Source organism: Shewanella sp. (genome assembly GCF_041630135.1).
Classification (GTDB): Bacteria; Pseudomonadota; Gammaproteobacteria; order Enterobacterales; family Shewanellaceae; genus Shewanella.
On the sequence record NZ_JBFKLW010000010.1, the window covers coordinates 1 to 57,671 of the forward strand.

45 protein-coding genes (1 of these 45 running past the window's edge) are annotated in these 57,671 nt (G+C 52.0%); 20 read left to right on the forward strand and 25 right to left on the reverse strand.

All coding sequences use genetic code 11. The features are described 5' to 3' along the window. Positions 1–341, forward strand: a 341-nt coding sequence (locus tag ABYK60_RS04265) for a YaeQ family protein (RefSeq protein ID WP_372870690.1), incomplete at its 5' end; no start/stop codon positions are given. A gap of 65 nt (positions 342–406) precedes the next feature. On the opposite strand, the gene ABYK60_RS04270 is transcribed toward ABYK60_RS04265, so the two are convergent. From ABYK60_RS04270 to ABYK60_RS04350, 17 genes are all read right to left on the reverse strand, one after another. Further along, a complete protein-coding gene (locus tag ABYK60_RS04270) occupies positions 407–2,818 on the reverse strand; it encodes a S8 family serine peptidase (RefSeq protein WP_372870691.1) in 2,412 nt (803 codons plus the stop codon). Between the two features lie 524 nt (positions 2,819–3,342). Beyond that, positions 3,343–3,732, reverse strand: a complete 390-nt coding sequence (locus ABYK60_RS04275; RefSeq protein WP_372870692.1) for a rhodanese-like domain-containing protein — start codon at positions 3,730–3,732, stop codon at positions 3,343–3,345. 35 nt (positions 3,733–3,767) lie between these two features. Further along, positions 3,768–3,983: a DUF2892 domain-containing protein gene (locus tag ABYK60_RS04280; protein ID WP_372870693.1), complete on the reverse strand. Its 216-nt coding sequence runs from the start codon at positions 3,981–3,983 to the stop codon at positions 3,768–3,770. A gap of 24 nt (positions 3,984–4,007) precedes the next feature. Continuing rightward, positions 4,008–7,229, reverse strand: coding sequence for an efflux RND transporter permease subunit (locus tag ABYK60_RS04285; protein ID WP_372870694.1), 3,222 nt, complete (start codon positions 7,227–7,229; stop codon positions 4,008–4,010). A 15-nt stretch (positions 7,230–7,244) separates the two neighbouring features. Further along, the gene (locus ABYK60_RS04290; RefSeq protein WP_372870695.1) at positions 7,245–8,240 is read right to left on the reverse strand and encodes an efflux RND transporter periplasmic adaptor subunit; all 996 of its coding nucleotides are present in this window, start codon (positions 8,238–8,240) and stop codon (positions 7,245–7,247) included. 139 nt (positions 8,241–8,379) lie between these two features. Then, entirely contained in the window at positions 8,380–9,096 is a 717-nt protein-coding gene (locus ABYK60_RS04295; protein ID WP_372870696.1) for an SIMPL domain-containing protein, read from the reverse strand. A gap of 81 nt (positions 9,097–9,177) precedes the next feature. Continuing rightward, positions 9,178–9,555: a VOC family protein gene (locus tag ABYK60_RS04300; protein ID WP_372870697.1), complete on the reverse strand. Its 378-nt coding sequence runs from the start codon at positions 9,553–9,555 to the stop codon at positions 9,178–9,180. 104 nt (positions 9,556–9,659) lie between these two features. Further along, the gene (locus ABYK60_RS04305; RefSeq protein ID WP_372870698.1) at positions 9,660–10,976 is read right to left on the reverse strand and encodes an OmpP1/FadL family transporter; all 1,317 of its coding nucleotides are present in this window, start codon (positions 10,974–10,976) and stop codon (positions 9,660–9,662) included. A gap of 371 nt (positions 10,977–11,347) precedes the next feature. After that, positions 11,348–12,796, reverse strand: a complete 1,449-nt coding sequence (gene putP, locus ABYK60_RS04310) for a sodium/proline symporter PutP (protein WP_372870699.1) — start codon at positions 12,794–12,796, stop codon at positions 11,348–11,350. A gap of 218 nt (positions 12,797–13,014) precedes the next feature. Further along, positions 13,015–13,719: a DUF3379 domain-containing protein gene (locus ABYK60_RS04315; RefSeq protein ID WP_372870700.1), complete on the reverse strand. Its 705-nt coding sequence runs from the start codon at positions 13,717–13,719 to the stop codon at positions 13,015–13,017. Further along, positions 13,712–14,275 (reverse strand): sigma-70 family RNA polymerase sigma factor, encoded by a 564-nt coding sequence (locus tag ABYK60_RS04320; protein ID WP_372870701.1) that lies wholly within the window; start codon positions 14,273–14,275, stop codon positions 13,712–13,714. The genes ABYK60_RS04315 and ABYK60_RS04320 overlap by 8 nt, the downstream gene beginning before the upstream one ends. Positions 14,276–14,431: 156 nt before the next feature. After that, positions 14,432–16,006, reverse strand: a complete 1,575-nt coding sequence (locus tag ABYK60_RS04325) for a BatD family protein (RefSeq protein WP_372870702.1) — start codon at positions 16,004–16,006, stop codon at positions 14,432–14,434. 29 nt (positions 16,007–16,035) lie between these two features. Beyond that, on the reverse strand, positions 16,036–18,048 hold the full coding sequence (locus ABYK60_RS04330; protein ID WP_372870703.1) for a VWA domain-containing protein: 2,013 nt from the start codon (positions 18,046–18,048) through the stop codon (positions 16,036–16,038). Further along, positions 18,045–19,034 carry a VWA domain-containing protein gene (locus tag ABYK60_RS04335; RefSeq protein WP_372870704.1) on the reverse strand — a complete coding sequence of 330 codons (990 nt, stop codon included), beginning with the start codon at positions 19,032–19,034 and terminating at the stop codon, positions 18,045–18,047. The genes ABYK60_RS04330 and ABYK60_RS04335 overlap by 4 nt, the downstream gene beginning before the upstream one ends. Position 19,035: 1 nt before the next feature. Continuing rightward, complete coding sequence (locus ABYK60_RS04340; protein ID WP_372870705.1) at positions 19,036–19,569, reverse strand: DUF4381 domain-containing protein; 534 nt, start codon at positions 19,567–19,569, stop codon at positions 19,036–19,038. Between the two features lie 38 nt (positions 19,570–19,607). Further along, positions 19,608–20,573, reverse strand: coding sequence for a DUF58 domain-containing protein (locus tag ABYK60_RS04345; protein WP_372870706.1), 966 nt, complete (start codon positions 20,571–20,573; stop codon positions 19,608–19,610). Beyond that, positions 20,573–21,529, reverse strand: a complete 957-nt coding sequence (locus ABYK60_RS04350; protein ID WP_372870707.1) for an AAA family ATPase — start codon at positions 21,527–21,529, stop codon at positions 20,573–20,575. Before ABYK60_RS04350 ends, ABYK60_RS04345 begins: the two co-directional genes overlap by 1 nt. 229 nt (positions 21,530–21,758) lie before the next feature. On the opposite strand from ABYK60_RS04350, the gene fadI reads away from it, so the two are divergent. Then, positions 21,759–23,069, forward strand: coding sequence for an acetyl-CoA C-acyltransferase FadI (fadI, locus tag ABYK60_RS04355; protein WP_372870708.1), 1,311 nt, complete (start codon positions 21,759–21,761; stop codon positions 23,067–23,069). A 6-nt stretch (positions 23,070–23,075) separates the two neighbouring features. Continuing rightward, positions 23,076–25,196, forward strand: coding sequence for a fatty acid oxidation complex subunit alpha FadJ (gene fadJ / locus ABYK60_RS04360; protein WP_372870709.1), 2,121 nt, complete (start codon positions 23,076–23,078; stop codon positions 25,194–25,196). 9 nt (positions 25,197–25,205) lie between these two features. Here fadJ and ABYK60_RS04365 read toward each other — a convergent pair whose 3' ends face one another. The 4 genes from ABYK60_RS04365 to ABYK60_RS04380 all read right to left on the reverse strand — a co-directional run bounded on the left by ABYK60_RS04365 (position 25,206) and on the right by ABYK60_RS04380 (position 33,641). Then, entirely contained in the window at positions 25,206–25,508 is a 303-nt protein-coding gene (locus ABYK60_RS04365; RefSeq protein WP_372870710.1) for a hypothetical protein, read from the reverse strand. 266 nt (positions 25,509–25,774) lie between these two features. Further along, positions 25,775–26,224: a hypothetical protein gene (locus ABYK60_RS04370; RefSeq protein ID WP_372870711.1), complete on the reverse strand. Its 450-nt coding sequence runs from the start codon at positions 26,222–26,224 to the stop codon at positions 25,775–25,777. A gap of 88 nt (positions 26,225–26,312) precedes the next feature. Then, a complete protein-coding gene (locus tag ABYK60_RS04375) occupies positions 26,313–30,611 on the reverse strand; it encodes an EAL domain-containing protein (RefSeq protein WP_372870712.1) in 4,299 nt (1,432 codons plus the stop codon). Positions 30,612–30,851: 240 nt separating this feature from the next. Then, entirely contained in the window at positions 30,852–33,641 is a 2,790-nt protein-coding gene (locus tag ABYK60_RS04380) for an insulinase family protein (protein WP_372870713.1), read from the reverse strand. Between the two features lie 165 nt (positions 33,642–33,806). Between ABYK60_RS04380 and sixA the strand changes: the two genes are divergently transcribed. Further along, entirely contained in the window at positions 33,807–34,277 is a 471-nt protein-coding gene (sixA, locus tag ABYK60_RS04385) for a phosphohistidine phosphatase SixA (protein WP_240590438.1), read from the forward strand. A 56-nt stretch (positions 34,278–34,333) separates the two neighbouring features. Here the strand turns inward: sixA and smrB are convergent, their stop codons facing one another. Continuing rightward, complete coding sequence (gene smrB, locus ABYK60_RS04390) at positions 34,334–34,864, reverse strand: endonuclease SmrB (RefSeq protein ID WP_372870714.1); 531 nt, start codon at positions 34,862–34,864, stop codon at positions 34,334–34,336. Between the two features lie 79 nt (positions 34,865–34,943). Between smrB and prmB the strand changes: the two genes are divergently transcribed. The 5 genes from prmB to ABYK60_RS04415 all read left to right on the forward strand — a co-directional run bounded on the left by prmB (position 34,944) and on the right by ABYK60_RS04415 (position 39,676). Then, positions 34,944–35,888: a 50S ribosomal protein L3 N(5)-glutamine methyltransferase gene (prmB, locus tag ABYK60_RS04395; RefSeq protein ID WP_372870715.1), complete on the forward strand. Its 945-nt coding sequence runs from the start codon at positions 34,944–34,946 to the stop codon at positions 35,886–35,888. A gap of 73 nt (positions 35,889–35,961) precedes the next feature. Then, a complete protein-coding gene (gene aroC, locus ABYK60_RS04400; protein WP_372870716.1) occupies positions 35,962–37,059 on the forward strand; it encodes a chorismate synthase in 1,098 nt (365 codons plus the stop codon). A gap of 26 nt (positions 37,060–37,085) precedes the next feature. Continuing rightward, complete coding sequence (locus ABYK60_RS04405) at positions 37,086–38,237, forward strand: MFS transporter (RefSeq protein WP_372870717.1); 1,152 nt, start codon at positions 37,086–37,088, stop codon at positions 38,235–38,237. A gap of 47 nt (positions 38,238–38,284) precedes the next feature. Then, a complete protein-coding gene (locus tag ABYK60_RS04410; protein WP_372870718.1) occupies positions 38,285–39,409 on the forward strand; it encodes an ATP-NAD kinase family protein in 1,125 nt (374 codons plus the stop codon). A 3-nt stretch (positions 39,410–39,412) separates the two neighbouring features. Further along, positions 39,413–39,676, forward strand: a complete 264-nt coding sequence (locus ABYK60_RS04415) for a YfcL family protein (protein WP_372870719.1) — start codon at positions 39,413–39,415, stop codon at positions 39,674–39,676. A 76-nt stretch (positions 39,677–39,752) separates the two neighbouring features. Here ABYK60_RS04415 and mnmC read toward each other — a convergent pair whose 3' ends face one another. Continuing rightward, positions 39,753–41,492, reverse strand: coding sequence for an FAD-dependent 5-carboxymethylaminomethyl-2-thiouridine(34) oxidoreductase MnmC (mnmC, locus tag ABYK60_RS04420; protein WP_372870720.1), 1,740 nt, complete (start codon positions 41,490–41,492; stop codon positions 39,753–39,755). A gap of 142 nt (positions 41,493–41,634) precedes the next feature. Between mnmC and fabB the strand changes: the two genes are divergently transcribed. From fabB to ABYK60_RS04470, 10 genes are all read left to right on the forward strand, one after another. Continuing rightward, positions 41,635–42,846: a beta-ketoacyl-ACP synthase I gene (gene fabB, locus ABYK60_RS04425; protein ID WP_372870721.1), complete on the forward strand. Its 1,212-nt coding sequence runs from the start codon at positions 41,635–41,637 to the stop codon at positions 42,844–42,846. A gap of 116 nt (positions 42,847–42,962) precedes the next feature. After that, entirely contained in the window at positions 42,963–44,090 is a 1,128-nt protein-coding gene (locus ABYK60_RS04430; protein ID WP_372870722.1) for a 4-phosphoerythronate dehydrogenase, read from the forward strand. Positions 44,091–44,095: 5 nt separating this feature from the next. Further along, positions 44,096–45,112: an aspartate-semialdehyde dehydrogenase gene (locus ABYK60_RS04435; RefSeq protein ID WP_372870723.1), complete on the forward strand. Its 1,017-nt coding sequence runs from the start codon at positions 44,096–44,098 to the stop codon at positions 45,110–45,112. Between the two features lie 176 nt (positions 45,113–45,288). Beyond that, positions 45,289–48,078, forward strand: coding sequence for a FimV/HubP family polar landmark protein (locus ABYK60_RS04440; RefSeq protein ID WP_372870724.1), 2,790 nt, complete (start codon positions 45,289–45,291; stop codon positions 48,076–48,078). 119 nt (positions 48,079–48,197) lie between these two features. After that, positions 48,198–48,983, forward strand: coding sequence for a tRNA pseudouridine(38-40) synthase TruA (truA, locus tag ABYK60_RS04445; RefSeq protein ID WP_372870725.1), 786 nt, complete (start codon positions 48,198–48,200; stop codon positions 48,981–48,983). A gap of 46 nt (positions 48,984–49,029) precedes the next feature. Beyond that, entirely contained in the window at positions 49,030–50,295 is a 1,266-nt protein-coding gene (gene folC, locus ABYK60_RS04450) for a bifunctional tetrahydrofolate synthase/dihydrofolate synthase (RefSeq protein WP_372870726.1), read from the forward strand. An 11-nt stretch (positions 50,296–50,306) separates the two neighbouring features. Further along, positions 50,307–50,957, forward strand: coding sequence for a cell division protein DedD (gene dedD, locus ABYK60_RS04455; RefSeq protein WP_372870727.1), 651 nt, complete (start codon positions 50,307–50,309; stop codon positions 50,955–50,957). Between the two features lie 103 nt (positions 50,958–51,060). Next, positions 51,061–51,549 carry a CvpA family protein gene (locus tag ABYK60_RS04460; RefSeq protein ID WP_372870728.1) on the forward strand — a complete coding sequence of 163 codons (489 nt, stop codon included), beginning with the start codon at positions 51,061–51,063 and terminating at the stop codon, positions 51,547–51,549. 42 nt (positions 51,550–51,591) lie between these two features. Further along, positions 51,592–53,106, forward strand: a complete 1,515-nt coding sequence (gene purF, locus ABYK60_RS04465; protein WP_372870729.1) for an amidophosphoribosyltransferase — start codon at positions 51,592–51,594, stop codon at positions 53,104–53,106. Positions 53,107–53,575: 469 nt separating this feature from the next. Then, positions 53,576–55,636, forward strand: coding sequence for a DNA topoisomerase III (locus ABYK60_RS04470; protein WP_372870730.1), 2,061 nt, complete (start codon positions 53,576–53,578; stop codon positions 55,634–55,636). Between the two features lie 201 nt (positions 55,637–55,837). On the opposite strand, the gene ABYK60_RS04475 is transcribed toward ABYK60_RS04470, so the two are convergent. Together ABYK60_RS04475 and ABYK60_RS04480 are read right to left on the reverse strand one after the other, a co-directional pair. Then, positions 55,838–56,026, reverse strand: coding sequence for a DUF4250 domain-containing protein (locus tag ABYK60_RS04475; RefSeq protein WP_372870731.1), 189 nt, complete (start codon positions 56,024–56,026; stop codon positions 55,838–55,840). Between the two features lie 181 nt (positions 56,027–56,207). Beyond that, positions 56,208–57,497: an alpha/beta fold hydrolase gene (locus ABYK60_RS04480; RefSeq protein ID WP_372870732.1), complete on the reverse strand. Its 1,290-nt coding sequence runs from the start codon at positions 57,495–57,497 to the stop codon at positions 56,208–56,210. Positions 57,498–57,668: 171 nt separating this feature from the next. On the opposite strand from ABYK60_RS04480, the gene ABYK60_RS04485 reads away from it, so the two are divergent. Further along, positions 57,669–57,671, forward strand: partial view of an MBL fold metallo-hydrolase gene (locus ABYK60_RS04485; RefSeq protein WP_372870733.1) — the 5' end (the start) only. The gene runs 642 nt beyond the window's last position; 3 of the gene's 645 nt are visible here — the first part of the coding sequence; its start codon is at positions 57,669–57,671; its stop codon lies beyond the right edge, outside the window.

Sequence of the window (57,671 nt, forward strand, 5' to 3'; positions counted from 1 at the left end):
CGGGACTCGATGGCCAGTACCGCCTGTGGGTTGAATTTGGGCTTGCGGATGAGAAGCGCATTAAGCGCGCCAGTCACCGTGCTGATAAGGTGTTGGTGTGTGCCTATGGCGGTCAGGATTTGACTGGTTGGTGGAAGCAGCATCAGGGTAAGTATGAGCGTATCGGCCATCTTCAGGTGCTGGCCTTTAGCAATCAACAACTTGATGCAACTTTGCCTTTTGTTGAGCGGGGTATGCACCTTGCCGTGACCATTGATGAGGAAGGGGGACTGCTTATCTCCAATGGTCGGTTGGATTTGAGTTTGCAGCCACAACTGTTGAAGCAGTGGCAGCTGCGTTAGCTTTGTTATCCAGCTAAAAAAATAAAAAGGAGCCATATGGCTCCTTTTTGTTGTGGCTTACTGGATTACTGGAAAGACAGTTTCCATGAATCAATGTAGCCAGTGTCACGGCGGGCGCTGTCAACTGCTTTCAGTTTCCAGGTACCTTTAGACTCGATACCTGAGGTGTTCACTGTGTAGGTCTTGTTGATGTTGTCGGTGCCTGAACCTGTGTTGCTATGCAGCACGGCAACCTGGCCATTAGGGGCAATCAGTTCCACCTTCAAATCACCGATGTAGGTGTGAACAATGTTCACTTCAACAGTGACAGTACCTGAATCACCGGTGCGGCTCACATTGATAGAGCTGGTGATGCCGGCGGTGTTGTTGTCTGGAATGCTGTAGTTATCAGTGTTGGTGTAGCTCACAGGACCTGTGGTACCACCACCGGTGCCAGTGCCGTTATCAGTGTAGCTGGCAACCAGGTTAACACCACTGAAATCACTGTAACCCTGCACCATGGCATAGTAGGTACCTGCCTGTGCATTGGCAATCGGGCAAGACTCGGTGTTGCCACCTTTCCAAGGACGGCAGTCGTAGCTGCCGGTGGTTGGGGCTGCACCGTACTGAACGTACAGGTCAGCATCACCGCTGCCACCGCTCATAGCGAAGTTAAGGTTGGTAGCACCTGCTGGCACGTCGATGTAGAAGTGCAGTTCATCACCCTTGGTGCCGGCCAGATTGGACTTGGCAACGCCATTGGTCATCTGGGCATCAGAACCACCGTTACCGCCACCACCATTGGTTGGGCCGTCACAGGAGGCATCCAGATATTCTTTGGCAGCTACGGAGTTAACCAAGCCGTAACCGGTTCTGTCATCACGACCGGCAACGTCCAGATCTTCAGCTGTTGCGCGCAGGGCCGCACGTACCTGAGCCGCGCTACATTCTGGGTGATAGCTCCACACCAGAGTGGCAACGCCGGACACGTGTGGGGTCGCCATGGAGGTACCATTGTAGTACTCGTAGTCCTGACCGCCATTGTTGGATACGGTTACAGAAGAGCCAATGCGGCTGCGCAGGGCAAGGCCTGTTGCACGGTCAACTGATACAGACACCTTGGTCAGTTCACTGTTGGTATCCACTACGAATGGGTTCTGCAGACCTGGCAGTGCGGTGTTTGAGTATACGATGGTGGCTGAGGCACCGGCGTTTTGACAGGCCTTGGCCGCGTTGATTTCAGGGTAGCTTGAACCCTGGTTGCCAACACGCTCTACCAGACACACCTTACCGGCCATGTTGCCGCAGTTAAAGGTGGTGCCAGACACGCTACACTCTGCCAGAGTGGCGGTTACAGTGCCATTAATTGGGGCAGGAGCATAGCTGGTACCTGACTTCACCAGACGGTTATGAGGTACAACGCCATTATTGAAGTAAGACTGGCCACCGACTACGATGTCAGCCAGACGGCCTTCGCCGCGAGTAACGGTAGACAGAATGGCTTCGCCCGGACCGGACACTTCCACCTGATTGGTGTACTGAGAAAATGCAGCGTGCTGCTTGGTGCTGTCCACTGCAGCTACCGACACTACGCTGTCGTAAGAGGCTGGGTAGCTGTGGGTGTTGTCACCGTCGTTACCGGCAGCAGCAATCAGCAGTACGCCGTTGTTATAGTGAGCTGCAAGGGCGTTGCGCTCAGTGGTGCTTGAGCCCGCGCCACCCAGAGACATGGAGACCACGTTGGCACCGTTGGATACGCAGGTGTCAACGGCGCTGACCAAACTGGATGAATAACCCCAGCCTGATTCGTTGAATACCTTGATTACGTGGATGTTGGCATTGCGGTTAGGCAATACACCCACTACGCCTTCACCGTTGGCAATAGCGGCAATGGTGCCAGCTACGTGAGTACCGTGGGCGTTGTTATTGCCTGGCTCAAACCAGTTGCCAGTGCCAGAGTTGTTGGTTCCGGTCACATTGTTGCCGGACAAATCAGGGTGGCTGCGATCATAGCCTGAGTCGATAATACAGACGGTACGGTTACCGCTCAGATTATCGGCCAGCTGGGTAGCACCAACAAAGGTTTGGCCCCATGGAGTGGTTTCAGACAGCAGGCGACGTGGCATGTCTTCTTCTACAAATTCAACGTCAGCGCGCGCACGCAGGGCCTTGATGCCCTGATTGTCCAGTTTGACAGAGTAGGCGTTGCTGCGACCAATACGCTTCATTTCTTTTGCGCTGGCGGCATTCAGAGCACGGTGATGACCAAATACTTCATGGGTACGTGGCTGGTACTGCATGCTGTTGATGCTGTCCTGTGCACTGAACAGTTCGGCTGCGGCGTTGTTTTTAAATTTAACAACATAACGCTTAGGCAGAGGTGAGTGTTCACCATCGGCAAAGATACCGTTGGCAGGTGCTGCGTGGACACCGGCAGAAATAGCCAGTGCCAGGGTTGATAAACCCAGGGCGAAAGTTTTTGTGTTTTTGCTTGTCATACTCGTCTTCCGTGTTGCAAGAGGCAGAACATATAGTTGTTATTGGGCTTCCATTCGGTATAACTGCGAAAATTTTCCATTTCCGGCAGTGAATGTATCTACCTGTGATGCAGTTGTAAATTAAATGTAAACGGAATGCCGTGTTGTAGTAACTGACTGTTCAGGCGATATTATTCGACTAAATATGCGTGATAATGGCTCAAGTCATTGATTTAAAAGGTGGGTTGTGAATTTGCATTCATTTGCATGGATTGCTGAACAGGTTACCGCGTTGTTCCCTTAAAAGTCCGATTTATTTTAAGTGGTTGATTTTGATATTGATTGTGGCTATTTATTCCAATTGGGAATAACATATTTGTTATTGTATTATAAGCATCGTTTTACTGGATCGCATGCCAATAAAGTATCGGAAATTGATCTTTTGAGACTCTGCAGATTTATGTACTGTTTCCCAAACTGCGTTCAAACGCGGATATATAACAAAAAGGCACCAATAAGGTGCCTTAAATATCATCATTTATCAGTCAGTTGGTTTTGACGGCCTGTTTTCCTGTTGAGATAAGGGCCTGATAACCACCACCGTTATACGTATGGTTATACCCCGCAGCAATCAATGCATCGTTGGCAATACCACTTCTACGGCCACTGCGGCAATAGAGAACAACCTTAGTGTCTTTGCTGATACCGAGTGCAGCAAATTCTGAGTTGATCTGCTCGAAGGGAATATTGATGGCTCCTTCGATATGACCTTCAGCAAATTCTTCTGGCGTTCGTACATCCACCACCATGGCCCCCTGCTTGATAAGCTCCCAAGCTGCTTTGGGATCTTTATCGTCGGCAAACACAGGGTTGGCAGCAAAAAGCAGGGTGACAGTCAGCAGAGCTATATGCCAGACTTTGGCCAGTTTGTTCACGGTATCTCCTTGATTATTATATTGGTTTTATAAACCTACTGTTTCAGTTTACAAAGCTCTGCTTCCGATTTTATGCCCATTTTGCGCATCAGCATGGCAGCGGGACAAAATCCGGTGAAGGCGCTTTGGAACAGATTAGCCCCGACAAACACGGTTAGCCAGACAAAATTATGATGTACCAAGGCGGTCAGTGCCAGTGACAGCAGTACCATAAAGCCAGCAAAGGCCATTATTGAGCGTTCGAGTGACATACCTTTTCTCCCTATTACGGTGGGTTAATGAGTCTCATGCCCGTGTCTCATAAAGGCATAATAGAGCACGGGGATGACGACCAGAGTCAAAATGGTTGAAATAAAGATCCCAAAAATCAAACTGATGGCTAAGCCGTTGAAGATAGGATCGTCCAGAATAAACAGCGCACCAATCATGGCGGCAAGCGCTGTCAGCATGATGGGTTTGGCCCGCACCGCACCCGAATGGATAACCGCCTGAGCAAAGGGCACACCGCGGTCAACTTCCTGATTAATAAAGTCGACCAACAAAATCGAGTTGCGGACAATAATCCCCGCCAGGGCAATCATGCCAATCATGGAGGTGGCGGTGAACTGTGCCCCCAGCAGAGCATGGCCGGGCATTACCCCTATCACGGTCAGCGGAATGGGCGCCATGATGATGAGCGGCACCAGATAGGAGCGAAACTGCGCTACTACCAGCAGGTAAATGGCTATCATCCCCACCGCGTACGCAATGCCCATATCGCGGAAGGTCTCGTAGGTGATTTTCCATTCACCATCCCACAGCACCGCCACGTCAGTCAGCCCAGATGGTTGATTCACATAGTGCTGGGTATAGCCCATGTCGTCGCTGTCGCTGATGGTTCCTGCCATCTCGAACATGCCATACAGCGGGCTGTCCAGCGGGCCAGCCATGTCCGCCACCACCATCACCATGGGGATGAGATTTTTATGGATAATGGGCGCATCTATCAGCCCTTTACGGATGCTCACAAGTTCAGATATCGCCACCTGTGCGCGGTAGCCGGGCAGAGTCATGCCCAGAATGGCATCCAGATCCAGCTTACTGGCCTCTTCAAGCTGTAACCGGATAGGCACAGGGCGGGAGCGGTTGTCCATGTGGAGCACGCTCACATCCTTTCCACCCACTGAGGTAGCCACAAGATCCACAATCGAGCCATAGGGCACACCGAGGAGTGCGGCCTTGCTGCGATCGATGACAACCTGCCATTTTTGTTGTGTTGCAGGCAGGAATATGTCCATATCGACAACATCTTCGGTGGTTTCAAATACTCCCAGTACCTTACGCGCAGCCTCCTGCCGCAGAGCATCGTTGGGGCCATATACTTCGGCAACAATCGGAGACCAGACTGGTGGTCCGGGTGGCACTTCTACTACTTTGATATTGGCGTTGAAGTGGCGACCAATTTCCTGCAGCGGCCAGCGCACTGCCAGGGCAATACTGTGACTGTCGCGGCTACGGTGCTGCTTATCCACCAGATTTACCTGAATATCGCCAAGCTCGGGGCTTGAGCGCAGGAAGTAGTGACGCACCAGACCATTAAAGTTCATTGGTGCCGCCGTGCCGGCATAGAGCTGCATGTGTTGTACTTCTTCCACGGTGGCTAATTCATCGGCCAGCGCATGCAGTAGTTTGAGGTTTTCTTCGAAAGTAGTGCCTTCCGGCATATCTACTATCACCTGGAACTCGGATTTGTTGTCAAAGGGCAACATCTTAAGTACGACAGCCTGCAGTACAGGAAGCGCAACAGCCACCATAATAAGGCCAACGATACCGAGCCCAAGACTTAGGCGTGCTTTTCGGCCTTTATCACCGCCAAGGAAGGGGCCTATCAGGCGGGTGAACAGGCGCACCATGCGCGGATCTTCTCCGCCATGAGGGCCGGCATTACTGGCTGACTCCGTATGTGGCTCATGGGGTTTAAGCAGCTTGCGACTCAGCCAGGGGGTGAGTACAAAGGCTACTGCCAGCGAAATCAACATGCCCATGCTGGCGTTGATTGGAATCGGGCTCATGTAAGGCCCCATCAGGCCGGATACAAAGGCCATCGGCAGCAGGGCGGCGATAACAGTAAAGGTGGCAAGAATGGTCGGGCCGCCTACTTCATCCACGGCCACGGGAATAAGCTCTTTCATGGACGTTTTGCCCATGGCCATATGGCGGTGAATGTTTTCCACCACCACAATGGCATCATCAACCAGAATGCCGATGGAGAAGATAAGTGCGAACAGCGACACCCGGTTTAAGGTAAAGCCCCAGGCCCAGCTGGCAAACAGGGTCAGTGCCAGGGTGATGATAATGGCAATGCCAACCACCATGGCTTCACGCATGCCCATGGTAAAGAGTACCAGTACCACCACTGCGGCGGTTGCAAACATCAGTTTAAAAATCAGTGTATTTGACTTGTCTGCGGCGGTTTCACCGTAGTTGCGCGACACTGTGGCATGCACATCTGCAGGCAGCAGGGTGTTTTCCAGCACCGCCAGGCGTGCAATTACATCATCGGCAATATCCACCGCGTTCATACCACTTTGTTTACCAATGGCAATGGTCACTGCGGGATAGCTGCCGTTTTTGTTGACGTGTTGTACCTGAGCGCGGGGCAGGTCACTCTTCAGACTTACTTCGGCCAAGTCCGCCAGATAAACCGGCTCACTGTGGCCGTTGGCGCCGGTGCGTACCGCTACCACCAGATCGCGCACATCATCGACACTGCGCAGGAACTGGCCGGTCTGCACCTTGATTTCCTGATTGTCCTGCACCAGAGGCATGGGCATGGAAATCTGATTGTTGCCCATCAGCGCCTGATTGATATCGGCATAACTCAGGCTATAGGCCGACAGGGCGGCCGGATCAATGCGTACATTGAGAACCAACTCATGTTGTCCGAGGGTGTAGATCTCGCGGGTGCCGGGAATGCGCTTAAGCTCGGTTTCCAGCCCACGGGCAACATGAGTCAGTTGTTCCGGTGTTGTCTGGGGAGACTCTGACCAAAGGGTCAAGCTGACAATGGGCACGTCATCAATACCGCGGGGCTTGATTAATGGCTCACCAACGCCAGCGTTGCTGGGTAGCTTGTCGAGGTTGGAATAAATCTGATTGTAGAGCGCCACAATGGCGTCATTGCGTTTTACCCCAACCTCAAAGATGGCAATGATAAGGGCACCATCTGGCTGCGAAAACGAGTAAAGGGTATCTATGCCTTTGATTTCAGAAATAACCTGCTCGGCAGGCAGGGTCACCAAATGCTCCACCTCCGCCGGAGTGGCACCGGGGAAGGGGATAAAGACGTCGGCGAAGGTCACATCAATTTGTGGCTCTTCTTCCTTTGGGGTGATCATTATCGCAAACAGGCCAAGCAGCAGTGCCAGCAGCGCCAGCAGAGGGGTGATGGCACTGGCCTGAAAGGCGCTGGCAATACGGCCCGAGATCCCGAGTGCAGCTTTGTTTGAGTCAGTCATGGCTCATCCTCAACATCAGTGGGCGTTAACGGCATAGCCATCAATGGCAATGATGTCGCCATCGCTGAGGCCAGAGAGAATAGAGACTCTGTCACCCTGAACCTTGCCGGTACGCACCTGGGTCAGCACTGGTTTGTCGCCGTGCATCAGGTAAACGGCACTCAGTTCGCCGCGCTTAACCAACGCCGAAGCGGGGATCAGCAACATGGGGCGTTTACCCTGTACAAAGCTGGCCTTGGCCCAGCTGCCTGGCTGTACTTGGGTGCCTTGGGGTAAGTCGATGCGTACCTGATAACTGTGACTCTGCGGTGAAGCGAAACTGAAGATGGTCAGTGCATCTGAATCCAGGGTGCGACCATCGGCCAGGGTGACACTCACTTTGGGGTTGGCTCTGAGGCCATCAAGATAACGGCCGGGCACCTGCATCACGGCACGCATATGCTCGGTATCAAATCCTGACAGCAGTGGCTGACCGGGGTTAACGGTTTCCCCCAGCTCGATGTGACGCCCGGTGAGAACGCCGGCAAAGGGGGCGTACACTGTGGTGTAGCTCAATGACTCGCGGGCACGCACAATGGCCGCATTGGCGGCAGTAACGGCCTGTTCGCTGCTTTTGGCGCGGGCGATGGCTTCATCCAGGTTGCCTTTGGATATGGCACCCTTGGGGAACAGATCCTGGAAACGCTTTAATGTAGCCTGCGCCTCGGTGTTTACGGCAATGGCGCGGGCATAATCGGCTTCCGCGGCGGCAAGTGAAGCCCCCTGTTCTTTGCTGGTGATCTCCAGCAGTGCCGCACCTGCAGGCACTGCATCATTGACATCAAAATGAATCTGCACGATGCGGCCGGAGGTCTGGGCAGAGACGGTGGCGGCCTTGACCGGTTCTATCAGGGCATCCAGTGTCAGCAGCTGCTCTTCATCTGTGTGCTGTACCTTGAAGGTTTGGCCTGCCGTGGCGCCCAGACTCAGGGCAAAAAGAGAAGCGCCCATGAGCAGTTTGAATGAGGTCATAACAAAGCTCCCAAAAGTTTCATGAGAAAATTCTAATGAAAAGTTCAGGGCTCGGCAATCATTTCATTAGAAAAATTTCATAGAGCGTGATCATGGTAATAAAAACAAAGGGAAGCTCTCAGCTTCCCTCGTCGGAAAATCAGTCAGTTAAATAATAGGTCACAGTGCTGACCACCCGCACTTTTTTAATTTGCGGTGAATTGCTGTCGCGGTCCGAAATAATAAACTGCCCCTGGCTGGCAGTTTTGATTTTGCCGAGGCTGGAGCTTGAATCTTTGGCAAACTTTTCGGCCACTTCACGGGCATTTTGGGTGGCTTCCTGCACCATGGCGGGCTTGACGGCATTAAGTTCAGTGTAAAGAAATTCGGGCCGGCTTTCGTACTCGTTGCCACCAATGGCTATGCCGTCCCGGGCGAGTGAAGCGATTTGCTTACGGGCTTCCAGCAGGGCTGAAACCTTGGTTGTGTACAGTGAGACTGTTACCTTGGCGGCGTAGCGGAATTTCAGGTTCGGATCGCTGTAGCCCTGGGCGGTTCTGTCTTCAATGGCAGGTAGGGAAAGGGTGATTTCATCATCGCCAAAGCCCTGATTTTTAAGAAAGGCGACCACCTTATTGGTTTTGGTCTCTACAGTGTCGTACAGCCGTGGCAGTTCGTTGTCCACTTCTGTGAAACGAATGGGCCAAATGGCAATGTTGGCCATTACTTCCTGCTCGGCCAGGCCTTTGACGCTGACTGTGCGTTCCATTGCTTTCAGGTTTTGGGCGGTATCCTTGATGCTGATGCCAAGAAACCCGAGGCCAGCCGCCACAGAGACGCCCAGCAGCAGGGCTGGCAGAGATAGATTTCTCTCCATAGGTAACTTCCTGCGGTCATTACAGAATTTACCCAAGAATACGTGAAATATTGTGAAGTTGCATCCGCAGAGAACATGTATTCAGCTGGCTGCTTTCATTTGCCAGAGCTCCACCTTGTTGCCGTCGGGGTCGATAAACCAACCAAAGCGGCCGAATTCGGTGTCTTCCCGTTGCGGCAGCACTGTAGCGCCACCGGCAGCAGCCTGAGTCAGCACACCTTCGAGATCATCTACCACCAGATTAAACATAAAGTCGTGCTTGGATGGGGCAAAGTAATCGCTGGATTCGTCGAAGGGACTCCAGACACTGTAACTGCTCTTTGGCAATTCGGTGGCGCGAAAGGCGCAGCCCCCCCAATGCTCCACTGGCAGCCCGAGATGAATTTTGTACCATTCTGCCAGCGCCTGCGGGTTTGGGCTTTTAAAGAATACGCCCCCCAATCCAATCACCTTTGCCATGTGTTATCCCCTTTTTTGGCACTGTTTGCCTGAATTAAGGGTAGGCGACACTGGCGATGGATACAAAAAAGCCGCGACAAGCGCGGCTGTTTTTTGTGCAGCTATCAGAACTTATAAGAGTACTGCATAGAGTAATAAGTGGCATTGGAGCGGGTATGTGCCACGACCAGGCCGTTAGTGAGCTCTTTTGGGTAGATGGCACTTTGCTCCAGTACTTCAACATCTTCACCGCGAATGAAGGCAACGCCGAAGTCGATGGTGGAGTTGTGGCTCAGGGTGTAGCTGGCACCCAGGGTGTACCAGTTACGGTCTGAATCAGGGATGGAAATTGAGCTGATTTCGCCCACGACCCCTTTATCGTGCATAACACCGCCACGCAGAGTCCAGGTATCAGACAGCTGATAAGTACCGCCTACACTGAACAGCCAGGAATCATCCCAGGCATAATGCTTGAGCTGACTGGAGGGGATTGCAGTATCGCCTAAATGGCCATCTTCGAGGGTGATTTCCTTGAAGTCGCCCCAGCTGGTGAACTGGGCAGTGTAGTGCACGGCAAACTTCTCGGTCAGCTGATGGAAACCGGCGATCTGGAAGATATCCGGCAGCGGGATAACTATCTCATCGAAGTTGGCAGCAGCGCCAGCCTGACGCACGAACTGGCTGATGTCGCCGCTGGCTTTAAATTCAGGGCTGAAACGATAGCTCATACCGATACGGTTGTCGGCATTGAACTCGTACACTGCGCCTACAATGCCGCCCAGGGCCCAGCCGTCGGCATCCACGTTTACCAGGTTGATGTTGGTCATGCCAACGCCCGGTACAGGCAAAGCGCCTTCACGGGTGAGTTTACCTTTACCGTAAATCAGGTCGATACCGGCACCCAGGCTCAGCTGGTCGTTCACACGGTAGGACAGACTGGCGTTCAGGTTCATGGTCACCACTTCGGTATTGCCCAGCAAATCAACCGGTGCAGGGATGGTGCCTATGCCGGGAATGGTCACCGCATTGTTGGCCAGAGCCCCTGCATCGGTGCCGGTGCCAAAGTTGGAGAATGCCGCCACACCAAAGGCCCATTTATCGTTGACAGGATTGATGTAGTAGAAATTGGGGATGATTTTGGCTTCGGCAGCAGCATCTTCAGAGCCGAAACATACAGGAGCGTCGCTCAGGCAAACATCTTTTACCGTGACATCGATATCGGCATAGGTGACGCCGAATGAAAGCGCGGTACTGTCAAACAGCGCCATGGCAGCTGGGTTGCGTGACAATACGGAGGCGTTGTCGGCAATAACGGCATCACCGGCGAAGGCACGGCCAACACCTGTAGCTGAATGGCTGTTAAGCTGGAAACCGGCAGCCATGGTCTGGGTGCTGGCCAAGGCAACGGCGGCGGCAAGCAGTGTCTTGTTGAAGTACTTCATCGTCTCTTCTCTTTTTGTGGTCATGCCGAAGGCAAAGTGGCCTGTCGGTAGAAATTAGCATGGCATCTTAGGAGTATGACTGTACCACAACAAGTCCGACCAGAGCTTTTGCTTTAGTTAAAAACTGTTAAAAATCAGTTAATTTAGTTTGTGAGGCAATGCAGTTTTGAACTGCTTCCGCGTTTACCCCTGTGACTGTACTGGCCAGTTGGCGTGGGCTTGCGGCAAATTTTTCAATGGCGGCCGTTTGGATTGATGCGGGTCTTTACCGGTTTTGCAGGATACAAAAGGTTGCAGTTTTCAGACATTAAAAAAGCGTACATGTGTACGCTTTTTGCAGTTTTGATGACTCAGGAACAGGGCGCTGGCATTTACAGCTGCTTTGTATAGCCGTCAAAGGCAGCGGCGACTTGTTCATCCACCTTTGTCATTTTACTCAGGAGTACACCGGCAATGGTGGCAAACAGAAAGCCAGGCAGTATTTCATAAAGGTCAAAAAGACCCCCACTTAATTGCTTCCATACTACCACTGTCAAAGCGCCGGTAATGATTGTCGCGATGGCGCCGGTCTTGCTGTAATTACGCCAGAACAGCGACAGCAGTACTACTGGCCCAAAGGCGGCACCAAAGCCCGCCCAGGCATAGCTTACCAGACCAAGCACGCTGCTTTCGCGATCGAGCGCCACCACTCCTGCAATAACGGCAATTGCCAATACGCCAAAACGGCCAACCAGCATCAGTTCCTTGTCATTGGCCTTGGGGCGCAGTTTACGGTAAAAGTCCTCAGTGACCACGCTTGAACACACCAGCAACTGGGAATCGATGGTGCTCATGATGGCTGAAAGAATGGCGGCTATCAGCAGACCGGCAATCCAGGGATTAAAGGCCACTTGTGCCAGATGAATAAATACGGTTTCGGCGTTTTGCAGCGGTTCGTTGGCAAAATACAGGCTGCCTGCAAGGCCTGTGGCCAGTGCGCCAAGCAGTGACACTATCATCCAGCTCATGGCAATACGACGGGAAACCGGCAGATGCTCCGGGCGTTCAATTGCCATAAAGCGAGACAGAATGTGTGGCTGACCGAAGTAGCCAAGACCCCAGGCCATCAGTGAAATCACGCCGAGCAGGGTGGTATTTTCACTGATTAGCGACAGCATTTCAGGGGGCAGGGAGTCTATGCTGGCATGGCTGCCTGTGTTGGTAAAAATTGCCATGGGTACAATCAGCAGGGCGATCAGCATCAGGCAACCCTGGAAAAAATCGGTCCAGCTTACCGCAAAAAAACCGCCTATAAAGGTATAACCGACGATAATGGCTGAACCAATCACCAGCGCTGCGGTGTAATCGAGACCGAATACCTTTTCAAACAAAATAGCGCCGCCTACCATGCCGGAGGAGGCATAAAAGGTAAAGAACACCAGAATGGTCAGGGCGGAGACAAAACGCAGTACACCGGCTTTATCGTGAAAACGTTTTTCGAAAAAATCTGGCAGCGTCAGGGCGTTATCGGCGAATTGGGTGTAGATACGCAGTCGCTTGGCGACAAACAACCAGTTCAGCCAGGCGCCGAATACCAGACCAATACCTATCCAGGCTTCACCCAGTCCGCCCAGATAAACGGCGCCAGGCAGGCCCAGCAGTAACCAGCCGGACATATCGGATGCGCCAACGCTCAACGCTGTAACCCCGGGGCCCATTTTACGGCCGCCCAGAATATAATCATCAAGGGAGTCGGTGGCCCTGTAGGCCCAGAAACCTATCCCCATCATCAGAACCAGATAGCCCACAAAAGTGACCAGAATCGGAGTGTCTATGCTCATGCTGTGTTAACCGTCAGTTTTTATTTGAATTATGTTGTCCCAACCCGAAGACAATAAGGCTGGCAGGCTTTACGTCAGCTTGATTCATGAAGAAGCCGGCTTGGTGAAAGCATGCTATCAGAAGTTTGCGCGGGATCCCAATTGGGGCTAAAACAGAGATGCTAATCTGACCAGTGCCCAACAATGAGGGCCGGTCAGGTTAGCTGACGTAGGGGAAGTTATATAAAGCTTTGCCGAATTGCTTTTTCAGCCGCTTGCACTGCAGAGGCCTGTTCACCGACCAGCAACATAAAGGCTTCTTCGGTTTTAAAGCCAAGCCCATGATAGTGATTGTCGGCAAACTGTTCATCGAGTTGCATCCGCTGTTCAAGCGGCACTATAAACAGGGTAACCTTGCCTTCAGCGCCTTCCAGCACCAGATGCAGACTGGGTACGCCCTGGAAGTCACAATAAGCCTTGTATACAACCCGGCCTGGAGTGCTGTTGAAGTGGGCCTGCTCAAGGCCGCGGATGCTCACCAGACTGGCATTGAGATCCCCTAGTGCAACATTGGCTTCACTCTTTAATGCCTTGGCTTCATGGTAAACATGGGCGAGGGCATGCTCGCCTAAATCCACCGGCCCCAGGCGAAGAAAACTGAAGCTCAGGCCAAAGGCAAAGGCAATGGAGGCGGCCAAGGCAATTAAAAAGGTCGTGCGCCTGCGGCTTTGGTGGTGTTGCACCAGTTGTTGACGCAGCAGCAACTTATCGGCCAGTTCCTCGGGTACATCTACTTTCATGACTTTCTCAAGGCGCCGGTCGAGACTTTTCAGTTCATTGACAAAGGTGTCACGGCCTTCGGCTTCTCCAATGGCCTTCAAAAAATCAGGATCCTGACTCTGGGGCTCGCCATAGGCTCGGCGGCGAAACTCAAGTTCATCCATTTGATTGACCTCGGAATTCTGGTTGTTCGAGCGCTTCTTTAAGCTGGTTTCTGGCTCTAAAGAGGCGCGTCATCACGGTATTACGGTTCAGTTCGAGCAGCTCGGCAATCTCATCACCACTGAATCCACCAATCACCTGCAGCACCAAAGGTTCGCGGTATTCCGGCTCCAGTTTGGCGATTTGCCGTCTCAGCCAATAATGCTCCGTCTCATCTTCACTGCTCTGGCTGATGGCATCTTCCAGTGCATCCTGCTCTATATCACTGTAATCAAACTGCTTTCTCTCGAATCGACGGGCGTTTTCGCGGCGCAGAATGGTGATAAGCCACGCCTTGGCAGCCTTATCATCCTTCAGGGAATCCAATGCCTTCCAGGCACGCAAAAAGGTTTCCTGCGTGATATCTTCGGCCACATGTTTGTCGCCGCACAGCCAGTAGGCGTAGCGGTACACATCGGCATGCAGAGCCCTGACCAGGCTGTCGTATCGTCGTTGTTTATTCAGCATGTCAGAATTGACCGACTCGGGTGCGAATTTCTTTCGCATTGTGGAAAACATTTTTATCCCCAGTCCAATAGCGAGCCTCCCGGGCGGGAGGCCTGACGCCGGGGCCGTGTGCTGAACCTCTTTAAGGTTTGCTTGAACGGCCTGGCATTTTTCAGTGTAGCATTGCGGATTTCAGGCAATCACGCAATGGCGCGTTGGTAAAACCTACTAAGGATTTAAGGGTTTGAGTGCAGTGATGCTATCCGCTTTGGCTGGTAGCGGCAGCGTGTTCAGCGCCGTTAGCAAGGGTGCACCGTCGATGCTGCCGCTGTGTTTGCTGTACAGAGCCTGTTGAATGTCATCAAGTGCCGCAGCCAGTTGCGGTGACAAGGCTTTGGCTCTTTCCAGCGTAATGTTGTCGCCGGTTTGAGCTGAAAGATATGCCTGGGTCATATTCAACATGGCCTTACCATCACCCGCGGAGCAGGCTTGAACCAGTGCCAGTTTGGCTGCTGAATGGGCGGGGGCGGATACTGTTTCATTGTCTTGCATCTGACACCTGCGACTGGAAAACCAGGCAACGGCGGTAAGCAGCCAGCCCAGTGCAAAAAAGGCGGCAATCCAGGGCCAGTAACCGGAACTGGTTTGCATCCCATTTTGGATGGCGGGCATGGGCGGCAAGGTCTGTGGCATTACCCCTGTTACTCTAATGGTACGTGCCGGGATTATTGCCAGTTCCCGTTTGGCCAAGTGTGGATTCCACCATGGCACTTCAATTGCCGGCAGCTCAAAGGTACCTATTTCACTGGGGACTATGGCCTCGGTGAGTCTCAGTTGCACCACAAGCTGTTCATCCCGCAGGAAGGTTTTCACTTCCGGCTTTTCCGGGTAGCTTTTCAGTTCAGCCGGCAGCTGACTGGTCAGAGATGGCAAGCCAGTATCATCGGCGTTGGATGCCAATAGGGTAATGGTACGGGTTATGGGGGTGCCAAGGGCAAATTCTTCTATATCTTCCGGAAACTCTTCTTTGAGCGCCACTAAATCGGCAACAAACCAGTTGCCCTGCCAGCTTTCAGGTTTGTCTTTTACGACCAGGAATTGCTCTTTACCTGTCGCTTGTACCGGACGACTTTCATTGAAGCTGAACATGCCACCATTGCCACGGGCCGGTACCAGAGCGTCTCCTTCAAATACCGGGGGGGTAATCGCCAGCCGGCCGGGCTTATCCGCCGTGATACCGTAGACACGTTCTATCACTCTATATCTGCGGCCTTCGACTATTTCCAACAACTCCTTGTCTTCACCCAGTTGTTTTACCCGACCGCCTTCGATATTGGGTACAGATAACTCGCCACGCTGAAGATCCACAGCAAGGTATAATTTGACTTTGTAGAGCGCCATTTGCCCCAAATATACCTGTGAGTGGAGCAGTTCTGAGGATACAAAAAGGGTGCTGGAGGTACGGTCAACATTTTCCTGATCGCTTACCGTTAACGTGATGGGGGCCGACGACACTCCATCAATGGTAAAGGCCGGAATTTGGAGGGCGCCGGTATTTCTTGGGGTAAGTAAAATTTGCCAGCGGGTTTCTTTATGGCTGTCGAAATTGATGATGCGAGTCGAGCGATTCAAGCTGGTGCGCCCCACAAGAAAATTTCTCATCAGTGCAGAGGTGTTCAGACGGCTGGATTCGACTTCATCGTCTGCTACCACCGTTAACACAAAACTTTCTTCACGCCCCACAGGGTTTTTGTCGACAGAGGCATCCAGGCGACTCAGCGCCCAGCTGCAGTTGCTCAACATCAACAGAAAAAGGCCTGTTATTAGCTGTTTTACCACTTTTCTTTTTCCTTTCTGTGATCGCCACGGGCACGGCGGATCTGATATTCCAGTTGCATCTTATTACGAAGCAGTACCGAAGGGTCGTCGTTCACCGCTTTTAAGGCACGCTTCATCTCCGGTGGTAAGTCAGACTCCGCAATATTGGGGTCGACAACGGCCACCTCGGCCTGCTCTTCCTTGACATCGTGCTGTTTGTCACCCTGCGAAGCGCTTTGGGCATCTTGCTGGTTGTCGTTCGCCTTGGCCGAGTGTCTGGCTTCCTGTCCCTGATCGGGTGCCTGCCGGGGCTGATGTTGTATGTCCTGTTGCTCTGCAGCTTGAGCTGCATCAGCATTCATTGGCGCATCCTGCTCGGCTGGGGTGTCAGTGGCCTCATCTGCGCCGGAATTAGCCGATTCGGTTGATGGGTCTTCAGCGTCTGATTGCTGTTTGGCATCGTCACTGGCTTGTTGACCGTTCTGCTGCGCCTTGGAGGATTGGCTATCGCCGGGCTGATTATCCGCCTGAGATGAGTCTTGCTGGTCGGCACTGCTTTGCTGGCTCTGTTCACCCTGATTTTGCTCGCCAGACTGATTTTGTTCCTGATTTTGGTTCTGGGACTGTTGTTCGTTTTTTTCTTTGCCGCGCTGATTGTCACTGTTGCCATTCTGCTGCTGTTGCTTTTGCTGCTCGGCAAGGGCTTCAGCCAGTGCTTGATTATGTTTGGCAGCAGCAAGATCCGGGTCTTTTTTCTGGGCCTCGGCGTAGCGTTTTGCAGCGTCTTCAAATTTGCCAAGTTGCATCAGTGCATTAGCCTGGTTGTAGAGTCCGGTGGCAGATTGGTCTTTGTTAAAGCCCTCAAGGGCAGCCTCATAGTTACCGGCGCGGTAATCGGCTGCGGCCTTCCAGTCAGGTCGCTCAAAGCCATTTGCCGCATCTTTGAAGTTGCCTTCTTTGAAGGCTTCCATGGCGCTTTGGTCATGGGTTTGCCAAATGCTGGCCTCGGCTGTTGGTGGCAGTGCGGGCAGTAGTGTACACAGCAGCAGTGCGCCGATGATACCGTTACGGAAGCTAAGTAAAGCCGGTACCAGCAGTAACAGTGCGATATAGGGTCCCAAATCCTGCCAGCTGTCACCACTGAGTTCTGTTTCTGTGGCGTTGCCCTCCCGGTCGAGCCAATTCACCAAATGGTTGATATCACTGCCATCCAGGGTAGAAGGAACCCAAACGCCACGCTCGTCGGTGGCAAGTCTGGTCAGGATGGCGGCATCCAACCTTGGTATCACCAACTCATCATCATTACCTCTGACCAGCTTGCCATCGGGCAGTTTCATGGGGGCGCCCTGAGCGGTACCAAATCCATAAACGGTGAGACGCAGTTTACTGTCTTTAAGCGCTCGGCGGACATCAGCCGCATCGACCTCATCCAGGCCGTCGGTCATCAGTATTATGTCGCCAGCGGGATGGCCGCCGTTGATCAGTAAGTCTCTGGCAAGGCTTACGCCTTCTGCCGGAGATGAGCCCAGCAGCGGCATAATTTCGGGGCTTAATGACGGCAGCAGATTCAATAATGTAGCCTTGTCCCTTGTCAGGGGGCTGATGACAAAGGCGTCGCCCGCATAGGCAACCAAACCTGTATCCCCGTCGGGCAGCGCGTTGATAAGGTCAGTCGCCCGAAATTTGGCTTGGGTTAACCTGTTGGGAACCATATCTGTGGCGTACATGGATACTGACATATCCATGACTAACACACGGCCGCTGCCCGCACTGAACACCGGAATGGGCTCTTTGTTGATGGCAGGTCCCGCCAGCGCAACGGTGGCAATCAGCCAGCTGCCTCCTAAAAGGAACAGTCCTTTGCGCCCATTATGGTTGCTGCTCGATGTCATCAACAGGCTAACCAAATGGGGTGCTATATAGCCGTCCCAAGCTGAGGAGGCAGCTTGCTGGCGCCACAGGAAATAGAAAAACAACGCCAGGGGCAACAGGGCCAGCAGCCACTCGGGACGAATAAAGTGGATCATTTTTCCTCCCGATGGATTTGCCGTGTTGGTAACAGACCTGCTGCAGACGAAGACGCTAACAGACTCAACAATAACGCCAATGCCAGCGGATAGTAAAAAAGCTCTTTTTGGGGTCGGTAAGTTTGTACATCGCGGGCGATGGGTTGTAACTTGTCAATTTCCTGATAGATGCTTTCGAGCTCATTGCTGTTTCTGGCACGGAAATATTGGCCATGAGTTAATTGGGCAATGCGCTTGAGTTGAGCCTCATCCAAGTCAACGGAAGCGTTACTTCTGTCGCGGCTAAGCGCTCTGCGTGAAGCAACATCTGCTCCTACCCCAATGGTATAGATGGTCACTTTTCGCTCGGCCGCGATGGCGGCCGCTGCGTCAGGTTCTATGTTGCCAGCATTGTTTGTTCCATCGGTAAGCAGGATCAGAACCCTGTTACTTTCCTCAAGATTTTCAAAACGTTTTACAGCAAGCGCAATGGCTTCGCCGATGGCGGTTTGGCGGCCTACCAGGCCAACCCGCGCCTCCCTTAAGAAGGTTGCGACTGAACGTCTGTCCTGGGTCAGCGGTGACTGAAGATAGGCATGATCGGCAAACAGGATTAAGCCGAGTCGGTCGCCGGCACGTCGTTCGATAAAGTCACCCACGACTTTTTGTACCAGCGAAAATCGGTCAATATTACGTCCGGCCAGCTCCATATCGGGAAATTCCATCGAGCCGGAAAGGTCCACTGCCACCATTAAGTCCCTGCCTTCGCTGGGTAATTCAATAGGGTCGCCCAGCCATTGAGGCCGTGCGACTGCCATCAGTAGCGCAGCCCACATCAGATAAAGGGGCCAAGGTTTTGAACTCTTGATGCCTTGGCTGGTGGCCGGCGAGAGTTCACTGCTGCCCGGCAGGTGTAAATGGCCTGACAGATTGCGCTTTTTGGCCGTGCGAATAAGGAGCGGTAACGGCAACAACACTAAAATCCACGGCAGCATCAGGGAGAGCATGTCAGAGCGCCCCCGAATTCAAATTGCCGACAGATTTGCCGCTGTCATCCGGTGTACCTGTCGGCAGTTTGTGCTTCACGGCTCGGGGCAGGTGGGTGAGCCACTCGATTGCAAGCGCCTTCAATTCGATGGCGTCGTTAGGTGCCAAGGGTTTGGATGTATAGGCAAATGTGGACAAAATAGTGAAATTTCCTTGAGCTTTCTCAGGCAGCCGTTGATTTAAAAACTGAATCCAGGCCTCGCCTGTCAGTGACGCCACCTCTGAACGGGGAAAGTAGCTCAGAGAGGCGCGCTTGAGCAGGGCACTCAGTTCGATTGCAAACTTCCCGGAAGCAGGAGATAGGTTACACAGCAGCGTCATTGCTTCATCTCTTGGTGCCAGCCAGCTTTTTATCTTTGCTCTTCGCTTTCGCCATAGCCAAATAACAATGGCTAAAAAAACCAACGTTATTATTAGTGCTGCCCACACCCACGGGGCAGGTGGCCAGGCCGGCACTTCCGGTGGCAACATTATGTCTTTCATTTGAGCCAACATGGGATTGGCCTGATGTGCGGGGGACTTATCCATGGCATTTAACGCAGTTTTTCCAATTGTTGTGTCAGTGGCATGCCAGCACTTACAGTGTTGAGATTGATATCCAGTCGGGACATCAAGCGACTAAATTGGGCCGTTTGAGCCTGCTGCTTCGCAAGCCAGATATCATAGCTGCGCCTGTCCAGTACCCTTTCGATACCGGATTCCCGCACCGGAAGGTTAACATTGGCTGGCAGCGGGATCTCGCCCTGACGCAGCGGGTCGCTGATAAGAAAAGCCCCCAGTTCACAGTGGCGTTTCAGGTCGAGCAGTGGACCGAGACAGGCATCGTTAAAGCCCGCGCCGTCAGATAAAATCCAGATAAGGGAGCCGGGTTTGGCAATACGGGCAAGACGTTGACAGGCCCGCAGCAGGTGTTCCGGTTCTCTGGGGGCCTGACCAAAGTGGGTCAACTGGTGAGCATGTGCCTTGGTCAGGGCGCTGATAAGCGTCAGCATGCCGGCCTTACGGCTTTTGGGCTTAAGCTCAAGATGCTCATACTCACTGGCGATCAGTGCACCAATTCTGTCACCGTGATTTGCCGCTCGCCATCCAAGCGTTGCTGCAAGGTGACAAAGCTGAACCGCCTGCAGCATTAAGGTGGAGCCAAAATACAGGCTGTGACTCAAATCCAGCAGCAAAATGACCGGGCGTTCCCGCTCTTCGACAAACAGCTTTGTATGGGTCTTGCCGGTGCGGGCGGTTACCCGCCAATCAATAGTGCGGACATCATCACCTTTTTGATATTGGCGAACTTCGGCAAACTCCATGCCACGCCCCTTGATCTTGCTGCTACGCAGACCTGACATGTTGGCCTGAGCCTGACTGCGGACATCGGGCAGTGCCCGGGCCAGTTCCTGACAGGCCAGCAGTTCAGGCGTATCCAGGTGCACACCATCGGCAAACAGCGGCATATCGATCGTTTGGGCGCCAGCGTGGGACCAGGGTGAGGTTTGACGCTTCATCAAGGCACGGCAACCTGGGTGAGTATATGCTCAATCACATCATCGGCGCAGATCCCTTCCGCCTGTGCACGGAAGCTTAGCAGCAAGCGATGACGCAGCACATTGGGGGCAACAGCCTGAATGTCTTCCGGCGAAACAAAGTCGCGACCATCCAGCCAGGCACGGGCTCTGGCGCAGCGCTCCAGCGCCTGACTGGCTCGTGGACTGACGCCATAGTCGAGCCAATTGCCAAGTTCCTCACTGTATTTGTGACCCTGACGGGTTGCCATCACCAAATCCACTATATAGTGCTCCAGTGGCTCGGCCAGATACAGCTCCAGCGCCTCGGTGCGGGCTTCGAAAATATCCGCCTGGGCAATGGGGGTGATCTGTGGCAGTTCACCGCTGAGCGCTTCATTGCGCGACAGTTTGAGAATTTGCCGCTCGGTATCGGCATCCGGGTAATCCAGATTCAGGTGCATCAAAAAGCGGTCGAGCTGCGCTTCAGGCAGAGGGTAGGTCCCTTCGTTCTCGAGCGGGTTTTGAGTTGCCATCACCAAAAAGAATTTGGGCAGCTTGTAGCTTTTTTTGCCTACGGTGACCTGGCCTTCGGCCATGGCTTCAAGCAGCGCCGACTGCACCTTGGCAGGCGCACGGTTTATTTCGTCTGCCAGAATCAGGTTATGAAAAACCGGGCCAGACTCAAATTCAAAAGTGCCGGTTTGTGCTCTGTAGATATCAGTCCCGGTTAAGTCAGCCGGTAACAGGTCTGGAGTGAACTGAATGCGGTGGAAGTCGCCTTCAACCCCGTCGCAAAGTGCCTTAACCGCACGTGTTTTAGCAAGACCCGGGGGGCCTTCCACTAATAGGTGACCATTGGCCACAAGGGCTATCAGCAGATTTTCCGTGAGCACCGGCTGACCGATGATCAGGGTGTTGAGGTATTTCCTTAAGGCTTGGAATCGGCTCAAAGGCATAGTGCTACCCGATTTATTATATTGATTAGCTTGAGACATTCCCTATGGTAAAAAATTCCCGACTATTTTGGCTAGAGGTAAAAATGCAAACATGTGTTTAAAACCCGGTGACAAGAAGTTAGAATCAGGTCACACTTTAATGGTCAGACCTGTTATTTGCGGTTCAGGTCAGCAAGGAAATGAGTAGCACGGGATTCAGGCCCGTCGCGGATAATAAAGAGGGTGACAAATGAGTGACAGACAGCAGGTAACCAATGCCCGTGGCGAACGCATCGCCATTGTAGCGGGCCTTCGTACCCCTTTTGCCAAGCAGGCGACTGCTTTCCATGGTGTGTCAGCGCTGGATATGGGCAAGATGGTGGTTAACGAGCTATTAAGCCGTAGTGAGCTTGATCCCAAGCTGGTGGAACAACTGGTCTACGGTCAGGTAGTGCAAATGCCAGCCGCCCCCAACATCGCCCGTGAAATTGTATTGGGTACCGGTATGGACATCGCCACCGATGCCTATAGTGTGACCCGCGCCTGTGCCACCAGTTTTCAATCCACTGTGAATGTTGCCGAGAGCATTATGACCGGCAATATAGAAGTGGGTATCGCCGGTGGTTCTGATTCCTCTTCTGTGCTGCCAATTGGTGTTTCCAAAAAGCTGGCTCATGCGCTTGTTGATTTGACAAAGGCTAGAACCTTTGGTCAGAAACTGGCGATTTTCCGTCGATTGGGGCTTAAAGATCTGCTGCCAGTCCCCCCTGCAGTTGCTGAATACTCTACCGGGCTTTCCATGGGCCAAACCGCCGAGCAAATGGCCAAGACCCATGGCATCAGTCGTGCCGATCAGGATGCTCTTGCGCACCGCTCACACTCCCTTGCCGCACAAACCTGGGCTTCCGGTGTACTGCGAGACGAAGTCATGGTTGCCCATGTACCGCCATTCAATAGTTTTATTGAGCAGGACAATAATATCCGCGCCAATTCTGAGCTTGATTCTTATGCCAAGTTGCGTCCGGTATTTGACCGCAAGCACGGTACCGTAACCGCCGCCAACAGTACGCCACTGACGGATGGGGCCTCTGCGATTTTGCTGATGAGTGAAGGCAAGGCCAAAGCCCTGGGTTATAACCCTATTGGTTACATCAAGAGCTACGCCTTCTCAGCAATCGATGTGTGGGAAGACATGCTGATGGGGCCATCCTATGCTACGCCAATGGCGCTTAAGCGTGCCGGTATGCAGCTTGAAGACTTGACCTTGATTGAAATGCACGAAGCCTTTGCTGCCCAGGCGCTGGCCAATGTGAAAATGTTTGCTTCCAAAAAGTTTGCTGCAGAGAAACTCGGTCAAAGCCGCGCTATCGGTGACATTGATATGACCCGCTTTAACGTGCTGGGTGGCTCACTGGCTTACGGACACCCCTTTGCTGCCACCGGTGCGCGCCTGATCACTCAGATGTGTAACGAGCTCAAGCGTCGCGGTGGCGGGGTAGGACTCACCACGGCCTGTGCGGCCGGTGGTCTGGGCGCGGCAATGATTTTGGAAGTGGAGTAACGGACAATGGAAAAGACCTTTAACCTGACTCGCCGTGACGACGGCATTGCCCTGCTGACCATGGACGTGCCGGGCGAAACCATGAATACCTTAAAAGCGCAATTTGCCCCTGAAATCACCGCTATTTTGCAGGAGATCAAAGCAGATGGCAGCATAAAGGGGTTGGTCGTTATTTCGGGTAAAGCCGACTCTTTTGTGGCTGGTGCCGATATTTCCATGTTGGATGCCTGCGAAACAGCCGAAGATGCCAGGCTCCTGTCCCGTCAGGGCCACCATGTGTTTGCCGAGCTTGAAGGCCTGTCTATTCCCGTCGTTGCTGCTATCCACGGCGCCTGCCTTGGCGGCGGCCTTGAGCTGGCACTGGCCTGTCATCAGCGGGTGTGCAGCGACAGCAGTAAAACCATGCTGGGTGTGCCTGAGGTACAACTGGGTTTGCTGCCGGGTGGCGGTGGTACTCAGCGCTTGCCTCGTCTTGTGGGTATCGCCAAAGCGCTCGATTTGATGCTGACCGGTAAGCAGGTACGCCCCAAACAGGCGATCAAAATGGGCTTGGTAGATGATGTAGTGCCTGAGTCTATTTTGCTGGAAACTGCGATTAAGATGGCTGCAGCCGGTAAAAAGACCCGTAAACCGCAAAAGACCTCGCTGGTGACCAAGCTGCTGGAAGGCACCCCCGTTGGCCGCAACATCATGTTCGATCAGGCCAGCAAGCAGGTGATGAAGAAAACCCAGGGTAACTACCCGGCACCATTCAAAATTATCGACTGTGTTCGTGAAGGCATGGCCAGTGGCATGGATAAAGGCCTCGAAGTTGAGGCGGCGCACTTTGGTACGCTTGTCGCAACACCCGAGTCGGCGGCACTGCGGTCTATTTTCTTTGCCACTACCGAAATGAAAAAAGAAACCGGTGCAGGAGAAACAAAGCCCCGCAAGGTCGCCAAAGCCGTGGTGCTGGGTGGTGGTTTGATGGGCGGCGGTATTGCATCTGTTACCACTACCAAAGCCAAGGTGCCGGTGCGGGTTAAAGATATCAGCGAGAAAGGGCTGTCCAATGCACTGGGCTATGCCTATAAACTGCTGGACAAAGGCGTTAAGCGTCGTCACATGACCCCGGCCCAGCGCGACAAGTTAATGGCGCTGATGACCACGACTACGGAGTATCGTGGTGTTAAAGATGCCGATATCGTGGTTGAGGCGGTGTTCGAAGATTTGAACCTTAAGCATCAAATGGTGCGTGATATCGAAAAGGAGTGTGGCGAGCACACTATTTTTGCATCAAACACCTCATCCCTGCCGATCACTCAAATTGCTGAGGCGGCAAGTCGCCCGGAAAACGTGATAGGCCTGCATTACTTCTCGCCGGTGGAAAAAATGCCGCTGGTGGAGGTGATTGCCCACGGGAAGACCTCACCTGAGACCATTGCCACCACGGTTGCCTTTGCCCGCAAGCAAGGCAAAACACCGATTGTGGTGAAGGACTGCGCCGGTTTCTATGTAAACCGTATTCTGGCGCTTTACATGAACGAAGCGGCGCAGCTGTTGCTGGAAGGCCAGCCTGTTGAGCATCTGGATAAGGCGCTGGTGAAGTTTGGCTTCCCGGTGGGCCCAATGACACTGCTCGATGAAGTGGGCATTGACGTAGGCGCCAAGATTTCACCCATTCTCGAGAAGGAGCTTGGTAAGCGCTTTAAAGCACCTGCCGCCTTCGACAAGCTGATGGCAGACGATCGCAAGGGCCGCAAGAACGGCAAGGGCTTCTACCTCTACGGCAAAGCGGCCAAGAAAGGCAAGAAGGTGGATGAGAGTGTGTATGGCGTGCTTGGTTTGGTGCCCGGCAATGCCAAAGAGGCGGGCGAGATTGCCGAGCGCTGCGTGGTGCAGATGCTCAACGAGGCGGTTCGCTGCCTTGAAGAAGGCATTATTGCCTCTCCCCGTGACGGTGATATTGGCGCCATCTTCGGTATCGGCTTCCCACCGTTCCTGGGTGGACCTTTCCGCTATATGGATACCTTAGGTGCCGCAAAAATGGTGAGTTTACTCGAAGGCTACCAAGCCAAATACGGCGACCGTTTCGCACCCACGCAGCTGCTGAAGTCCATGGCTGCCGACGGGAAAAGGTTTTACTGATAAGCATGGTTAGCGTGAAAAAGCGGCAATAATATGCCGCTTTTTTTTGCCACGCGGAAAGGTGTTGCCTGAATAATGTTCGATTTCGTTGGCGGATTCGGATAGACTCAGCGGCTGATTTGAAACAGATGACGTGCAGGATGCGCCCGGATAGTGGTTGAGGTGATAGATGTTGGTGTTACTTATCCTGCTGATGAGTATTGGTTCTGCTTGGTATTTGGGGCTGATGGCATTTTCCCAGGGAATGCCGGTGAAGCGTTGGGCCTTTGTAGGCGCATTGATTGGACCTGCAGGGTATCCGTTGTTCTCCACACACAAGCGCTTCAATGATCGCAGGGCAGGGCGATTGTCTGGTAACGGCTATTGGTGCTGATAACTGCTTAAACGATAAAGGGAGCCGATTGGCTCCCTTTATCTTTGGTCATGGCAAACTCAGTTCCACCAGCCCTTGGCGTTCACAACCTGAAGCTCAGTGATGCCTTTTGGCAGTTTCACCTTCTTACGTTCTTGCTTGGCCAGACCCAGTGCTTTCATGATTGAATCAAACATAACCTGATCTCCCCTTTATATGCCTAAAATTAAGCGGTTTGGGTGTAGCGGATATTAGGCACGCCAGCGGTCTCGGTGTAACGGATGTTCGGTACACCCGCAGTTTGTATTTCGCTGTAGCGTATGTTGGGTACGCCAGCTGTCTCGGTGTAACGGATATTGGGTACGCCAGCTGTCTCGGTGTAACGGATATTGGGTACGCCAGCTGTCTCGGTGTAACGGATATTGGGTACACCAGCTGTCTCGGTGTAACGGATATTGGGTACACCAGCTGTCTCGGTGTAACGGATATTGGGTACACCAGCTGTCTCGGTATAACGAATGTTGGGCACACCAGCTGTCTCGGTATAACGGATATTGGGTACACCAGCTGTCTCGGTATAACGAATGTTGGGCACACCTGCAGTTGCAGTACTTACATTTTGTGGAGTGGCAGCGACAGTAATCAGGGCAACGGTTGTCAGAATTCCTTTGATCATTTTTATAGTCTCTCAGTTCAGTGATTGGATGTTGACACTGAGAGACTTGTAGCAGGTGTTGTGCCAATGTTGATTGTTTTGAGAAAAATTAACCCCGGCTGAGTTTTTGGCTCAGAAATTCGGCCATATCCATTTGCAGCAAATCACTAAAATCGGATTCGGGTAGCGGCTTGCTGTAGATATACCCCTGAATTTCTTCACACTTAAGTGCCCGTAAAATATTCAACTGAGATGGCACTTCTACGCCTTCTCCCACGACTGTCAGCCCCATGTTATGGGCTATGGTGATGATGGAATCGACCATCTTGAGATCCCTGTCTGATTTATCTATGTCATCCACAAAGGCCTTGTCGATTTTAAGGGTATGGATCGGGAAGCGCTTGAGATATGAAAGGGACGAATAGCCTGTACCAAAATCATCCAGCGCCAGGCTGACCCCCATCTTTGCCAGTTGCTGCATTACCTTGATGGCTTTTTCAGGTTGCTTGATTACAGTGCCTTCGGTGATTTCCAGCTCAAGGTTGGCGGCGGGTAATCGGGTGAGTCGTAAAATTGACTCTATTCGTTGCTGCAGGTCGGGAAGCGCAAACTGACGCGATGATAAATTGACCGCCACACGACCATCGAACACACCCTGTTCACGCCATTTTTGCGCCGCAAAACAGGCCTTGCGCATCACCATATCGCCGATTTCGACAATCAGCCCGGTTTCTTCGGCCAGCGGAATGAATTCAGATGGGGGGATCAGCCCTTTTAGCGGATGATTCAGACGCACCAGGGCTTCCATCCCAGCGAGTCGTGACTGTTTAAGATCCACTTTGGGTTGGTAATAGACTTCGAACAGATCGTCTCTAATCCCTTCGCGGATCAGGTTTTCCACTTCGAGCTGCCGCAGCGCGTTTCTGTTAAGTGACTCAGAATAAAACTGATAGCGGTTACCGCCTGCCGATTTGGCGTGATACATAGCGATATCGGCTTTTCGAAGCAGTGCCTGTTCGTTTTGCTCATCTTCCGGGTAGAGAACTATGCCTATGCTGACGCCAACCACCAGTTTTTCATCTGCGAGCTCAAAGGGGGAGACAAAGGCATCCACCACTGCTTTGGCGATGGCAGCGGAGCTTCCGATATCCGGTTCTTTATCGACAAGAATCGCGAACTCATCACCACCGAGCCGATACAAACTGGTATGAGGGGGCAGGGCACCTGACATTCGCTTTGCTACCAGCTGCAAAAGATCATCACCTACCTGGTGCCCGAGTGAGTCATTGATTTTTTTGAAGTTATCGAGGTCCAGTACCATCAGGGTATGATGAATGTCCTTTTTTACCAGGTTGCTAAGGGAAACTTGAAGGTTCGAACGGTTTGGCAAACCGGTCAGCAAATCATTGTTGGTCAGCTTTCGGAGTTCTTCCTCCTGTTGCTTTCTTCTGGAGATATCGGAGAAAACACCAACAAAATGGCTCAGAGCCCCCTGCTCGTCATAGATAGCATCGACCGTCAGCTCCATCAGGAAAGTGTTGCCATCACCGCGTTTGGATTCAACCTCAGAACTCCAGCTCCCCTGCTGGCGAAGAATAATGCGTACCTGCTCCGAATAGGCATCTGGATAGCAGGAAAATTGGAGCACAGTGCCAATAAAATTATCCTTATCAGCCATACAAATATCGCAGCAGGCTTCGTTCACTTCAACAAATTTGAATTCGTTGTCAAGAATAAACATGCCTTCGGAAATATTCTCGATGGCGCGTTCGAATAATCTGAGTTGTTCTTCCGCTTGCTTGAAGTTGTTAATGTTTTTTATCGTGCCCGTCATACGCAGAGCGTTATCGTTATCGTCGCGCTCCACAATTTTGGCTCGGTCCAAAATCCATACCCAGTGACCATCTTTGCCTTTTACTCGGTACGCCGCTTCAAAGTGATCGGTTTCATTGTAGAAGTGCCTGTTCAGTGCCTCTCGAACCCGTTCTTGATCCTGTGGATGAATGTTGCTTTCTTCGTCATCTTTACCTGAACGATGGCCATCTTTCGGAAACTCAAGAGAACCCCAGATATTGGAACGATAAATTTTTCCGGTTTCTATGTCCCAGTCCCACATTTCATCGCCACTGCCCCATAAAGATAGTTTCAGACGTTCTTCACTGATAGCGATTTGGCGTTGTACCTCTCGTCGCCTCAAAATTGCCTTCATGATTATTATAGAAGCAGCAATCACCATAATTGCATATGCGAGTTTGGCTTCTTTTGACATCCACCAGGGGGGGGTTACTATCAAATTCAGTGACTTTATTGACCCTGTAATTTGGGATAATTGATCTACAGCATAAACCTCAAACGTGTACTTTCCCGGAGAAAGGTTAGTATAAGTAGCGTGTCGGTTTGATTTAGATGGGATCCAGTCATCAGATAGTCCCTGCAATCTGTAAAAATATTCAACAGAACCATCATTCACTTTAGGGGTTGAAAACTCCAAGGTAAGGGGGTAATCAGAGTGTTTTACTTTAACCTCATTAGAATGATTGATTGATTTCTCTAAAAATTCGGATCCAATTTTTACAGTTGAGTTAAATATTAATAGATTATCCAGCGACGTATCCAGATTTTCACTTATAAAACTTAGATAATTATCAAGGTTATCTGGTTGAAGTACGGACACTCCATTTACTCCTCCAAATAATATGCCAGCGTTGAAATATCCAATGCCTTGGTTGTTATATTCTTCCTGGCTGCCGTTTTTTGATGATAATCGAAAGCTTCTATTGTTAACCTGTATCCAAACTTCCCCTATGGAAGATGCGTAGATGTTATTTTTAACAATGTTCAGACTGTAAATTGGTTTATCTGTCTTCACAATTTGAGTTATGGTATTGTCGGCTTTGTTTATTTGATAAACACCGTCTCCAGTACCAAAATAGATGAATTTATCATTTCCATGTACTGAGTAAACCATTTCTCCATGAAGTATTTCTCTTTGGATGTTGTCGCTAATTTCTGTGAGTCCATCCTGATGAGCAAGGTAGTAAACTCCATCAATACCTGCAACTTGGAAAATAGGACTTTTTAAAGTAAGTGGAATTACCTCAGTTTGATAGTTATCGTTCAACTCAATTTTAAGTAATTCAAAAGATTGGGTCCCAACGATTACCAAATTATTTTTCTCGTCAAGGTTCAGTGTGTACGAAGGCTTGTTGCTGATGGTGATTGCGTTTTTTTCTGGATTCGTCAAGTCGTAAAGGTGTACACCTTTTTCTGAGGCAACCACAAGTTCTTGGTTTTTAGTTAATAGCGCAGTTTTGAATCCACCGATTTTGGTGTCAAATCTTTGTATTTCATTGAGGCCTTCATCTAATATCTTTAAAATTGGAGAGTCATCACTTATCACGGTTCTTTCGGAATGGGTATTTATTGACCATATATTCTCATCTATACCTTTAAGTTTGTTTATGATATTGCTCTCGGAGTCTATTAAAATAAAACCACGATTTGTATCGGTGATGATGCTTTTATTTTTTGTGGAAAATAACTCAGGTTTTAGTAGATGGGTGTGTTCATCTATTACACCAAGTTGTTGCGTTCTAAAAATGTTATTGCTTATGCTGATAATATTATTTTGAAGGATGGTTCGCTTATCAGAATAACTGACGGCGTCCTTTATTTCTTCGTATTCATGTATGTTTTCAAACTCATCAATCTTTACAAGGGATGATTTTGTGTCTATTAGCAAGGAGTTTTCGAATCTTTCAAGACTTATCGTGTTATTTATAAAGTTGATGCATTCAGAAAAGTCTTGAGAGCATTTAATTACTGCTCCATTTTGGTTTCTTATGAAAAAGTGTTGGTTAAATTCAACAATTTTTTTTATGTATTGAAATTCTTTGTTGAAAAACTCAATTGGTTCATTGTTTTTAGTTTCTTTTTTAAATTCAACTATGCTGTTGTTTGTGCCAATGAGTATTCTTTTTCCTAAGCTATTTATGGACCATGCTGGCTTGTTTTTTATGCTAGTTTCGTAAAATTTTTCAAAAAGCTTATCATAGATAAATAAACCTTTGTCAGTTCCGATATACAGACCACTATCTTTAGCATGTAAACTTAATATAAATGAACTTGTGAGGCCAGACTCTTTGCTTGCGTAGAAGTTTTTGAATTCCTTGCCATTAAATCGATTCAAGCCGTTCAAGGTGCCTAACCATATATGCCCGTCATTATCTTCTGCAATTGTGGTTACCGTGTTCTGTGATAATCCATCAGAAACACCATAGGTTCTGGCGTTAAGTATCAACTTTGCTTTAGCGGTATGGCTGAATTCAGTTGGAGGGATTGAATGAGATGCTGCTTGAAGACAAAACAGACTCAACGAAATACAGATTATGGCTAGGACTTTATGCATATGTAGTTGTTAATTTTTATGCAGCAACGGTTGCACTTTAGTGTTACTCCACTTTTTCAGAATTGGAAGGGTTTGTCAAAACACTTGAGAATAATTTGTCTTTACAGCACAGTTACATGCACAAAAATCACGCTGAATTTCATGCTGCTGCAACAGATAAAGAAACCTCGCTTGGTTCTTGACCAGTGTAAGCTGCTATACAGGTGACTATGTAGAGTCAGTTGCGCTGAACATGATTGCTTACAGGCAAAATTTGTCTGAATGCAGTTTAAATGCAGGCAGATCTGTAATTACCTGCATTGACTTCAGGGGTTCCAGGTGCCTGTGCTGCTCACCAGTGCTGAATAGAATCAGTCTGTCACAATGTTTGGTGCGCATTTTTTGCATCATAAATTTTATCAAATCTGCGCGGGTCAGTTTTTCTATCTCGGCTACTACAGACTCTCGCTGGTCAAAACCATAGTCTTTGTTGCCAACACTGACCCAGTAGCGCTGGCCGCGGGTTTTAAGGTTGGCATCGTGCTCCATTACCTGATTAATCAGCCCAATCTTGGTAACTTCCCACTGCTCATTGGTGATTTGCATTACTGCATAGCTGAAGTCGGCGATAAATTCATCTATGGCCTCAAGCAATTGCTGTGGTCCTGCCGAAGGTGATTGAACATAGAAAATCATCCCAGGGTGGCGATTGAGCGGTAAATAACCCGTGCCCACCATGTAGCCCAGTTGTTGCTCGGTGCGTAGTTCATGGAAGAATGTGGACGACATGGTGTGGTTCATCAGGGCAAACAACGCCATTTTCTCGGGTGTGGCAGAAGGCGATTGATAGTAAACAATGATGGCGCTGTCCTGATGGTTAATCGACAGTTCGCGCAGAACAGTGCCTTTGCCGGTAAGGTTTACCAGCTCACGGGCTGACTCGTCACTGGGGGAGGACACCAGCGATAAAATATGGCTGAGACGTACAGCTAATGCCTTGGCTTCATCGGTCAGCCAGTCGCCATACACTAAACCTTCAAGATAAATTTTCTCATAAAAAGCACGTACATGATTGTGCAAGTCTTCCAATGTACAGCTTTCCAGCACCTGTGCCATCCGTTGTGGCTCATATGAGCGGCGCTGCAGCGTTACTGTGAGGCTGGTAAAAAGCTGTGAGATGGGCTTTGCTTTGGATGCATTATACCAACTGCGAAGCAGCATGCGTTTGGTAACATCAAAACGCTCTTGGGTAAAGTTACGCTCCCGTGCCTTGTCGATAAGCAGTGACAGCAATGTTTCCTGATTGCCGGTAAAGCCGCTTAAATGCAACGTCAAACCACCTTGGTGTGGGTAGATGTTGTAATTCAGTCCGGCCACTTCGGCGGGGTAGGTGTATTCGGTCAAGTAGTCGAGCAGCATCTCAACATACAGGCGGGTGAGGGCGGCAGTGCGTGGATCGGCGCTGGCATGCTCGGAATCCAGTGATAAAAACAGGTGCCCCTTGGGGACATTAAACTCATCATCTTTTTTGTGCCATAGCCTGTATCCTGTCGCTTCGGCGACTACAACCGGTACCTCATACTCACTTTTATCCGGCCGTGCCCGGGCATCGTCCACAATAAAGGGGTTGGGCTCTGGCAGGGCGAGGGCATCGATTTCACCGGTTGGTGCCCAGCGCTCGCGCTCGTCGTCGGTGAGCTTTCGCACCAGATACGGTGTGTGATACCAATCGGCCTGAGTGTTGGTGTCCAATTCCTGACACACAAGTTGCACCCGCAAGTTCTCAAGGCTCATCTGCTCAAGCAGCCCGGTGCATTCGCCAATATCGAGTCCATCCATGCGATAATCGCCAAACATCAGGTCATCCACACCATAGTGATGCATGTTGATAGACAGATGGCTGGCCAAGTCCATCGCCTTGATCTGCTCCTGATATCGGAATGCGAGCTTCAGCAGGCTGGCGCGCTCACGATAACGCCAGTCCTCTAGTCCCGTTTGCTTAATAACTTCAAGGTATTCAAAGGTCAGGCGAATAATTTCATCCAGTTTGCCAAGACCTCGGTCGGTGAGCTGGATGCTGATGTTGTAGTCTTTAAAGTTGTAGCCATTGACACCGCCACCGGCGGAAATCTGATTGACCCAACCCTTTTCTTTCAGTACCGCCTGCAAACTGCCCTGGCTCTCATTGCCAAGCAGATGGCTTAAAAAGGTCAGTGGTTTGCGGCGGTACAGGTTGTCGATGCCGGGAAGCGGGAAGGTCAGCGTCAGCCGTTTTTGCTCTTTAAGCGGAATGGCCTGCACCCAAACGCCAAGCTCATCGTTGGTATACAGGGGCTCACTCGGGTACTGTTTTACTATGCTGCTGTTGGCAATGGCGCTGAAGTACTGCCGAGTCTGTGCTTCAAGGGTATCCAGCGAGTCTGGCGATACCAGGCACAGGGTCATCAGATTGGCACTGTAATGGGCACGGTAAAACGCCAGCAGTTCTTCGCGCACCTTGTCCTGATTGCCGCCGAGCGTTTCAAGATTGCCGACAGAAAACTTGCTGAATGGATGTTTGGGGTTAACCGTTTCCTTGTGCACCTGATACACCCGGCGCACATCGTCTTTCAGCTTAAGGCTGTACTCGGATTCGATCGCCTGTCGTTCTCTATCGACCAGTTCGCGATTAAAAAGCGGAGCGATAAAAAACTGGCTGAAGCGGCTTAGGGATTCGTCAAAGGCATCGGCATTGATAGTAAAGAAGAAATTGGTGTGCTCAGTGCCAGTCCAGGCATTGTTGCTGCCGCCATGCTGGTTAATAAAGGCATGGTATTCGCCGGGATCCGGATAGGCTTCGGTGCCCAAAAACAGCATATGCTCAAGGAAGTGTGCCATGCCGGGTCTGTCAGCCGGGTCGTCAAAGTGGCCCACGTTGACCGCCATCGAGGCGGCGGCCTGGCTTGCCTGGTGGTCAGACACCAAAAGTACCCTGAGCGCGTTATCCAGCTCAAGGTAACGATATTGACGGTGATCGTTTGGACTGGTGACGGGTTTCTGGTTGACCGGCAAGGCGAGTCTCCAATGTCGAGGATTCGTTATATATTGATAGCCAGACAGGTTTTTGGCAAACAATCCGTAGGCTTGTCGACTAAAGATTAACGCTTTTTCAGTTTGTCACATCATGAATTCGGGCTACAATTGGCGCGAAATGACACAGAGGGCGGCGAAAGAAGTATGCAGCTATTTTTGATGAGGCACGGTGAGGCAGGCTATCAGGCACTGTCCGACAGAGACAGAACCCTTACCGACACCGGACGTTATCATACCAGCGTTATGAGTAACTTCCTTACCCGTCTTGTCAGCGAGTTCGATTTGGTTCTGGTCAGCCCCTATCTGCGTGCCCAGCAGACGTGGCAGGAGCTGGCGACCCATTTCCCTGAGCCACGTAAGTGGATGACTTTGGATGATTTAACCCCATCTGCCGATCCCGCAACCGCCGCCAGTCTGGTTGTGGCCTATGCCGAGCAATACAAGGCTGATAAGGTGTTGGTGATTGCCCACATGCCGCTGCTCGGTTACATGGTCAGCGAGCTGGTGCGTGGCACTGAGCCGCCGCTGTTTGCCACTTCCGGTGTGTGTTTGCTGGATAAACACGGTGAACAGTGTCATCAGGTGTGGATGCACAATCCCCATACCATCAATTGAACCTATTCAATAAAAAAGCAGCCAGATGGCTGCTTTTTTATGCTTTGAACACGGTTTCAGCGTCGATGGGGCAGGTCGCCTAAATCGACCAGTACCAGCAGCGCTGCATCACCGCCCCATTCTTTCGGTGCCTGATGGAAGGCCAGTACCTGCGGATGCTGCGCCAGCCACAGAGGTAACTGCTGCTTGAGCACTCCGGTGCCATAGCCATGCATCACACACACGCACTGGCACTGCTCGCGGATAGCCGCTTCAACCAGTGCCGCCAGCTCCAGCTTGGCCTCGGTTTGACGCATGCCGTGCAAGTCCAAAATCAGATCCGGCACATAATCGCCACGGCGCAGACGTTTAAGCACCAGATTATCGGCATGGTCGGCACGCCAGCGCATCGGGCCTTCGGTTGGCAATAGTGGCTGAAAGGTATCTGAAAAATAATGGGAAACCGCCAGTTTTGGCGCCTGCTCGTCGAGCTCGGCGCGGGTTTTTACCGGGGTGCCAAAGTGCTTTTTATCCTGAGTCAGCGGACGAATACCGTCGACCAGCGCCTGAAACTCCTCCAGGCCTTCTTGGGAGATAATCTTGGTCATGGCGCTATTTTATTGAATCCTGTGCCAACTGAACAGAGTTCAGTTACAATGCCCGCAAACCATATCGTTGGAGCCTGTTTTGGATAAGATATTTGTTGATGAAGCGGTCACCGAGCTTCGCACCATTGGAGATATGCTGCGCTGGGCCGTGAGCCGTTTTAACGATGCCAAGGTTTATTATGGCCACGGTACCGACAACGCCTGGGATGAGGCAGTTGCCTTGGTATTCCACGCGCTGCACCTGCCCGACGAACTGGGCCGTGAAGTCATCAACGCTAACCTCACCAGCAGCGAAAAGCACAAGATTGTTGAGCTGATTATTCGCCGGGTGCGTGAGCGCCTGCCAGTGCCTTATCTGACCAACCGCGCCTTCTTTGCCGATCTCGAATTCTACGTGGATGAGCGGGTGTTGGTACCCCGTTCGCCCATTGCTGAAATGATTGAAAACCGTTTTGGTCCATGGCTTTACAACAAGCCAGTTGGTCGTATTCTCGATTTGTGTACCGGTAGCGGCTGTATCGCCATCGCCTGTGCCCACACTTTTGATGAGGCCGAAGTGGATGCGCTGGATATCAGTGAAGATGCGCTGGATGTGGCGCAAATCAACGTGGAATCCCACGAGCTGATTGAGCGGGTGTTTCCAATGCAGTCTGATCTGTTCTCCGCCATTCCCAAGGGGCCGCAGTACGATTTGATTGTCTCCAACCCGCCTTATGTGGATGAAGAAGACATCGGCGATATGCCGGATGAGTACCACCATGAGCCAGCCATTGGTTTGGCGTCAGGTCGCGATGGCCTTGACATCACAAAGCGCATTCTGGCCAATGCCGCCGACTACCTGACGCCATCGGGCATCCTGGTGGTGGAAGTGGGCAACTCCATGGTGCATCTGATGGAACAGTTCCCTGAAGTGCCTTTCACCTGGGTGAGCTTCGAGCGGGGGGGCGATGGCGTGTTTGTGCTCACTTACGACCAGCTAGTTGAAAATGAATCACTGTTCGCCATCTATAAAGATAGGGAATAATGGGCCGGCCCCGGTAGCGCCGAGGCAAGCCACTGAGGTTACAGATTAAACAGACAAGAGGATACGCGCGCGGATGTCGGGGAACAGCATAGGTCAGAATTTCGTGGTTACTACCTTTGGTGAAAGCCACGGGGTGGCGCTCGGTTGCATTATCGATGGTTGCCCTCCGGGCCTCGAGCTTACCGAAGCTGACATGCAGCATGATCTCGACCGTCGCCGCCCGGGCACTTCCCGTTACACCACGGCGCGTCGCGAGCCGGACGAAGTGCGTATTCTGTCGGGTGTTTTCGAAGGGAAAACCACAGGTACTTCCATTGGCCTGATTATCGAAAATACTGATCAGCGCAGCCAGGACTACAGCAATATCAAAGACCTGTTCCGCCCTGGTCACGCCGATTATACCTATCAGCAAAAGTACGGCCTGCGGGATTACCGCGGCGGTGGCCGCTCGTCTGCCCGTGAAACCGCCATGCGGGTTGCCGCCGGTGCCGTGGCGAAAAAGTACCTCAAAGCCGTGCACGGTATCGAGATCTACGGTTTCCTGTCGCAACTTGGGCCCATTGAGGCTGAGCACATCGACCGCGGGCAGATTGAGCAAAATGCCTTTTTCTTCCCCGATGCCAGCAAACTTGAGGCGTTGGATGAATACATGCGCGAGCTGAAAAAATCCGGCGACTCCATCGGTGCCAAGGTCAGCGTGATTGCCACCAATGTGCCAGTGGGTCTGGGCGAGCCTGTGTTCGACCGTCTCGACGCCGACATCGCCCATGCGCTGATGGGCATTAATGCCGTGAAGGGCGTGGAAATTGGCGATGGTTTTTCTGTAGTGACCCAAAAGGGCTCGGAGCATCGCGACCTGATGTCCCCCGAGGGCTTTGCCAGCAATCATGCCGGTGGCGTGCTAGGCGGTATTTCATCCGGCCAGCCGATTGTGGCCCACATGGCGCTTAAGCCAACGTCTAGTATCAGTATTCCCGGCGAGAGCATGACAGTGCAGGGCAATACTGCGGAAGTGGTTACCAAGGGCCGTCACGACCCTTGTGTGGGCATTCGCGCCGTGCCTATTGCCGAGGCTATGCTGGCGATTGTATTGATGGATCATCTGCTCAGACACAGAGCACAAAACCAGAATGTGCACAGCCAGACACCTGTGCTGGGGATGCGCTCTTAAGGAAAACCGTGTTCAGGACGTCACCCATGAGCGCCGAGGTTCAGTTACGCTGGCTCGGCGCCTGTTATTTCTTCTTCTTTGCCATACTCGGCGTTATGGTGCCTTACCTTGGCGTCTTCTTCGAATCCCGTGGCTTTAACGCCACCGAAATTGGCGCTTTACTCGCCATCTTAATGGCCACCCGCATCATAGCGCCTAATCTGTGGGCCATAGTCGCCGACAAAACCGGCATGCGCAGTGAGCTGATTAAAATCGGTGCTGGTGCCGGTGCGCTTACCTATTTGAGCTTTTTCCATCCGGGCGCCTTCTGGTACATGGTGGTCAGCCTCACTGTGTATACCTTTTTCTGGAATGCGATTCTGGCGCAGCTTGAGGTGATAACCCTTGAGACCCTCGGTGATAAGCCGCAGCGCTACGGCATCATCAGAAGCTTTGGCAGCCTGGGTTATATAGTGCTGGTGGTGGCCACCGGCTTCGCCATCGGTCATTGGGGGCCCGAAGTGTTGCCTTACATCGGCATGGGCCTCTTTGCCGGTATGCTGGCGGCCTGTTTGCCGCTGCCTGCCAATAGGGTGATGTTAAGCCGCGACACGCCCAAGGTGAAAATCAAACTGGCCGGCCCTATAGGCTGGTTTTTGCTGTCGGCCATTTTGCTGCAAATGAGCGCCGGACCTTTTTACGGCTTTTTCGTGCTGTATTTGAAAGACGCCGGTTACAGTGAGGCGACAGCAGGTCTCTTTGTGGCTCTTGGGGTGGTTGCCGAAATTGTCATGTTTATGCTCGCGCCGAGGCTGCTTGGTAAATACGGTATCAAGCCACTGCTGTTTATCAGCATTTTATTTACCGCATTTCGCTGGTTGATGATGGCCTGGGGCGTTGAGAGTCTCTTCTGGCTGTCGCTGAGTCAGCTGTTGCATGCCTTTACTTTCGGCTTAGTGCATGCCGCCTCAATCCAGTTTATTCACCAGCAGTTTGATGTGAGTCGGCGCAGCACAGGGCAGGCGCTCTATGCCAGTCTCAGTTTCGGTGTTGGCGGCGCGCTGGGGACCTGGGCCTGCGGCCTGGTCTACAGCTATAACCCCAGTCTGTGCTGGGTGCTGGCGGCAGGCTTTGCCTTTGTGGCGGCGCTGCTTGTGTTGCCGCTACCCGGGCGCAGAGTCGAAGCCGCAACCATTTAAAAACAGGTTTGAACAGAATAAAAAGTACCCACGAAAAGAGGAACACCATGGCCAGTAAGTTCAGATTGGGCCTCATTATCAACCCGCTGGCGGGGCTTGGCGGCAGCGTAGCCCTTAAAGGCAGTGACGGCGTGGCCGAAGAAGCGCTTGCCCGAGGCGCCGAGCCGAAGGCACATTTGCGGATGCGCACGGCGCTTGAGCAGGTGCTGCCCTATAAAGCGCGGTTTATTGTTCATACCGCCGCAGGCAGCATGGGTGAAGACCTGTGCCGTGAACTTGGCTTCGAGGTGCAGGTGCACTATCAACCAAAAGGCGAGCAAACCACGGCAAAGGATACCTGTGAGGCAGTAAAGGCCTTGGCCAGTGAGACCCTGGATTTGCTGCTTTTTGCCGGTGGCGATGGTACCGCCCGTGACGTCTTTGCCGAGGTGGACGAGCAGCAGGTGGTGCTGGGGGTGCCGGCTGGAGTGAAAATCCATTCGGGTGTCTATGGTATTACTCCCAAGGCCTCGGGGCTGGTGCTGAAGATGCTGATGCAGGGCGAACTGGTGTCGCTGATGAGCGCCGATGTGATGGATATCGACGAAGAGGCCTTTCGTCAGGGCACTGTGCGGGCCCGCCGTTTTGGCGAGATGCTTGTTCCGGCCGAGCCACGCTATGTGCAGGCAGTGAAGATGGGCGGCAAGGAAGTCGATGAGCTGGTGCTTGCCGACATTGCCGCAGAAATCGTCTCTGAAATGGACGACAGCCTCTATATCATGGGCTCCGGCAGTACTGTCGCAGCCGTGATGGAAGAGCTTGGGCTCGACAATACCCTGCTTGGGGTGGATCTGGTTCAGGACCGTACGCTTATTGCCTCGGATCTGACCGCTCAGCAGTTGCTTGAGCAAACCGAAAATCAGTCACTTAAGCTGGTTATCACCCTGATAGGTGGCCAGGGGCATATCCTTGGCCGCGGTAATCAGCAGTTGTCACCGGCGCTTATTCGGCGGCTAGGCAAAGAAAATATTTTGATTGTTGCCACCAAAACCAAGCTCAAAGCCCTTGAAGGGAGACCGCTTATCGTGGATAGTGGCGACCCAGAACTGGACCAGGCCTTGACTGGTTATTATCGGGTAGTGACAGGCTACCGCGACTATGTGATGTATCAGGTCGCAAATCCGACGGAGTAACAGATGTTTGAGAAATACGACACCGCCCTGGATAACTGGATTGAGGGCATAGTAGCGAGCGGCGATGATGACGCCCTGTTCGCCAGCGGCTATTTGCAGGGCCATTTTGCGGTGGCATTGGCCGAACTTGAAACCGAAGGCGGGATAGATAATCAGCGTTTGGACATTAAAATGGACAAGTGCCTGGAGATGGCCCGTGATGAATTGTCCGATGCTGACTATGCGCTGGTTGAAGCGGCCTGGGCCCAGCTGCGCGGCCAGTTTTAAAGGTAAAGTCGCCAGACATCAAATACGAAAAAGGCAGGTTAAACCTGCCTTTTTGCTTTTCTCAAGTAAGCAGTTATCAGTCCAGCGCCTTGCCCTTTTTAAGCTTCCTGAGCCACATACGGTTGGGGTTTAAGGCTTCCATCACGCCGTCGTCCAGCACAGGCAAGGTGCCAGTGAGGCTGTCAGCCAGGCATTCAGCAATCAACGGGCCGCTGGATAATCCCCGTGAGCCGAGGCCAGAGAAGATATAGAGCCCCGGATGCGCAGGCGCAGCGTGGCTTTGCCAGTAGTGGGCGCCCTTAGGGCCGTGGCCAATGGCTTGATATTGCGCCAGAATGGCTGCTACATCCGGCGCGGCGCCTGCCATCGGCAGATGATCGCGGCTTACCATACGAATACCAGCGCGGGCGTTTTGGTCGCTGATATCCAGATCCTCCACCCAGTCTTTGCCGGGATAACTTTCCTGCATCTTGTGCAGGTTTTCCTGCTGTTCCTGCTCGCGATACTCGACCGAGGTATCGCCGCGCACATAACTTGCGCCCATGCAGTGGTTGCCGCCGTCTTCGGGCGTAAAGTAGCCGTGGGCGCACAGCACCGTTTTAAGCTGCCCAAGCTTACCCTTGGTCGGTACATGGCTCACCTGACCACGAAAGGGCGCCAGTTGCAGCGCCTGGGTTTGGGCAAGGTCCGTTATCCTGTGGCCGGTGGCCAGTACCAATTCATTGGCGTCAATATCCCCAAGATGACTGTAAAGGCGCCAGCCCTTGTCTGTGCGCTCGATTGTGGTGACATCAACATTGAAGTGGCACTCGAGCCCCATGGTGATGGCTTCGTTAATGGCGGCCTCACACAGTTTGGCCGGTGATACCCAGCCGCCTTGGGGGTAATAGATGCCGCCTTTATCAATGGCGACACCTGCTATGTGATTTGCCTCAGCTGCATCGACTCTCACGGCCACTTCCTTTGGCCAGGCTCTTCTCAAAAGCTTTTCGATGCGCTCGGCGGCGCGCTCATCATGGCCAGTCTGCAGTACACCACAAAAATCAAAGGGCAGGGGATGATGAGCGAGGGACTCGACAAAGCGTTTGGCATACAAAAAAGCCGGCACAAACAGCCGGGTCAGATGATCGTCTTCCGGAGTCAACAGTGGATAAATTGCGCCTTGTCGATTACCGGAAGCGGCCATGCCGGGGGCGCTGTCGGCGCAGTAGAGTGTCACCTTATGGCTACGGCGAAGCAGAGACAGCGCAAGGCTTGCCCCGGCCACGCCCGCGCCGATAATGCTGATGTTCCTTTGTAAGGGCTCTGCTTTGGATTGTATAGTGGCCAGCGCAGGGCAGGTTTCGGCTATCACAAGGCTGTTTTTATGCAGCAAGGCATGCATCTCTTCATGGACCGGCTCGCTTGCCACCATAAGTACATCTATGCTGGCCTTTGGAAAGCCGCCGATGACAGCGGCAGGCTCATCACCGCACAGATACAAGTCCAGCCAGCTTTTGTCATCAAGATGAAATCGTTGTCCGCTTTTAATATGGCTTGCAGCTTTGGCAAAGGTGGCAAGTGGATGCGCTGTATTTGCTGCAAGTTGATTAAGCTCGGCTTCATTTTTTAGCAGCATGATGATCTGCAACGGCTTTTTGGCCGTATGCTGTATGCTGTTTACCTGATCACTCTCTGAAGCTGTGCGCCCCAGTGCCGCCCACAGCCAACGCCAGAGCGATGGTTCGGGCAACTGCTGACAGAGCACAACACAGGGGCCTTCCGGCAGGGGCAGTGATGATGGCAAGGCCTTATCGATGGCAAAAAACGTGGGCATGGGATTAAAAAAATTTACTCAATGTCGCGAAATTGGCATTATTTTACCGCCCTTTATGGAAAGCTGACCACTTAAAAGCGCCAAAGGGGATACTATTGGCGCACTAAAATTGGTACTCCCAGTACGGAATGGATAGTAAAACATGAAAAGAGTCGTTATCACCGGCATTGGCATCGTTTCCAGTATCGGTAACAACAAGCAAGAAGTGACCGAATCACTCAAGGCCGGACGCAGCGGTATTACCCATTCCGCTCAGTTTGAAGAGATGCAGCTTCGCAGCCACGTATGGGGCAACATCAAGCTGGATCCTGCTGAGCACATCGACAGAAAGGCCCTGCGCTTTATGGGTGATGCGGCGGCTTACGCCTATCTGGCCATGCAAGAGGCCATCAGTGATGCCAACCTGGCTGAAGAGCAATATTCCAATCCCCGCGTTGGCCTGGTAGTGGGTACAGGCGGTGCCTCTTCTTCCAACCAGGTACAGGCTGCCGATACCCTGCGTGAAAAGGGTGTAAAACGCGTAGGCCCCTACATTGTGCCGCGCATCATGTCTTCCACCGCATCGGCTTGTTTGGCTACCCCTTTTAAAATTAAAGGTTTTAACTACTCAATCAGCTCTGCCTGTGCCACTTCAGCACACTGTATCGGCCATGCTGCCGAGCTTATTCAGATGGGCAAGCAGGACATGGTATTTGCAGGTGGTTCTGAAGAAGTGGATTGGACCCTGACCATGGGCTTCGACGCCATGGGCGCGCTGTCTACCAAGTACAACGAAACACCTGAAAAAGCCTCTCGTACTTATGATGCAGACCGCGACGGTTTTGTTATCTCCGGTGGCGGCGGTATCGTGATTGTGGAAGAGCTGGAGCACGCGCTGGCCCGCGGCGCCAAGATCTACGCCGAAGTTATCGGTTATGGTGCCTCTTCAGACGGTTACGACATGGTAGCCCCAAGCGGTGAAGGCGCCATGCGCTGTATGCAGATGGCGCTGGCCGATGTAGATACCCCAATCGACTACATCAACACCCACGGTACTTCTACTCCTGTGGGCGATGTGCGCGAGCTCGAAGCCATCCGCGAAGTGTTTAGAGACAAGGTTCCGCCTATCGCTTCTACCAAGTCGTTGACCGGTCACGCTCTGGGTGCTGCCGGTGTGCACGAAGCCATCTATAGTCTGCTGATGATGGAAAATGGCTTTATCGCGGCCTCTGCCAACGTGGATAACGTTGATCCTCAGGCTGCTGACATGCCAATCGTAACCCAGTGCCGCGATGCTGAACTCACCACAGTGATGAGCAACAGTTTCGGTTTCGGTGGTACCAACGCAACACTGGTGATGCGCAAATACCGCTAAGCGGATAAGCAAACTGCATTTGCGAGCACAGTTTTCGCAAAATCAAAAGGGAAGCCAGGCTTCCCTTTTTTATTGTCTGTTACAATGCGCGCCATGCAGCAACAGGAGCTTTGCAGATGAAAATCCTTGCCGATGAAAATATGCCCTATGTGGACGCACTCTTTGGGGAGCTTGGCGATATCCACTATGTTAATGGCCGCAGTTTAACAGCGGAGCAGGTTGCCGATGCGGATGTGCTGCTGGTGCGCTCGGTCACCAAGGTGAATGCTTCGCTGCTGGCACAAAATCAGCGGCTTAAATTTGTCGGCAGCGCCACCATAGGCACGGATCATGTTGATAAGGTCTTGCTTGAGAGCCGTGGCATACCCTTCTCCAATGCGCCGGGCTGCAACGCCACTGCCGTGGGTGAATATGCGTTTATTGGCATGCTTGAGCTTGCCAGCCGCTACAACGAGCAACTTAAAGACAAGAAAGTGGGGATTGTGGGGGCCGGTAACACAGGCTCGGCCTTAAGCCGTTGTCTGGATGCCTACGGCGTTGAATATCGACTCTGCGACCCACTGCTGGCCAAGTCCGGCGACACCAGAGTGTTTCACAAACTCGATGAGCTGATAGCCTGGGCCGATGTGGTCAGTCTCCATGTGCCGCTTACCAAAGAGGGTGAGCATGCCACCTGGTATCTCTTTGATGAAAAACGCTTAAATGCGCTTAAGCCGGATGCCTGGCTGCTTAACTGTTGCCGCGGCGAAGTGATAGACAACCGGGCTCTGATAAAGGTGAAAACCAGCCGTCCCGATCTCAAGCTGGTGCTGGATGTCTGGGAAGGGGAGCCAAGCCCTATGCCTGAGCTGGTGCCTTTGGCAGACATAGCCACGCCGCACATTGCCGGTTACAGCCTGGAAGGCAAGGCCCGCGGTACCTTTATGCTGTATCAGGCGCTGTGTCATGAACTTGGCTTGACTGCTGCCAAGACGTTGGACACCTTACTGCCGCCGTTTCGTCTGGCCTCAGTTTGCCTGCAGTCAGTACCCGATGAAAAGGCGCTGCTGAGTCTGTGTCGCAGCGTATATGACCTGCGGGATGACGACTGGCAATTCCGTCAAACTGGCACCGATAGCCTGGGTTTTGACAATATGAGAAAAAATCACCAACACAGGCGAGAATTCAGTGCCCTTAAGCTGGAAAATGTCATGGGATCTGAGGTAAATTGGTTATCCTTTTTAGGTTTTTCTAACGTCGGTTGAGTACTATGTCGCAGGAATTTAATGTCGTTGTATTGGGTGCATCGGGCGCCGTGGGTCAGACTATGATCGAGATCCTCGAAGAGCGTAATTTCCCCGTTGCCAATCTTTTCCCTCTGGCCAGTGCTCGCAGCGCCGGTGATACCGTGACCTTCCATGGTAAACAGGTGGAAATTCTTGACGTTGAAACCTTCGACTGGTCCCAGGCGCAAATTGGTTTCTTCTCAGCCGGTGGTGATGTATCTGCCAAGTGGGCGCCAATTGCCGCCGACAATGGCTGCGTGGTTATCGACAACACCTCCCACTTCCGTTACGACCTGGATATTCCGCTGGTGGTGCCGGAAGTGAACCCGGAGGCGATTGCCGACTTCCGTACCCGCAATATCATTGCCAACCCTAACTGCTCGACTATTCAGATGCTGGTTGCGCTGAAGCCGATTTACGATGCCTACGGTATCGATAGAATCAACGTGTGCACCTATCAGTCGGTATCCGGTACCGGCAAGAAGGCCATTGAGGAGCTGGCTGGTCAGTGCGCCAAGTTGCTGCAGGGGCTGCCGGTAGAGCCAAGCGTGTATCCAAAGCAGATTGCCTTTAACGTGCTGCCACACATAGATAAATTCCAGGATAACGGCTACACCAAGGAAGAAATGAAGATGGTGTGGGAAACCCGTAAAATTTTCGGTGATGATTCGATTCTGGTGAATCCAACAGCAGTGCGTGTACCTGTATTTTATGGTCACTCAGAAGCGGTACATATCGAAACCCGCGACCCTGTGGATGCCCAGACTGTCAAAGCACTGCTGCGTGATGCACCGGGTGTGGTGCTGTTTGAAGACGATGACGATTACCCAACGGCTGTGACCGATGGGGCTGGCCAGGATGCTGTGTACGTTGGCCGTGTGCGTAACGATATCTCCCATCCCAACGGAATTAACCTGTGGGTGGTGTCAGACAACATCCGTAAAGGTGCTGCACTTAACAGCGTTCAGATTGGTGAAATTCTCATCCGCGACTACCTGTAAAACTGACAGAAGTCGCTGAGATTGTTGAAAAAGTCCGCAGTATGCGGGCTTTTTTTGTTTTGCAAATGTGAACAGTAGCAGGGCATGGATTTCTGGTTTATAGTAATCTCAATAAATACAATTGCCTAAAGCAAGTCGTCACTGGGCAACCTTGAGCGCTTGAAAGGGAATAATAGATGAACTTTCGTACCTCCTATCTCGCAGGCATTTTGGCCTCTCTAATGGCCGTTGCAACCGTTCCCCTATTCAGTGAAGTTAAAGCTGCCGAGCCGCTTAAGATAACAGGTCCGGACGGACAAAGCCGCGAAGCCAACCAGCGTCAATATGGACCAACCACTCCCCAGGATACTTTCTGGAGTATTGCGCAAAAAGTCCGGCCCGACAGCAGTGTCAGTGTTTATCAGGTGATGGCCGCCTTATATGATGCCAACCCCCACGCATTCAGCGGCGCCAACTACAATACCCTTGAAAAGGGCATGATACTGCTTATCCCGTCGAAGGAGGTAATGCAGGCGATTCCTGCAACATTGGCTCAGCAGCGTGCTCAGGCGCAGGATAAGGCCTGGAGAACTGGAAAAGTTGAGGCCAGGCCGGTTACTGCGCCTGTTGAGAAGCCCACGGAAGTTAAACCCGCTCCGGCTACAATTGAACCCCCAAAGGTAGAACCAGCTCCGGTGGTTGTGCCTCAGGTTACACCGCAATTGGTTGAAGAAAACCAAGCGCTGTCCGCTGAGATTACCCGTCTCACTGAAGCCCTGGGTGTACGTAACAATGATGTCGAAGCTCTTACTGCTCAGGTAAGCCAACTCACGGAAGAAATTCAGGCGCTGAAAGAAACTGCTTTGCAACTGGAAGTGCAGAACGAGCAGCTCCGTATCGAAAATAAAGGCCTCAATCAGGCTAAAGCCCTGGCGGAAGTTGAAGCCAATAAGCCCGACGATATCTGGCGCAGCCTGATGGACAACCCCATTCTGCTGATTATCGGTGGTGTGATCCCCGCACTTTTTGTGCTGTTGCTGGTGTGGATGTTCCTGCGCAGGCGCAATAAGGGTGATTCAGATACAGCGCCCACTGCGGCGCTTGCCACTGCCGCAGCGGCAACTGCAGCGACTGCAGCTGTGGTGGCCGCTGAACCTGATGAAGATGAAATGGCGGTACATTTGGATTCAGGTGACGAAGAAGAGTCTCTGGATGCCTTGTTGGACATGGATAACGTTGATTTGAAGCCCGAAACTATGCCAGAAGGTGAAGATCTGGTCGTAGAAATGGCTGAAAAGGACGATTTTGCGGATGACGGGCAATCTCTGGACGATCTGTGGGCCGAGGCAATGGGAGAGCAGACGGACCTCGAAGATGTTTCCATGGCTGGGCCTGACGAGCTACTGGCGGAGTTTGATATCGCCGCAGAGCCTGATGCAGAAGATCTCGATGCATTGATGAGCGAGCTGGATGCTGATATCGCTGCCCCAATGTCAACTGCATCGAAGCAGGACGATGCTGGTGAGTCGGTGTCCGCAGATGTATCCGATGACGAGCTGGATTCACTGATGGCGGGTCTGAATGATGCTGATGAGGATGGCAAGCAACTTGGTTTAGCTGCCGATCCCGATGCGATAGCTGAAGAGCTTGAGGCTCAGCTCAGTGCCGAAATGGCGAGTACCGGCGACACCATTGAAGACGATTTGGATTCACTGCTGGCTGATTTTGGCTCGCCGGTTGAAAGTGGTTCCGATGATGAAGATTTAAGTGGCGCTATAGCGGCAGAACTTGACACCGAGCTCGGCATGAACGAGCCCAGTACCAGTGATGAAGATATAGATTCGCTGCTTGCAGATTTTGATTCGCCGGTTGAACGCAGTTCCGATGATCAAGATTTAAGTGGGGCTATAGCTGCAGAACTTGATGCCGAACTCGGCATCGACGAGCCCAGTTCCAGTGATGAAGATATAGATGCACTGCTTGCTGAATTTGATGAGCCGGCCGCAGTGACAAAGGTGACTGTTGAGGATGATCTTTCTGCTGAGATTGCAGCTGAATTGGAGACAGCAATTTCGCCAGACGCGACGAATGGGCAAACCGATGATACTGATCTCGATGGATTGCTTGCATCATTTGATGCAGGTGACAGCGAGACCTTATCCGAGGCAGATAACATTGCAGCAGGCTTGGGAAATGAGCTGCCAATCAGTGATAGCGATGATGATTTGGATTCCCTGCTTGCTGGATTCGATGAAGATTTGGGCGCTGGCTCCGACGGCGCTGAGGTTGTCCAGGAGTCAGTTGACGGAGCTGTAGTTGCCGATGTCACTGAAGTAACTGCGCAGTCAGCGCCCGATAAGCCATTGGAATTTACCAAAGCATCCGATGCAGATCCCGTGGCGGTATCCGCCAGGGATTCCGGGTTCTTTGATGATCTTAAGGCAAATAAAGGCGCTAACGTACTTGAGTGGGAGCCATCGCCATCAAAGAGCACCGAAGACACGGTGGATATTAGTGACGATGACTTGCTTGCTGCCTTTGCCGAACAGGATGATGACGATTTCATACTGAATGTCGATGAAGAGCACAGCATGACTGTGGATGAAGCCTTGGCAGCACTCGATGCCAGTGAGAAATCCAAACGTCAGACCAAAATTGACATGGACGAAGACTTAACCAGTTTTCAGAAAGAAAACGGCTTTATCGACATTGATAAACTGCTTAATGATGCTGATGATGGTGGTGAAGCTGAACCTTACCGTGAATTGGATATGGATATAGGTGAAGTTGACAATCTGATTGGCGACGCAGCCATGGTTGACGTCGACGATGAAGAAAACTCTGTTAACGCCAAGTTGGATCTGGCCCGAGCCTATATAGAAATCGACGATAGAGACAGTGCCCGTGCGCTGCTTAAAGAAGTTGAGCTGGACGGAAACGATCGCCAGAAATCCGAAGCGTTGACGCTGCTGAGCGAAATAGGCTGACTTGATTAATCTCTGACAGGCGGCGCTTTATGCGCCGCTTTTTTATGCCCGTTTTATACCGGATTTGTGGTAATATCGCCGCGTTTTAATTGTTTTTGACAGGCAGGATATTTAAAAAGATGCGCATTGCTTTGGGGATTGAATACGACGGCAGCAAGTTTTATGGATGGCAACGCCAGGCCGAGGTGAACTCGGTGCAGGCCGAGCTTGAGAAGGCGCTGTCCATAGTTGCCAACGAATCCATCGAGGTGCAATGTGCCGGACGTACTGATGCCGGCGTGCATGCAACAGGGCAGGTCGTGCATTTCGATACCAATGCGGTGCGAAAAGAAGGTGCCTGGACGCTTGGGGTAAATGTTCACCTCCCCGATGATATTGCCGTGCGTTGGGCCATGCCGGTGAGTGATGATTTTCACGCTCGCTTTTCGGCCACTGCCCGCCGTTATCGCTACGTGATTTTCAATCACAATTTCCGCCCCGGTATTTTGCGTAAAGGTGTGAGCCACTACCACGGCGATATCGACGTCGAGCGCATGCACCAGGCCGCCCAGGCTCTGCCGGGTGAGCGTGACTTCACCAGTTTTCGTGCCATTGGTTGCCAGTCAAATACCCCGTTTCGCAATGTACACAAGGTAAGCGTTAGCCGTCACGGCATGTATATTGTGGTGGATATTCAGGCTAATGCGTTCCTGCATCATATGGTGCGCAACATTGTTGGTTCCTTGTTGGAGATTGGCCTGGGTAACCAGCCCCTGGATTGGATGGCGACGCTGCTTGACGCTAAAGATCGCACCAAGGCGGCTGCTACCGCCAAGGCCCACGGCCTTTATCTGGTGGACGTGACCTACCCGGAAAGCTTTGGCTTGCCCAAGCTGGCGCTGGGACCACTGTTTATGCCTGACTAGCCCTGATTACCCTGAATACCGCAACAGATACAGGAAAGGAGTCTTGATGACGCAGCACACCGTTTTGGCACCGCCTGATGGCGCCTCTCTCAATGATTGGCTCGACTATTTGCTGGCCATTCACCCCAAAGAAATTGATATGGGCCTGACGCGGGTGAGTGAGGTCGCAAGCCGACTTGGGGTTAAATCGCTGCCCGGCACCCTGGTCATCACAGTTGCTGGCACCAATGGCAAAGGCAGCACCTGTGCCATGCTTGAGAATATTCTGCGTGGCACCGGGCTGAAGGTTGGTGTGTACAGCTCGCCTCATATTCTGAAGTACAACGAGCGTATTCGTATTGATGGTCAGGATGTGGACGATAGCGCTATTCTCCCCGCGTTTGCTGCCATCGAGGCGGCCAGAGGAGAGATTTCTCTGACCTTCTTTGAATTTGCCACCCTCACCGGGCTCCTGCTGTTTAAACAGGCCGGGCTTGATGTGGCTATCCTCGAAGTCGGCTTGGGAGGCAGGCTTGATGCCACCAATTTGATTGATGCTGATATTGCGGTGCTGACATCCATCGACTTGGATCATAAAGAATATCTGGGCGATACCCGTGAGCTGGTTGGTCGTGAAAAGGCAGGCATTTTCCGTGCGGCCAAACCGGCGGTGGTGGGCGAGCCAGATTTACCGCTGACCGTCAACGAAGTGGCAGACAATCTTGGTGCGCATCTGTATCGGGTGGGACAGGAGTTTTCGTATCAGCGTTTTTCCGATAGCTGGAGTTACCATGGCAAGTCACGAAAATTTCCTCAGATGCCGCTGCCGCAATTGCCGCTGCCCAATGCTGCCACTGTGATAGCCACAATAGAGGCTGTGGGCGAGCGTTTTGCAATCAGCGACCAGCAACTCATTGATGGTATCGTGACAGCACGTCTTGCCGGTCGGCTCGAGCAAATCAGCGATTCGCCGTTGGTTATTGCTGATGTAGCCCATAACCCCCATGCTGCACGTTTTTTGAAGCGGGAGCTGTCACGTTGGCCGGGTAAACGTGTGCTGGCAGTGTGCGGTATGTTGAAGGACAAAGATTATGCCGCCGTGCTTAACGAACTGAACCCCGTGGTGGCACATTGGTATTTGGTGAGCTTGGGCGGTGAACGTGGCGCTTGTGCACAATTGCTGGCGAATAGCTTGCCATCGGATGCCAATTTTGACACGTTCGAAAATATGGAAGATGCAAAAGCTGCCGTTCTGGCGGCCGCAACAGAGACGGATGTGGTAATTGTGTTTGGTTCTTTTTACACTGTCTCCGGATTTAAATCACTCGCTTAAGGGAAGCCATTTTGTCCAGTCAGTTTCAGAATCGCTTGGTTGGTACCGTCGTTTTAGTGGCGCTCGGGGTTATTTTTCTGCCCGATTTGCTCGATGGGAAAAAAGACAGGGTGCAGGAAGAGTTTGCTGAAATTCCTTTGCGTCCCGATATTAAAGTGATGCAAACCCCCGAGGAAGCTTTCGCTGTTGAGACCCTTGCACCATTGGATTTGAGCAAAGATATTGGTGCTGACGAGACGAAAGAGGGCGAGACTGAGCCTGAGAAGTCTGCAAGTGAAAAAGTCAGGGAGATATCTCAGGACAGCAAGTCAGCTGTCACTAAAACCGCTGTCACCAAAACGGCTGATGTGCCAACTGCAGAAGCCCAGGCGGTTGCCACGGCCAACAAGCAGCCTGAGCCCAAGGCAGCCCTTAAGGCTGCGTGGACTCTGCAATTGGGAGCCTTCAGTAACGCTGATAATGTAGATGCACTGGTAGGCAAACTCCGTCAGGCTGGTTTTAAGGCTTATACCCTTCCCAGCAAGCCGGTGGACGGAACCCTGACCAGGGTGTTTGTTGGTCCTGATGTGTCACAGGCACAAATGGAAAGAATCAAAAGGGAAGTGGCTGCCCTGACATCCCTTGACGGCAAGGTTATTGCCTTCAATCCACTTGAGCGTTGAGGAGTGTCATTCCGGGGATTTATTTTGGCCTTGGGGGTGAGAATCTCCTCACGCTCTGGTAGAATCGCGCCGATTCAGAAACCCAACCGGAAAACAAGCTTCCATGGTTTGGATTGATTACGTCATTATCTTTATCATCGGGCTGTCGACCGTTATCAGCCTGATCCGTGGCTTTGCAAAAGAAGCCATGTCTCTGCTGGTATGGTTTGCTGCCTTTTTTATTGCCAGCCAATTCTATGTTGATCTCGCTGTGCACCTCACGCAGATGCAGGATGAGATGCTTCGTAATGGTGTTGCCATTGCTATTCTTTTTGTGACCACCCTCATTTTGGGTGCCCTGGTGAATTATATTCTTGGGCAGCTGGTGGCAAAGACAGGATTATCGGGAACCGACAGATTGCTTGGTCTGTGTTTCGGTGCTCTCAGAGGCGCTTTGATAGTCAGCGCCATTTTGTTTTTTATGGATGCCTTTACCGGTGCTCCAAACGCCTTATGGTGGAAGGAGTCGAGGTTAGTGCCTGAATTCGGAGTTGTTATTCAGTGGTTTTTTAACTATCTGGAAAATACTTCAAGCTTTGTACCCAAATTATAAAAAATATACACAACAGAACATCTTAAAAGAGGACACCCTACCATGTGTGGTATCGTCGGAATCGTTGGCCATTCCTCGGTTAATCAAACCATCTATGACGCACTCACAGTGCTGCAACATCGTGGTCAGGATGCGGCCGGAATTGTCACAGTAGACAATGATGCATTCAGGCTCAGAAAAGCCAATGGCCTGGTGCGTGACGTGTTTGAGCCCAAGCATATGCAGCGCTTGCAGGGCAACGCCGGTATCGGCCATGTGCGTTACCCTACCGCGGGCAGTTCCAGTTCCTCTGAAGCTCAACCTTTCTATGTAAACTCTCCTTTCGGTATCTCTCTGGCTCATAATGGTAACCTGACCAACACTCAGGAACTGGCAGCGCGTTTGAAGCAGCAGCGTCGTCACGTCAATACCACGTCAGATTCAGAAATACTGTTAAACCTGCTGGCGGACGAGTTACAGCAAGTTCATACCGATCATCTGAGTGCTGAGCAGGTATTCAATGCGGTAGCCAAGGTTCATGCGCAAACCCGCGGAGCCTATGCTGTAGCGGCCATGATTGTAAACCAAGGCCTGGTTGCCTTTCGTGATCCTCATGGTATTCGTCCTTTGGTGCTGGGTAAGCATGAAACCGCCAAAGGCACCGAATACATGGTGGCTTCCGAGAGTGTGGCGCTGGATGCCGTTGGCTTTGAAGTGATGCGCGACGTAGCTCCAGGCGAAGCTGTGTATATCACCCTCGATGGTCAGCTCTTTACCCGCCAGTGCGCCGAAGCGCCGGTCTATTCCCCCTGTATTTTTGAATTCGTTTATTTTGCTCGCCCGGACTCCACCATTGACAAGGTTTCCGTGTATGGCAGCCGCGTTAACATGGGTGCCAAGCTGGGTGCCAAGATAAAGAAAGAGTGGTTTGATAACGACATTGATGTGGTTATCCCTATTCCTGAAACTTCCTGTGATATTGCCCTTGAAATTGCCAGGGTGATGGATCTGCCATACCGTCAGGGTTTTGTGAAAAATCGTTATATCGGTCGCACCTTTATCATGCCCGGTCAGCAGGAGCGTAAGAAGTCCGTTCGCCGTAAACTGAATGCCATCAATGCGGAGTTTAAAGGTAAGAATGTGCTGTTGGTGGATGATTCCATTGTCCGGGGTACCACCTCTGAACAGATAATCGAGATGGCCCGAGAAGCCGGTGCCAAGAAAGTGTACTTTGCCTCAGCAGCTCCTGAAATTCGCTTCCCCAATGTGTATGGTATCGACATGCCTACCTCCAATGAGCTTATTGCCCATGGTCGTGACGTTGATGAAATTGCTAAGCTGATTGGTGCCGATGGCATTATTTTCCAGGATTTGACCGATTTGGTTGAAGCTGTGCGTATGGAAAATCCAGAGATAAAGCGCTTCGAGACATCGGTATTCGACGGCAACTACATCACCGGTGACGTGACTCAGGGGTATCTCGATCACCTGACTCAGATGCGCAATGATGATGCGAAAGCCAACCGTAATCGTGATATCGGAACCAACCTTGAGCTGCATAATGAAGGTCATCCGTAAGTTGTAATTTTTTCAAAAAAACCAGCGCCTGCGCTGGTTTTTTTGTTTGGATCATCAGGCTCAAATGGCGCGGGCAAAACAGCCAAGCCAGGCCCCAAACAGTCCAGTCAGCGTGAGGCACCCCGGCGGACGTACATGCCAGCACTCTTTGCCGATACGAATAAGTGGAAAGAGCACCAGCGGCCAATATTGGGCTGACAGGCAGATGATAACAGCGAGTATCAGCAGTTCTGAGCACAGCAACCATTGGCGAGTAATCACAAGCAACTTGGAGTAAATCTTGAGTCCAGGCGGTGAGCAGGAGCGGCTATTCTGCAACTTTTTGATAATCATTCTTAATAAGCTTCATATGCAATCGTCACCGTCGATGTAAATCTACGCATTTGGGCAGAGGCATGTTTGCGCCGCAGCGGGATTTTCGCTACATTTACTGTAAATCCATCCAGTGTTTCGAGCCGTCGCATTCGCCATGATCCTGTATATCGCCGAAAAACCCAGTTTGGGCCGCGCCATCGCCGATGTATTACCCAAGCCCCATAAAAAGGGCGATGGCTACATTGAGCTTGGCAATGGCGACTGCGTGACCTGGTGTATTGGTCATCTGCTGGAGCAGGCCGAGCCCGATGCCTATTCACCCGAGTTTAAACAATGGCAGCTGGCGCATTTGCCCATCATTCCTGAAGAGTGGCAGCTTAAGCCAAGGAGCTCCGCCAAATCCCAGCTGGCGGTGGTAAAACGCCTGATTAAGCAGGCAAGCGAACTGGTTCATGCCGGCGATCCGGATCGTGAAGGGCAGTTGCTGGTGGATGAGGTTATATCTCATGCCAGGGTGTCCGTCGCTAAGCTCGCTGCCACCAAGCGGCTGCTCATCTCTGACCTTAACCCCGACGCGGTGCGCCGGGCGCTGGCGCAGATGCGCAGCAATAAAGAGTTTGTGCCGTTAGCCACTTCGGCGCTGGCCCGTAGCCGGGCTGACTGGCTGTATGGCCTGAATATGACCCGTGCTTACACCTTACAAGGGCGCAAAGTGGGCTACAGCGGTGTGTTATCGGTCGGTCGGGTGCAGACGCCGCTATTGGGATTGGTGGTGCGCCGCGACCAAGAGATTGACCATTTCACCCCAAAGGATCATTTCGAGGTGCTTGCCCATGTGGTGACGGATAAAGGCGAGCCATTCAGTGCCAAATGGCAGCCAAGCGAGGCCTGTCAGCCTTATATGGATGAAGAGGGGCGGGTGCTTTCCCGACGCCTTGCCGAAACTGTGGTGAGCCGTATTGGCGGCAAGCCAGCGCTCGTTACCGACGTCAGTAATAAAGATAAGAAGCTCGCGCCGCCTTTGCTTTATAGCCTGTCAGCTTTGCAGATTGATTGCGCCAAACGCTTCGGTATGAGTGCAAAAGAGGTGCTGGATACGGCTCAAAGCCTGTATGAGCGCCATAAGCTTATCACCTACCCACGCTCCGATAGCCGCCATTTGCCCAAAGAACAGTTGCAACTGGTGCCAGAGGTTACGGCAGCGGTAATGGCCAATGCGCCGGAACTGACCGCCGGCCTGCCCGGGCCGGACTTACGGTTGGTATCCAAGGCATGGGATGACAGCAAAGTGGATGCGCACCATGCGATTGTACCTACCGGCAAGCGCATGGCATTGTCGAGCCTGAGTCTGCGTGAGCGCCAGCTTTATCAGCATATCGCCAGACAGTATCTGGCGCAGTTCTACTCACACCGCTTGATGTCAGACAGCCAAATCAAGCTCACTATCGATGGTGGCAGCTTTATTGCCAAGGCCTCAGTGGAGCGAGACCCAGGTTGGCGGGTGTTGTTTCAGAGCAATGCCAAAGAAGGCCTGAGTGATGATAAAGATGCCAACAAAGATACCGAACTGGACGATATCAGCCAGAAAACGCCGCTGCCGGTGCTGCAAAAGGGCGATACCGCCCAATGCCAACATGGGGAGTTACTGGCAAAGCAAACCCAGCCGCCGAAACACTTTACCGATGCCACTTTGCTCAGTGCGATGACCGGGATTGCACGTTATGTAAGCTCAGAGGAGATTAAGAAAATCCTAAAAGACACTGATGGCCTTGGCACTGAAGCTACCCGCGCTGGCATCATTGAACTGCTGTTTAAGCGGGGGTTTTTGTCAAGGCAGGGGAAGAGTATTGTGTCAACGCCCGCCGGGCGTGGCTTGATAGCCAGCTTGCCTGAGGTGGCCACTACCGCAGACATGACAGCGCTGTGGGAGCGTCAGCTCAATGATATTTGCCATAAGCAGCTTTCCTACCGTGGCTTTATGCAGCCACTTATCACTGAGTTGCTTGGACTCATTCAGGCGGCATCCTCGACCTTACCGGTGGCACTAAGTGGAGTGAAGTCAGTTAGCAAGCCATTCAAACGGACGGCTAAAAAAGGCGGTTATCGCAAAGGCGCGCCGCGGCGCACGGCGGCAAAGGGCACATCATCGAAGGGCGTATCGGCAAACCCTCGTTCCAGTGTGGGTGCCAAGTCATCATCCAAGCGCAGCGCTTAGGTATTACACCATCGCAGCGAAGAGTGCGGTCATAAAGTCATTCCGGCGCTTAGGTATATAGTTGACGTCGATAGAGTCCAAAGTCGCGGTACCCATCCTTTGCGATGTCTTGTTCAGCCGACTGAGCAGCGAGTTGAATCGGTGCAGGGACACCCGGCCTTAGTGAAGTTTGGCTAACGTTCAGGCTTAGCTTCTTTAGGATCAGCGACTGCGATACTGATTGCTGAGCATGTCGTACTCATAATCTTGCAGTTTGTTGTCGAGAGCCTGTTCATCCAGACCAAGGTCATAAAGCAGCGCCTGTTTGTCAGGACAGTTAAGGCGCAGTTTCTCGTTCACTATGCCCAGCAGAATTTCCGGGCTCAGTTGTTCTGGATTACGAATTTCCATGGCATGTCTCCTCGGTGATACTGACGTCAGTATCAGGCAAAAAAAAGAGTAAGCCAAGTTCTGGCTTACTCAACAGGAAAAGCGATAACCAGAATGGTTAACACAAACGCTCAATAGAGGAGGAACTCTGTTGAGTGTGCCTATCAGCCCTTAAGCGAGGCTGAAATTGGCCCGGATTTCTTTAGCGCAATATCTCGGTACGATTCAGGGCAATAAGTCGACCTAAGATCCGCTCTCCATCCATACGGATCCCATTATGTTCATATTCTGAGGTGAGCCAGTATTTGAGATTGGCAACCTTACGTGCCGTTTCCAGGCTGTAGTCCATCTCCACAAACATGTCTTCACTGTAAATGGCAGCGGCAACCGGCACCTTGTTCTGAGCAAGTTGGTCGACATCGTACAGCATGGGCCAGTCTTCTTTGACCGCCAGCAGTTCGGCACAGTCCTTTAGCGGTTTGAGGTTGTCGAAACAGTCAAACATCCAGGGATAAATCATCTCACCGGTGAGCAACATGGGCGCGCTTGCCGGCGCGTCAAATTCAGAGTATTCGGTGCGGATGCGATGGGCGGCCCAGCGCGATGCCTGCTTTTGGCAGTAAATGGCTTCGTGCAGCAGCGAAAACAGTGGATTGGTGTTGTAGTCCAGCATCTGCATAAAGCGTTCGGTGAACAGCGGATTTATCTTCACCCCCGAGGCTGTGTGCATCAGGGCCTGCTCCAGCAGGTAATACACGCCTTCTGGCCCGTCTTCCATCCCCAGATGGATCCCAAGCAGCTGCAACATTTTCGGCTCAAGGCGCTGTCCGCCCGGCAGCAGCACTTGTTCTGTGAGCAAATGCTGGTGCAACTTTTTAAGCAGTGAAGCAGCGTCAGGGTAACGGCGATGGAATTCAAGGTTTTTCTGTTTTACCCGCTTATAGGTCGCTCTGTATACCTCATCGGCGCTGCGGCCAAGTGGGGGGATGCCACCGGTGATATAGGCTTCTTTCAATCCCTCCGGCGCGGCAGAGAGATACCGCAGTACACAAAAGCCCCCAAAACTTTGACCAAGAATTGTCCAGGGCGTGTCCGGGCTCAGTTGTTTGCGGATAGCCTCGGCGTCCCGCACTATGTTGTCGGCACGGAAGTGGCTCAAGTAGTTAGCCTGGTCCCTGGCTGAGAGGTGTGCAAGGCTTTGAAAATTGACCGGCGTTGATAGCCCTGTGCCCCGTTGGTCGAGCAGCAGCACCCGATACTCTTCAAGTGCCCGCTTAATCCAGCCGCTGTGGTTTACAGGTCGCTGGGCAGCAAAGCCCGGGCCGCCCTGAAAATACACCAACCAGGGCAGGTTAGCGTCTTGCTTGTCTTTACGAACCACACTGCGGGCGAACACTTTAATATGCCCTTGCTCCGGCACCTTGTAATTGAGTGGCAGCTCAAACTCCAGTTTGGTGGTGAGCATCTGGGGCAGGGCGTGGTGTGACGGCATGAAAGAGGTCCCTATGTTGGTGGTGTTTGCGGATTGTATACAAAAGTTATGGGGTCGCAAGGGATGAATGTGCGCAAAAGCCCCATCGAGATCAATTTGCGACGCTTAAAACTGGCACACAATGGCAAGGATCCCTTATTCTAGCGCCAAAGCAAATCAGAGAATGCGACGATG

What these genes read in the sequence shown, in the direction of transcription:
- ABYK60_RS04270 (WP_372870691.1), bottom strand. Translation starts at nt 2,818, where the DNA reads ATGACAAGCAAAAACACAAAAACTTTCGCCCTGGGTTTATCAACCCTG.
- ABYK60_RS04280 (WP_372870693.1), bottom strand. Translation starts at nt 3,983, where the DNA reads ATGTCACTCGAACGCTCAATAATGGCCTTTGCTGGCTTTATGGTACTG.
- ABYK60_RS04285 (WP_372870694.1), bottom strand. Translation starts at nt 7,229, where the DNA reads ATGACTGACTCAAACAAAGCTGCACTCGGGATCTCGGGCCGTATTGCC.
- ABYK60_RS04290 (WP_372870695.1), bottom strand. Translation starts at nt 8,240, where the DNA reads ATGACCTCATTCAAACTGCTCATGGGCGCTTCTCTTTTTGCCCTGAGT.
- ABYK60_RS04295 (WP_372870696.1), bottom strand. Translation starts at nt 9,096, where the DNA reads ATGGAGAGAAATCTATCTCTGCCAGCCCTGCTGCTGGGCGTCTCTGTG.
- ABYK60_RS04300 (WP_372870697.1), bottom strand. Translation starts at nt 9,555, where the DNA reads ATGGCAAAGGTGATTGGATTGGGGGGCGTATTCTTTAAAAGCCCAAAC.
- ABYK60_RS04305 (WP_372870698.1), bottom strand. Translation starts at nt 10,976, where the DNA reads ATGAAGTACTTCAACAAGACACTGCTTGCCGCCGCCGTTGCCTTGGCC.
- putP (WP_372870699.1), bottom strand. Translation starts at nt 12,796, where the DNA reads ATGAGCATAGACACTCCGATTCTGGTCACTTTTGTGGGCTATCTGGTT.
- ABYK60_RS04315 (WP_372870700.1), bottom strand. Translation starts at nt 13,719, where the DNA reads ATGGATGAACTTGAGTTTCGCCGCCGAGCCTATGGCGAGCCCCAGAGT.
- ABYK60_RS04320 (WP_372870701.1), bottom strand. Translation starts at nt 14,275, where the DNA reads ATGTTTTCCACAATGCGAAAGAAATTCGCACCCGAGTCGGTCAATTCT.
- ABYK60_RS04325 (WP_372870702.1), bottom strand. Translation starts at nt 16,006, where the DNA reads ATGTTGAGCAACTGCAGCTGGGCGCTGAGTCGCCTGGATGCCTCTGTC.
- ABYK60_RS04330 (WP_372870703.1), bottom strand. Translation starts at nt 18,048, where the DNA reads ATGATCCACTTTATTCGTCCCGAGTGGCTGCTGGCCCTGTTGCCCCTG.
- ABYK60_RS04335 (WP_372870704.1), bottom strand. Translation starts at nt 19,034, where the DNA reads ATGCTCTCCCTGATGCTGCCGTGGATTTTAGTGTTGTTGCCGTTACCG.
- ABYK60_RS04340 (WP_372870705.1), bottom strand. Translation starts at nt 19,569, where the DNA reads ATGTTGGCTCAAATGAAAGACATAATGTTGCCACCGGAAGTGCCGGCC.
- ABYK60_RS04345 (WP_372870706.1), bottom strand. Translation starts at nt 20,573, where the DNA reads ATGAAGCGTCAAACCTCACCCTGGTCCCACGCTGGCGCCCAAACGATC.
- ABYK60_RS04350 (WP_372870707.1), bottom strand. Translation starts at nt 21,529, where the DNA reads ATGCCTTTGAGCCGATTCCAAGCCTTAAGGAAATACCTCAACACCCTG.
- fadI (WP_372870708.1), top strand. Translation starts at nt 21,759, where the DNA reads ATGAGTGACAGACAGCAGGTAACCAATGCCCGTGGCGAACGCATCGCC.
- fadJ (WP_372870709.1), top strand. Translation starts at nt 23,076, where the DNA reads ATGGAAAAGACCTTTAACCTGACTCGCCGTGACGACGGCATTGCCCTG.
- ABYK60_RS04370 (WP_372870711.1), bottom strand. Translation starts at nt 26,224, where the DNA reads ATGATCAAAGGAATTCTGACAACCGTTGCCCTGATTACTGTCGCTGCC.
- ABYK60_RS04375 (WP_372870712.1), bottom strand. Translation starts at nt 30,611, where the DNA reads ATGCATAAAGTCCTAGCCATAATCTGTATTTCGTTGAGTCTGTTTTGT.
- sixA (WP_240590438.1), top strand. Translation starts at nt 33,807, where the DNA reads ATGCAGCTATTTTTGATGAGGCACGGTGAGGCAGGCTATCAGGCACTG.
- smrB (WP_372870714.1), bottom strand. Translation starts at nt 34,864, where the DNA reads ATGACCAAGATTATCTCCCAAGAAGGCCTGGAGGAGTTTCAGGCGCTG.
- aroC (WP_372870716.1), top strand. Translation starts at nt 35,962, where the DNA reads ATGTCGGGGAACAGCATAGGTCAGAATTTCGTGGTTACTACCTTTGGT.
- ABYK60_RS04405 (WP_372870717.1), top strand. Translation starts at nt 37,086, where the DNA reads ATGAGCGCCGAGGTTCAGTTACGCTGGCTCGGCGCCTGTTATTTCTTC.
- ABYK60_RS04410 (WP_372870718.1), top strand. Translation starts at nt 38,285, where the DNA reads ATGGCCAGTAAGTTCAGATTGGGCCTCATTATCAACCCGCTGGCGGGG.
- ABYK60_RS04415 (WP_372870719.1), top strand. Translation starts at nt 39,413, where the DNA reads ATGTTTGAGAAATACGACACCGCCCTGGATAACTGGATTGAGGGCATA.
- mnmC (WP_372870720.1), bottom strand. Translation starts at nt 41,492, where the DNA reads ATGCCCACGTTTTTTGCCATCGATAAGGCCTTGCCATCATCACTGCCC.
- fabB (WP_372870721.1), top strand. Translation starts at nt 41,635, where the DNA reads ATGAAAAGAGTCGTTATCACCGGCATTGGCATCGTTTCCAGTATCGGT.
- ABYK60_RS04430 (WP_372870722.1), top strand. Translation starts at nt 42,963, where the DNA reads ATGAAAATCCTTGCCGATGAAAATATGCCCTATGTGGACGCACTCTTT.
- ABYK60_RS04435 (WP_372870723.1), top strand. Translation starts at nt 44,096, where the DNA reads ATGTCGCAGGAATTTAATGTCGTTGTATTGGGTGCATCGGGCGCCGTG.
- ABYK60_RS04440 (WP_372870724.1), top strand. Translation starts at nt 45,289, where the DNA reads ATGAACTTTCGTACCTCCTATCTCGCAGGCATTTTGGCCTCTCTAATG.
- truA (WP_372870725.1), top strand. Translation starts at nt 48,198, where the DNA reads ATGCGCATTGCTTTGGGGATTGAATACGACGGCAGCAAGTTTTATGGA.
- folC (WP_372870726.1), top strand. Translation starts at nt 49,030, where the DNA reads ATGACGCAGCACACCGTTTTGGCACCGCCTGATGGCGCCTCTCTCAAT.
- ABYK60_RS04460 (WP_372870728.1), top strand. Translation starts at nt 51,061, where the DNA reads ATGGTTTGGATTGATTACGTCATTATCTTTATCATCGGGCTGTCGACC.
- purF (WP_372870729.1), top strand. Translation starts at nt 51,592, where the DNA reads ATGTGTGGTATCGTCGGAATCGTTGGCCATTCCTCGGTTAATCAAACC.
- ABYK60_RS04470 (WP_372870730.1), top strand. Translation starts at nt 53,576, where the DNA reads ATGATCCTGTATATCGCCGAAAAACCCAGTTTGGGCCGCGCCATCGCC.
- ABYK60_RS04475 (WP_372870731.1), bottom strand. Translation starts at nt 56,026, where the DNA reads ATGGAAATTCGTAATCCAGAACAACTGAGCCCGGAAATTCTGCTGGGC.
- ABYK60_RS04480 (WP_372870732.1), bottom strand. Translation starts at nt 57,497, where the DNA reads ATGCCGTCACACCACGCCCTGCCCCAGATGCTCACCACCAAACTGGAG.